53 protein-coding genes (2 of these 53 only partly in view) are annotated in these 56,250 nt (G+C 62.4%); 14 read left to right on the top strand and 39 right to left on the bottom strand.

Annotated features, from left to right (window positions below):
- From JN279_RS31970 to JN279_RS31930, 9 genes are all read right to left on the bottom strand, one after another.
- On the bottom strand, positions 1-1,906 hold the 5' portion of the coding sequence (locus tag JN279_RS31970) for a cation-translocating P-type ATPase (protein ID WP_202351173.1). 377 nt of this gene lie to the left of the window's left edge; only the first 1,906 of its 2,283 coding nucleotides appear in the window; its start codon is at positions 1,904-1,906; the stop codon falls past the left edge of the window.
- The gene (locus JN279_RS31965; RefSeq protein WP_202351172.1) at positions 1,903-2,400 is read right to left on the bottom strand and encodes a FixH family protein; all 498 of its coding nucleotides are present in this window, start codon (positions 2,398-2,400) and stop codon (positions 1,903-1,905) included. The genes JN279_RS31970 and JN279_RS31965 overlap by 4 nt, the downstream gene beginning before the upstream one ends.
- The gene (gene ccoG, locus JN279_RS31960; RefSeq protein WP_446720377.1) at positions 2,397-3,962 is read right to left on the bottom strand and encodes a cytochrome c oxidase accessory protein CcoG; all 1,566 of its coding nucleotides are present in this window, start codon (positions 3,960-3,962) and stop codon (positions 2,397-2,399) included. The genes JN279_RS31965 and ccoG overlap by 4 nt, the downstream gene beginning before the upstream one ends.
- A gap of 161 nt (positions 3,963-4,123) precedes the next feature.
- Entirely contained in the window at positions 4,124-4,987 is an 864-nt protein-coding gene (ccoP, locus tag JN279_RS31955; protein WP_202351170.1) for a cytochrome-c oxidase, cbb3-type subunit III, read from the bottom strand.
- Between the two features lie 2 nt (positions 4,988-4,989).
- Positions 4,990-5,139, bottom strand: coding sequence for a cbb3-type cytochrome c oxidase subunit 3 (locus JN279_RS31950; protein ID WP_202351169.1), 150 nt, complete (start codon positions 5,137-5,139; stop codon positions 4,990-4,992).
- A 10-nt stretch (positions 5,140-5,149) separates the two neighbouring features.
- Positions 5,150-5,881: a cytochrome-c oxidase, cbb3-type subunit II gene (ccoO, locus tag JN279_RS31945; protein WP_202351168.1), complete on the bottom strand. Its 732-nt coding sequence runs from the start codon at positions 5,879-5,881 to the stop codon at positions 5,150-5,152.
- A gap of 10 nt (positions 5,882-5,891) precedes the next feature.
- The gene (gene ccoN / locus JN279_RS31940) at positions 5,892-7,502 is read right to left on the bottom strand and encodes a cytochrome-c oxidase, cbb3-type subunit I (RefSeq protein ID WP_202351167.1); all 1,611 of its coding nucleotides are present in this window, start codon (positions 7,500-7,502) and stop codon (positions 5,892-5,894) included.
- Between the two features lie 240 nt (positions 7,503-7,742).
- Entirely contained in the window at positions 7,743-8,456 is a 714-nt protein-coding gene (locus JN279_RS31935; RefSeq protein ID WP_096458786.1) for a Crp/Fnr family transcriptional regulator, read from the bottom strand.
- Positions 8,457-8,599: 143 nt separating this feature from the next.
- Positions 8,600-9,322, bottom strand: a complete 723-nt coding sequence (locus tag JN279_RS31930; protein ID WP_202351166.1) for a Crp/Fnr family transcriptional regulator — start codon at positions 9,320-9,322, stop codon at positions 8,600-8,602.
- Positions 9,323-9,443: 121 nt separating this feature from the next.
- Here JN279_RS31930 and hemN point away from each other — a divergent pair, with 121 nt between their 5' ends.
- Positions 9,444-10,817 (top strand): oxygen-independent coproporphyrinogen III oxidase, encoded by a 1,374-nt coding sequence (gene hemN / locus JN279_RS31925; protein WP_202351165.1) that lies wholly within the window; start codon positions 9,444-9,446, stop codon positions 10,815-10,817.
- 21 nt (positions 10,818-10,838) lie between these two features.
- Here hemN and JN279_RS31920 read toward each other — a convergent pair whose 3' ends face one another.
- The 6 genes from JN279_RS31920 to JN279_RS31895 form a co-directional block, all read right to left on the bottom strand.
- Positions 10,839-11,270 carry a potassium channel family protein gene (locus tag JN279_RS31920; RefSeq protein WP_202351164.1) on the bottom strand — a complete coding sequence of 144 codons (432 nt, stop codon included), beginning with the start codon at positions 11,268-11,270 and terminating at the stop codon, positions 10,839-10,841.
- A gap of 75 nt (positions 11,271-11,345) precedes the next feature.
- Positions 11,346-11,795 carry a group III truncated hemoglobin gene (locus JN279_RS31915; protein ID WP_096454983.1) on the bottom strand — a complete coding sequence of 150 codons (450 nt, stop codon included), beginning with the start codon at positions 11,793-11,795 and terminating at the stop codon, positions 11,346-11,348.
- A gap of 41 nt (positions 11,796-11,836) precedes the next feature.
- Positions 11,837-12,652, bottom strand: coding sequence for an SUMF1/EgtB/PvdO family nonheme iron enzyme (locus JN279_RS31910; RefSeq protein WP_244734215.1), 816 nt, complete (start codon positions 12,650-12,652; stop codon positions 11,837-11,839).
- 112 nt (positions 12,653-12,764) lie between these two features.
- The gene (gene nirK / locus JN279_RS31905) at positions 12,765-13,871 is read right to left on the bottom strand and encodes a copper-containing nitrite reductase (protein ID WP_202351162.1); all 1,107 of its coding nucleotides are present in this window, start codon (positions 13,869-13,871) and stop codon (positions 12,765-12,767) included.
- A 265-nt stretch (positions 13,872-14,136) separates the two neighbouring features.
- Entirely contained in the window at positions 14,137-14,583 is a 447-nt protein-coding gene (locus JN279_RS31900) for a pseudoazurin (protein WP_096454989.1), read from the bottom strand.
- Between the two features lie 153 nt (positions 14,584-14,736).
- A complete protein-coding gene (locus JN279_RS31895) occupies positions 14,737-15,939 on the bottom strand; it encodes an NnrS family protein (RefSeq protein WP_202353839.1) in 1,203 nt (400 codons plus the stop codon).
- A 230-nt stretch (positions 15,940-16,169) separates the two neighbouring features.
- Between JN279_RS31895 and JN279_RS31890 the strand changes: the two genes are divergently transcribed.
- On the top strand, positions 16,170-16,874 hold the full coding sequence (locus JN279_RS31890) for a Crp/Fnr family transcriptional regulator (protein WP_202351161.1): 705 nt from the start codon (positions 16,170-16,172) through the stop codon (positions 16,872-16,874).
- On the opposite strand, the gene JN279_RS31885 is transcribed toward JN279_RS31890, so the two are convergent.
- From JN279_RS31885 to JN279_RS31875, 3 genes are all read right to left on the bottom strand, one after another.
- Positions 16,871-17,080 carry a DUF1858 domain-containing protein gene (locus tag JN279_RS31885; protein WP_202351160.1) on the bottom strand — a complete coding sequence of 70 codons (210 nt, stop codon included), beginning with the start codon at positions 17,078-17,080 and terminating at the stop codon, positions 16,871-16,873. The two genes, JN279_RS31890 and JN279_RS31885, sit on opposite strands and share 4 nt — an antisense overlap.
- A 134-nt stretch (positions 17,081-17,214) precedes the next feature.
- Positions 17,215-17,631, bottom strand: a complete 417-nt coding sequence (locus JN279_RS31880) for a hypothetical protein (protein ID WP_202351159.1) — start codon at positions 17,629-17,631, stop codon at positions 17,215-17,217.
- Positions 17,632-18,035: 404 nt separating this feature from the next.
- Complete coding sequence (locus tag JN279_RS31875) at positions 18,036-18,983, bottom strand: LysR substrate-binding domain-containing protein (protein ID WP_244734214.1); 948 nt, start codon at positions 18,981-18,983, stop codon at positions 18,036-18,038.
- Positions 18,984-19,104: 121 nt separating this feature from the next.
- On the opposite strand from JN279_RS31875, the gene JN279_RS31870 reads away from it, so the two are divergent.
- The 8 genes from JN279_RS31870 to JN279_RS31835 all read left to right on the top strand — a co-directional run bounded on the left by JN279_RS31870 (position 19,105) and on the right by JN279_RS31835 (position 28,376).
- Positions 19,105-20,145, top strand: coding sequence for an aromatic ring-hydroxylating dioxygenase subunit alpha (locus JN279_RS31870; protein ID WP_202351157.1), 1,041 nt, complete (start codon positions 19,105-19,107; stop codon positions 20,143-20,145).
- On the top strand, positions 20,142-21,263 hold the full coding sequence (locus tag JN279_RS31865) for a 2Fe-2S iron-sulfur cluster-binding protein (protein ID WP_202351156.1): 1,122 nt from the start codon (positions 20,142-20,144) through the stop codon (positions 21,261-21,263). Before JN279_RS31870 ends, JN279_RS31865 begins: the two co-directional genes overlap by 4 nt.
- Positions 21,264-21,266: 3 nt before the next feature.
- Entirely contained in the window at positions 21,267-22,430 is a 1,164-nt protein-coding gene (hisC, locus tag JN279_RS31860; RefSeq protein WP_202351155.1) for a histidinol-phosphate transaminase, read from the top strand.
- Entirely contained in the window at positions 22,427-23,923 is a 1,497-nt protein-coding gene (locus JN279_RS31855; protein WP_202351154.1) for an FAD-binding oxidoreductase, read from the top strand. The genes hisC and JN279_RS31855 overlap by 4 nt, the downstream gene beginning before the upstream one ends.
- Positions 23,924-24,038: 115 nt before the next feature.
- On the top strand, positions 24,039-25,961 hold the full coding sequence (locus tag JN279_RS38760; protein WP_446720432.1) for a DUF2817 domain-containing protein: 1,923 nt from the start codon (positions 24,039-24,041) through the stop codon (positions 25,959-25,961).
- Between the two features lie 80 nt (positions 25,962-26,041).
- Positions 26,042-26,839 carry a transporter substrate-binding domain-containing protein gene (locus tag JN279_RS31845; RefSeq protein WP_096455011.1) on the top strand — a complete coding sequence of 266 codons (798 nt, stop codon included), beginning with the start codon at positions 26,042-26,044 and terminating at the stop codon, positions 26,837-26,839.
- Between the two features lie 81 nt (positions 26,840-26,920).
- Positions 26,921-27,628: an ABC transporter permease gene (locus JN279_RS31840; RefSeq protein ID WP_202351152.1), complete on the top strand. Its 708-nt coding sequence runs from the start codon at positions 26,921-26,923 to the stop codon at positions 27,626-27,628.
- A 4-nt stretch (positions 27,629-27,632) separates the two neighbouring features.
- Positions 27,633-28,376: an ABC transporter permease gene (locus JN279_RS31835; protein WP_096455015.1), complete on the top strand. Its 744-nt coding sequence runs from the start codon at positions 27,633-27,635 to the stop codon at positions 28,374-28,376.
- A 172-nt stretch (positions 28,377-28,548) separates the two neighbouring features.
- On the opposite strand, the gene JN279_RS31830 is transcribed toward JN279_RS31835, so the two are convergent.
- Together JN279_RS31830 and oiaX are read right to left on the bottom strand one after the other, a co-directional pair.
- Positions 28,549-29,883, bottom strand: coding sequence for a four-carbon acid sugar kinase family protein (locus JN279_RS31830; protein ID WP_096455017.1), 1,335 nt, complete (start codon positions 29,881-29,883; stop codon positions 28,549-28,551).
- 3 nt (positions 29,884-29,886) lie between these two features.
- On the bottom strand, positions 29,887-31,137 hold the full coding sequence (gene oiaX, locus JN279_RS31825; protein ID WP_096458789.1) for a 3-oxo-isoapionate-4-phosphate decarboxylase OiaX: 1,251 nt from the start codon (positions 31,135-31,137) through the stop codon (positions 29,887-29,889).
- Positions 31,138-31,314: 177 nt separating this feature from the next.
- Between oiaX and JN279_RS31820 the strand changes: the two genes are divergently transcribed.
- A complete protein-coding gene (locus JN279_RS31820; RefSeq protein ID WP_096455019.1) occupies positions 31,315-32,028 on the top strand; it encodes a transcriptional regulator NanR in 714 nt (237 codons plus the stop codon).
- Positions 32,029-32,031: 3 nt separating this feature from the next.
- On the opposite strand, the gene apnL is transcribed toward JN279_RS31820, so the two are convergent.
- The 11 genes from apnL to JN279_RS38380 form a co-directional block, all read right to left on the bottom strand.
- Complete coding sequence (gene apnL, locus JN279_RS31815; RefSeq protein ID WP_202351151.1) at positions 32,032-33,870, bottom strand: D-apionate lactonase; 1,839 nt, start codon at positions 33,868-33,870, stop codon at positions 32,032-32,034.
- Complete coding sequence (locus JN279_RS31810) at positions 33,867-34,901, bottom strand: Gfo/Idh/MocA family protein (RefSeq protein WP_202351150.1); 1,035 nt, start codon at positions 34,899-34,901, stop codon at positions 33,867-33,869. Before JN279_RS31810 ends, apnL begins: the two co-directional genes overlap by 4 nt.
- A 2-nt stretch (positions 34,902-34,903) precedes the next feature.
- Entirely contained in the window at positions 34,904-35,968 is a 1,065-nt protein-coding gene (locus tag JN279_RS31805; RefSeq protein WP_096455025.1) for an ABC transporter permease, read from the bottom strand.
- Positions 35,961-37,532, bottom strand: a complete 1,572-nt coding sequence (locus JN279_RS31800; protein ID WP_096455027.1) for a sugar ABC transporter ATP-binding protein — start codon at positions 37,530-37,532, stop codon at positions 35,961-35,963. The genes JN279_RS31805 and JN279_RS31800 overlap by 8 nt, the downstream gene beginning before the upstream one ends.
- Positions 37,529-38,212 (bottom strand): DUF2291 family protein, encoded by a 684-nt coding sequence (locus JN279_RS31795; protein WP_096458792.1) that lies wholly within the window; start codon positions 38,210-38,212, stop codon positions 37,529-37,531. The genes JN279_RS31800 and JN279_RS31795 overlap by 4 nt, the downstream gene beginning before the upstream one ends.
- Before the next feature lie 79 nt (positions 38,213-38,291).
- Positions 38,292-39,233, bottom strand: coding sequence for a D-ribose ABC transporter substrate-binding protein (locus JN279_RS31790; protein WP_096455029.1), 942 nt, complete (start codon positions 39,231-39,233; stop codon positions 38,292-38,294).
- A 419-nt stretch (positions 39,234-39,652) separates the two neighbouring features.
- Complete coding sequence (locus JN279_RS31785) at positions 39,653-40,480, bottom strand: phosphogluconate dehydrogenase C-terminal domain-containing protein (protein ID WP_096455031.1); 828 nt, start codon at positions 40,478-40,480, stop codon at positions 39,653-39,655.
- 107 nt (positions 40,481-40,587) lie between these two features.
- Positions 40,588-41,619: an ABC transporter permease gene (locus JN279_RS31780; RefSeq protein WP_096455033.1), complete on the bottom strand. Its 1,032-nt coding sequence runs from the start codon at positions 41,617-41,619 to the stop codon at positions 40,588-40,590.
- Positions 41,616-44,099 carry an ATP-binding cassette domain-containing protein gene (locus JN279_RS31775; protein ID WP_096455035.1) on the bottom strand — a complete coding sequence of 828 codons (2,484 nt, stop codon included), beginning with the start codon at positions 44,097-44,099 and terminating at the stop codon, positions 41,616-41,618. Before JN279_RS31775 ends, JN279_RS31780 begins: the two co-directional genes overlap by 4 nt.
- Positions 44,100-44,167: 68 nt before the next feature.
- Positions 44,168-45,190 carry an ABC transporter substrate-binding protein gene (locus JN279_RS31770; RefSeq protein WP_096455037.1) on the bottom strand — a complete coding sequence of 341 codons (1,023 nt, stop codon included), beginning with the start codon at positions 45,188-45,190 and terminating at the stop codon, positions 44,168-44,170.
- 319 nt (positions 45,191-45,509) lie between these two features.
- Entirely contained in the window at positions 45,510-45,848 is a 339-nt protein-coding gene (locus JN279_RS38380) for a LodA/GoxA family CTQ-dependent oxidase (protein ID WP_244734212.1), read from the bottom strand.
- A 154-nt stretch (positions 45,849-46,002) separates the two neighbouring features.
- Between JN279_RS38380 and JN279_RS31760 the strand changes: the two genes are divergently transcribed.
- Positions 46,003-46,245 carry a hypothetical protein gene (locus tag JN279_RS31760; protein WP_202351149.1) on the top strand — a complete coding sequence of 81 codons (243 nt, stop codon included), beginning with the start codon at positions 46,003-46,005 and terminating at the stop codon, positions 46,243-46,245.
- 166 nt (positions 46,246-46,411) lie between these two features.
- On the opposite strand, the gene JN279_RS31755 is transcribed toward JN279_RS31760, so the two are convergent.
- The 3 genes from JN279_RS31755 to JN279_RS31745 are packed head-to-tail and all read right to left on the bottom strand — an operon-like array spanning position 46,412 to position 49,969.
- Positions 46,412-47,236: an alpha/beta hydrolase gene (locus tag JN279_RS31755; RefSeq protein ID WP_096455041.1), complete on the bottom strand. Its 825-nt coding sequence runs from the start codon at positions 47,234-47,236 to the stop codon at positions 46,412-46,414.
- Positions 47,237-47,246: 10 nt separating this feature from the next.
- On the bottom strand, positions 47,247-48,725 hold the full coding sequence (locus JN279_RS31750) for an NAD-dependent succinate-semialdehyde dehydrogenase (RefSeq protein WP_202351148.1): 1,479 nt from the start codon (positions 48,723-48,725) through the stop codon (positions 47,247-47,249).
- A 17-nt stretch (positions 48,726-48,742) separates the two neighbouring features.
- Positions 48,743-49,969 (bottom strand): iron-containing alcohol dehydrogenase, encoded by a 1,227-nt coding sequence (locus tag JN279_RS31745; RefSeq protein ID WP_096455043.1) that lies wholly within the window; start codon positions 49,967-49,969, stop codon positions 48,743-48,745.
- A 214-nt stretch (positions 49,970-50,183) separates the two neighbouring features.
- Between JN279_RS31745 and JN279_RS31740 the strand changes: the two genes are divergently transcribed.
- Together JN279_RS31740 and JN279_RS31735 are read left to right on the top strand one after the other, a co-directional pair.
- On the top strand, positions 50,184-50,885 hold the full coding sequence (locus JN279_RS31740) for a GntR family transcriptional regulator (RefSeq protein ID WP_096455045.1): 702 nt from the start codon (positions 50,184-50,186) through the stop codon (positions 50,883-50,885).
- 181 nt (positions 50,886-51,066) lie between these two features.
- Positions 51,067-51,660 carry a DJ-1/PfpI family protein gene (locus tag JN279_RS31735; RefSeq protein WP_096455047.1) on the top strand — a complete coding sequence of 198 codons (594 nt, stop codon included), beginning with the start codon at positions 51,067-51,069 and terminating at the stop codon, positions 51,658-51,660.
- A 115-nt stretch (positions 51,661-51,775) separates the two neighbouring features.
- Here the strand turns inward: JN279_RS31735 and JN279_RS31730 are convergent, their stop codons facing one another.
- The 5 genes in view from JN279_RS31730 to JN279_RS31710 are tightly spaced (at most 32 nt apart) and all read right to left on the bottom strand, a layout consistent with a single transcriptional unit that may run on beyond the window.
- On the bottom strand, positions 51,776-52,510 hold the full coding sequence (locus JN279_RS31730; protein WP_096455049.1) for a ribonuclease activity regulator RraA: 735 nt from the start codon (positions 52,508-52,510) through the stop codon (positions 51,776-51,778).
- 23 nt (positions 52,511-52,533) lie between these two features.
- Entirely contained in the window at positions 52,534-53,697 is a 1,164-nt protein-coding gene (locus tag JN279_RS31725) for a mandelate racemase/muconate lactonizing enzyme family protein (RefSeq protein WP_096455051.1), read from the bottom strand.
- A 32-nt stretch (positions 53,698-53,729) separates the two neighbouring features.
- A complete protein-coding gene (locus tag JN279_RS31720) occupies positions 53,730-54,827 on the bottom strand; it encodes an ABC transporter ATP-binding protein (protein WP_096455053.1) in 1,098 nt (365 codons plus the stop codon).
- A 10-nt stretch (positions 54,828-54,837) separates the two neighbouring features.
- Positions 54,838-55,728, bottom strand: coding sequence for a carbohydrate ABC transporter permease (locus JN279_RS31715; RefSeq protein ID WP_096455055.1), 891 nt, complete (start codon positions 55,726-55,728; stop codon positions 54,838-54,840).
- Positions 55,725-56,250: the 3' portion of a carbohydrate ABC transporter permease gene (locus tag JN279_RS31710; protein ID WP_096455057.1), read on the bottom strand. The gene runs 434 nt beyond the window's last position; the window shows 526 of its 960 coding nt (coding positions 435-960); its start codon lies beyond the right edge, outside the window; its stop codon occupies positions 55,725-55,727. The genes JN279_RS31715 and JN279_RS31710 overlap by 4 nt, the downstream gene beginning before the upstream one ends.

The following is a 56,250-nucleotide window of genomic DNA, read 5'->3' as shown; positions in this document are numbered from 1 at the left end:
GCCCGTCACCCACCATCAGCACCTTATGGCCCGCCCTCGTCAGTGCCTCGACGCATTCGACCTTGCCGGAGGGCAGGAGCGACGGGACGTAGTCCTCGATACCCAAAGTGCCGGCGACTTCGCCGCAGGCCTTGGCGGTATCGCCAGACAGCATCTGGATCGAAACGCCGCTGTCGTTCAGTTTCTCGAGCGCCAGCCTGGCATCGGCGCGCACGGCATCCTCGAATGCGAAAGTGGCGACGATCATCCCATTCTTGGTCAGCACTGTCCCACCATAGCCGCCAGCTTTGCCTTCGCCGCCGGTCCTTGCCTTCCAGCCTGCCCAACCGCGGCGGCCAAGCCTCCAGGTGTTGCCCTCGGTGACGGCCTCCATGCCGAAGCCCGGGTGCTCGCTGACCGCTTCGAGCTTGGGTTGTGCGGAGGAACTCGCAAAGCGGGCTATCGCTTTTGAAAAGGGATGGCGGGAATGCGTGGCCATGTCGGCCGCGATCGCCAGCATTGTCGGGTCGATGGACGAAGCGTTGATCAGCCTCGGTTGCCCCAGCGTCAGCGTTCCAGTCTTGTCGAACAGCGCGGTGTCGACCATGGCCAGACGCTCCATGGCCGAACCGTCCTTGACCATCACGCCGGCTTCGAACAGACGCCGCGCCGCGACAACCTGAACGATCGGCACGGCAAGACCCAGCGCGCATGGGCAGGTAATGATGAGAACCGCGATCGCGATCGTCATTGCCTGGTGCCAGTCGCCGGCTGCCGCCATCCAGCCGAGAAACGTCAGCAAGGCGGCAAGATGGACAACGGGCGCATAGAGGGCCGAGACCCGATCGGCAATCCTGCGGTATTTCGATCGACCGCCCTCGGCGGCTTCCATCAACCGGACCATTTCCGCCAGGAAGGAATCCTTCGCGGCGGCTGTCGCTTCCATCGTGAGGGGACCGGTGAGATTGAGCATGCCGGCCTGGATGTGCGCGCCAGTACCGACGGTCCTGGGCGTGCTCTCGCCTGAAACCAGCGAGCAGTCGAGATCCGAGGTGCCGCCGAGAATGGTGCCGTCAACCGGGATTCGCTCTCCGGCCGCGATCAACAGCTGCATATGCGGCAGGATCTCGCCGACCGGCAAATATTCGCGGACGCCTTCACCGCGCAAAATGACGGCGCCGCGCGGTGCCAGCCGCGACAGGCCGTTGACGGCCGTCCGCGCCCGCTCGCGCATGACGTGGTCGAGCGTGCGACCAATCAGCAAGAAGAACAGCAGCGATACGGAAGCATCAAAATAGGCGTGCTCACCGTGGTTGATCGTCTCGTAAAGGCTCATGGCGTAAGCCAGCGAAACGCCGACCGCGATCGGCACGTCCATGTTCATGCGGCCATGGCGGAGCGCGTTCGCCGCCGAACGGAAATAGATTCCACCGGCAAAGAACAGGGCCGGGACGGCGATCAGCGCCGAGACCCAGTGAAATAAGTCACGCGTCGCGCCCTGGGCGCCGGACCAGACCGAAACCGACAACAGCATGATGTTGCCAGCGGCAAAACCGGCGACCGCGACGGCGCGGATAAGTTCGGATAGCGCCTTGTCTTTCCCGACCACCTCGGGATCAAAGAGATGCGCTGGGTATCCCGAGCGGCCAAGGGTTGCGAACAAGGGCGGCACCTCGTCACCGTGCCAGCGCACCGATACGCGCTTCGTCGACAGGTTGACGCGAGCGCTTTCGACGTGCTCGAGCCTGGAGAGTGCCGTTTCGATCGTGTGGATGCAGGCAGCGCAATGAACGGATGGCACCGAAAGGTCGGTCTGGTGGAGGTCACCACCGAGCGCTCGGCTCGCCAGTTTGATCTCGGCGCTCGATGGCATGACGGCGATGGTATAGTCCAATGCCATTTCAGCGCCGGGTGCGCAGCAGCTCATGGCATCGTCCCCTTGGAAATCATGATCCTGCGTACATCGCGATAGGGCTCGGCCAGGCCGGCATCGGCATCGATCTCGACAATCCAGACACCGTCCTTCGGAGTATGCCGGGCACTGAATTCCTGAGCCGGGCCTGCCGCCAAAATGACAACCTTGTCCTCTGCCTCATAAGCAGGATGGCGAAACAGCACCTTTACCGCGCGCAAGGTGACCGGCTTGCCGGTCGCGTCGGTCAATGAATAGCCGACCTCCCCGGAAGCGATCGTCAATTTGGCCGTCCAGCCAAGGGCTGCCTGGGCGCGTCCCTCCCTGGCTTTCTGGTTGAATTGCTGGCTGGCGACATAGGTGTTCTCGACCACCAGCCCGGTCCAGCTTGTGCTTGCGAGGGTCGCCATGGTGACGTTGACGGCGATGACGACGGCAAAGAAACCGACGATCGTGAACAGCATGTGCTTGCCGGTGAATTCGCGGACTTTCTGTGGTTGGGCGCTCACTTGACGATCTCCGGTGCATTGAATGTGGCGATGTATTCGGCAGACTCGACGCCGCCCTGGTCCTTGATCCGGAATTTGAATGTCTGCGCGGCGCTTGCGACCTGCCCCGCCGGTTGGCGCACAAAGACCTTGAGCATCTTCAACCGGTCAGGGTCGGCCATTGTCGTGAACGACTGGGCCGCCGGGAGATCGATACCAACAGCATTCATTTCGGCGCCCGGCAGCCCCTGCAGGCTGACCTCGATCGTCCGCGGCTCTGGGATCATGTTCAACAGCTTGACGGTATAGCCGTTGCGTATCGAGCCATCCGACAAGGTGACGAATTGCGGATTACGGTCATGCAGGACATTGAGTTCGAGACGGTCGCGCGTCACCACCGAATAGACCAGCGCCAGTCCGATCGCCGACCATGTGCCGAGATAGATGTATGTGCGCAGGCGGAAGATGTTGCGCAGATGGAAGTGGGCCAGGCCGTCGGCGAACGTCCCCTTGGCCGTCCTGACGAGAGCCGGGTTCACCGGCGTGGTGCCGCCGGCGGTCGCAAGCGACATATTGGCATTGTAGTCCGAAAGCGTGGCATAGGCGATCAGGCCGCGTTCGCGGCCAAGCTTGTCCATGACGCCGTCGCAGGCGTCGATGCACAGCGCGCAGGTGATGCACTCCAACTGCTGGCCGTCGCGGATATCGATCCCCATCGGGCAGACCGCCACACAGGCATTGCAGTCCACGCAGTCGCCCACCGATTGTCCGGCGGCCAGGCTCTTCTTGGCATGCCGCGTCCTCGGCTCGCCGCGCCAGTCATTATAGGTGACGGTCAGCGAGTTTTCATCCAACATGGCGGCCTGGATGCGCGGCCATGGGCACATATAGGTGCAAACCTGCTCGCGCATGAGCCCGCCAAACGTGTAGGTGGTGGCGGTCAGTATGAGAATGGTCACATAGGCGACAGGGGCGGCGGTGCCCCTTGCCACGTCCATGGCAAGCGTTGGCGCGTCGGCGAAATAGAATATCCACGCGCCGCCGGTCGCGACGGCTATCACCAGCCAGATGGCGTGCTTGGATATGCGCAGCATGAGCTTTCGCGCGCTCCATGGCGCGGCGTCGAGCTTGATGCGGGCGTTGCGGTCACCTTCGATGGCGCGTTCGACAACCAGGAACAGGTCGACCCAGACCGTCTGTGGGCAGGCATAGCCGCACCAGGCGCGCCCGACCGTGGAGGTGACGAGGAAGAGGCCGACGCCTGCCATCATCAAGAGCCCGGCGACGTAGTAGAATTCTTGAGGCCAGATCTCGATGAAGAAGAAATAGAAGCGGCGGTTGGCCAGATCGAGCAGAACGGCCTGGTGGGGAGCAAAGGCGCCGCGATCCCAGCGCAACCAGGGGGTCAGGTAGTAGATGCCGAGCGTGATGGCCATTACCAGCCATTTGAACTGACGGAAACGCCCGGAGGCCCGCTTGGGGAATATCTTCTTGCGCGCGGCATAGAGGGGCTGTCGCGTCTTGGCCGAGTTGACCGCCTCGGCCTCGAGCCGTTCGACCTGCGTTTGATCCAACACGTGCATTCTCCAACGGGGCAACGACAATGCCTGGCGGATGTTCTAGCCGCCGGTCACGCCACACCGCGTTGATGCAGGTCAAAGCGCGGGTGGAAACAGATCGAGGCCCGGCGCTAGCCGGGCCTCGTCGCCTGTACGGTAAGGGCCAGAGAATAGCCCCCCGTTTTCTATTCTCCACCGCCAAGCGAATGCACATAGACCGCCAGCTCCTTGACCTTGGTATCGCCCAGGCGACCAAGCCAGGCCGGCATGACGCCGTGCTTGGGCGCACGCACTTGCGCCGCGATGGCCGTCTCACCCGATCCATAGAGCCAGATGGCGTCGGTCAGATCTGGTGCGCCGAACTCCCTCTTGCCCTTGGCGTTGTCGCCGTGACAGGCCACGCAATTGTCCGCGAAGACCTTGGCGCCGGGCGTGACCAGGCTCGCATCCCCGACCTTGCCCGAGAGGCTGGCGACATAGGCGCTGACCTGAGCGATCTGGTCAGGGGTAATGATGTCGGCGAAAGCAGGCATCTCCGATGCCCTGGTATCCGGGTCGGACGTGAAGCGGATACCATGCATGATCGTTTGCTGGATCTCGTCGGGCTTGCCGCCCCATAGCCAATCGTCGTCGTTGAGGTTCGGAAAGCCCTTCGATCCTTGCGCGCCCGAGCCATGGCACTGGACGCAATTGACCTTGAACGTGGCTGCGCCGGCCGCAACCGCGAATTCGCGCAACGCGTCGTCACTCAGGATCTCGGAAACTGATTTGTCCTGGATGGCGGCGACGAATTTGCCTTTGGCTGCTTCCGCAGCGGCGAGCTCATTCTTCATCTCGTTGCGCGAAGAATAGCCCAGCACGCCTCTTGTGGCGGAACTCAGCAGGGGCCAAGCCGGATAGGCGATCGTGTAGGCGGCGGCCCATGCGATCGTGATGTAGAAGGTTATCACCCACCACCGCGGCAAAGGGTTGTTGAGCTCCCTGATCCCGTCCCATTCGTGACCGGTCGTCGAAATGCCCGAGACTTCGTCGATATGCTCGTTGCTCATGGTCAGTCGTCCTTAAGCGGGATTTGGGCAGCGTGATCGGCCTGCGTCTTGCCGCCTGGACGGAGCGCGAAGGCGATACAGCCGACGAAGAACAGCGCCATGGCAAGCAGGCCCCAACTGTCAGCGAATTCCCGCATCAAATTGTAGTCCATTGTCTGTCCCTCAACGGTATCCAGCGGCTTCGTCGTAGTTCTTGAAATCGACGAGCGTGCCCAGCACCTGCAGGTAGGCGACGAGAGCATCCATCTCGGTAACCTGCTGCGGATTGCCGTCCAGATCCCCGACTTTTGCCTTCGGATATCGCGCCAGCAGCGCGGTCGCGTCGGCGTTGGGATCGGCTTGCGCCATAAGATCGGCGTTGGCGTGGGAGATCATGTCGTCGGAATAGGGCACGCCCACACGCCGATTGGCGACGAGGTGGGTGGAGAAATCCTTCACTTCGATCGGGTTATCCTTCAGAAACGCGTAGCTCGGCATGATTGACTCCGGCACCACCGAGCGAGGATCGGTCAGATGCTGGACGTGCCACGTGTTGGAGTAGCGGTCGCCTACACGTGCCAGATCAGGGCCGGTGCGCTTGGATCCCCACTGGAACGGATGGTCGTACATCGACTCCGCCGCCAGACTGTAGTGACCGTAGCGCTCGACCTCGTCGCGGAACGGCCGGATCATCTGACTGTGGCAGAGATAGCAGCCTTCGCGGACGTAGATGTTGCGTCCCGCGAGTTCGAGCGGCGTATAGGGTCGCATGCCATCGACCTTCTCGATAGTATTATCGAGGTAGAAGAGCGGCGCGATTTCGACGATGCCGCCGACAGTCACGACCAGCAGCGATCCGATCAGAAGAAGCGTGGCGTTCTTCTCGATGATCGCGTGTTTGTCCATCAAGCCCATGACTGGCTCCTTATTCGGCAGGCTGGAGAGCGGGTACGGAACCCGGCATAGGTTGTTCTTCGCGCTGGTGGCCGAGGATCGTCATGGTGACGTTCCAGGCCATGAGCAGCGTGCCCGAGAGATACATCGCGCCGCCGACGGCACGCATGATGTAGTAGGGGTGCATGGCTGCCACGGTTTCGGCGAAGGAATAGACAAGGAAGCCCTGCTCGTCGTACTCGCGCCACATCAGGCCCTGCATGATGCCGGAAACCCACATGACGGCGGCGTAGACGACGATCCCAAGTGTAGCCAGCCAGAAATGCCAGGTGACAAGCCGCAGGGAATAGAGCCGCTCACGGTTCCACAGCTTCGGCACCATGTAGTAGATCGCACCGAACGAGATCATGCCGACCCAGCCGAGGGCGCCTGAATGGACATGACCGATCGTCCAGTCCGTGTAGTGCGACAGCGAATTGACCGTCTTGACCGACATCATCGGGCCTTCGAAGGTCGACATGCCGTAGAAGGCGATGGCCGCGACCATCATGCGAATGATCGGGTCGGTTCGGATCTTGTCCCAGGCGCCCGAGAGCGTCATCAGGCCGTTGATCATGCCGCCCCATGAGGGCATCCAGAGCATGATGGAAAACACCATGCCCAATGTCTGGGCCCAGTCGGGCAGGGCAGTGTAGTGAAGATGATGAGGCCCGGCCCAGATGTAGAGGAAGATCAGTGCCCAGAAGTGGATGATCGACAGTCGGTACGAATAGACCGGCCGGTTCGCCTGCTTGGGCACAAAATAATACATCATGCCAAGGAATCCAGCGGTGAGGAAAAAGCCGACCGCGTTATGCCCATACCACCACTGGATCAGCGCATCCTGCACGCCGGAGAAGGCAGAATAACTCTTCGAACCGAGGAATGAGACCGGCATCGAGAGGTTGTTGACGACGTGCAGCATCGCCACGGTGATGATGAAGGACAGGTAGAACCAGTTGGCGACATAGATGTGCGGCTCCTTGCGTTTCAGGATCGTGCCAAGGAACAGGATGAGATAGGCGACCCAGACGATGGTGAGCCAGATGTCGACATACCATTCGGGTTCGGCGTATTCGCGGCTCTCGGTAATGCCGAGCAGATAGCCGGTCGCCGCCATGACGATGAAGAGCTGGTAACCCCAGAACACGAACCAGGCGAGATTGCCGCCGAACAGGCGCGTACGGCATGTGCGTTGCACGACATAGAGTGACGTGCAAAGCAGCGCGTTGCCGCCGAAGGCAAAGACCACGCCGGATGTGTGCAGCGGCCGCAAGCGGCCGAAGTTGAGCCATGGCTGGATGTTGAGGTCAGGGTAGGCAAGCTGCAGAGCAATGACCACGCCGACCAGCATGCCGACGACGCCCCAGAACACCGTTGCGATCGTGCCGTACCGGACCGGCCCATCCATATAAGCCGAAGGGTCGACTGGAACCTCTGGCTTGAAATCCGAATTGCGCAACAAGATGGCGGTGAAGCAGGCCAGCACGAGGAACAGCACCCACATATGCTGACGGAACGGCGCATCGACGCCGAAGCCCGCGGCGACAAATGCCCCGAACGCAAACAGGCTTAGAAGGAAAATCTCTCTGCCAAACTTCATCGCAAGTCCCCATCTCGAATGGCCGGCAGAATGACCGCCAACAACACCAATTCGGAATTCTGGTCCCCGCGGCCTTGATCCAGGTCAAACGCAGGCTGCTTTTTTGATTGAAGGTCACCGGAATCCGCCACCAAACCCGAAGCGTCGACCGCGAGGCGGCAACGCGCGACCGGCAGTGCCGAAGGCGCGCAATTCCGAGAAGCCGGGACAGGCTGCGGAAGAGAAGCCGTAGTGCGCCGTTCAATCTCCGCAGCGTTCATCAAGCTTAGCGAGGCTCTCCAGGCTGATGTGCCGCTTGTTTGCAATCCGGATCACGCCGTCGGTGCGCAGCCGTGTCAGTTCGCGGCTCACAGTCTCGATCGTCAATCCGAGGAAATCACCGATATCCGCCCGCGTGAGCGGCAGGTCGAAATTTGTCGAGCCTTTGGGATTGTTCGCGGCATCCATGTTTGTGGCGATCATCAGCAGGAAGCTTGCTACTTTTTCCGAGGCGGTCTTGCGCCCGAGCGCCGCCATCCAATTGCGTGCTTCGTCGAGTTTCCTGAGCGTATGCTCCAGCAGGACACGCCCAAGTGCCGGCGTGTCCTCCATCATTCGCTCGATGATCGCCTTTGGAAACGAGCAGAGCTCAACCGTCGTCAAGGTGCTGGTCTTGATTGGCCATCGTGCCGTGCACGGCCTGCCCAGAAAATCGCGGGCGAAATGGAACCCGACAATCTGCTGACGGCCATCCGAAAGGTTCCTGGTGAGCTTCACCACGCCGGACAAGACGATTGAGTAGGTTTCATCGTCGGACAGGTCTGATCCAGCCGAAACCTGATGCCTTGATGAGACTTGGGCCAATCGGGCGCGTTGGCTGGCCTTGAGCGCACCGCACAGTCCACCTTGCCCGGCTTGGCAGGATTTACAGGTCGCCGGAATGTCAGCGTGTTGAGTGTCCTGTCTGCCGGCCATCGTGTCGCCCATGATCAATAGGGGCAACTAGTTGCGCTGATTGTGGCCTGCACCGCCTTGATCGAGATCAAAGGCCGGGGATCAGCCGGCTGCCGGTGATCGGTCGAGGTGGTGTGCCTAGCGCAAGCGATTGTTGGCGCGCTTCAACCACCGCAGCGCTGCTCCAGCCGGCTCAAGCCGTCGACGATTATGTGCCGGTGGTTTTCGATGCGGATCACTCCCTCGGCTCGCAGCCTGGTCAACTGGCGGCTCACCGTCTCGATCGTCAGCCCGAGGAAGTCAGCGATATCGGCGCGTGTCAGCGGCAGATCGTAACTCGTCGGCCCGGCATCAGTGGCGGGATTGATGTTGCGGGCGATCATCAGAAGAAAACTGGCGACCTTTTCCGAGGCGGTCTTGCGTCCCAATGCCACCATCCAGCTGCGCGCCTCGTCAAGCTCGTTCAACGCCTGCTCGAGCAGACGGTGCTCCAGCTCCGGCGTGTCTTTCATCATCCGCTCGACGACGGTCTTTGGAAACGAGCACAGCGACACCTCCGTCGCGGCTTCGGCATTGATAGAACTTTCCGCCTTGAACGGGCGCCCCAGGAAATCCGGTGCGAACTGGAGCCCGACGATCTGCTGTCTTCCGTCCGGAAGGCCTTTCGTCAACTTGACCACTCCGGAAAGCACATTCGAATAGCATTCGACCGCTTCTGCATCGCCAACGAGCTCAATGCCGGGCTGAACGCCACGCCTCGACGAGGTCCTGGCCAACTCGACCAATTGCTCGGGCTCGAGGGCGCCGCAAACGCCGCGATGGCGTGCTTCGCAGGATTGGCAAAGCACGGGAACGCCGGCACCGTGGACATCCTGTCTGATCGTCATTGCATGGTCCGAGGCCAGAGAGAGGGATAGGACATCGCTGCAGTATCGCGATACTGCCCATGGGGCCAAACGCCTTGATTGAAATCAAAGCGCGGCATGCCCGCGCGCCTAGACTGGGCCGATGCAACCGAAAACAGCCAACGACGCGCCCGCCCTTGTGACTGCCAATCCGGCTGAAAACGTGCCCCGCTATACAAGTTACCCGACGGCGCCGCACTTTCATCCGGGCGTCGATGCGGTAGTGGTACGCGGATGGATGGATGCCCTCGAAGGCGATGACGAGATATCGCTCTATCTGCATATCCCGTATTGCGACCGGCTGTGCTGGTTCTGTGCCTGCCACACGAAGCATACCCGTCACTATGCCCCGGTTGCCACTTTCCTGGACTCCCTGCACAGGGAAATCGAAACTGTCGGCCAGCTTGTGCGCGACCGGGGAAAAGTCCGCGCGGTGCATTTCGGGGGCGGTTCGCCCACCACGCTTAGACCGCAAGATATCCTTGCGCTGGGAAAGGCTCTGCGGGACCGGTTCGACTTTCTCGCCGGCGCCAGTCTCAGCGTCGAGCTTGATCCAAACGATATGGACGAAGGGCGCCTCGATGCCTTCGCCGCGATCGGCATGACGCGAGCCAGTCTTGGCGTCCAGGACTTCGATCCCAAAGTGCAGAAGGCGATCAATCGCGAGCAGAGCTTTGCGCTGACCAAAAGCGTCGTCGATGCGGTGCGCGAGCGAGGTGTCGGCTCGGTCAATCTGGACTTGCTCTACGGGTTGCCGCATCAGACGTGCGAGAGTGTTGCGACCACTGTCGCCCAGGCTCTCACGCTCGCCCCCGACAGGATTGCGCTGTTTGGCTATGCGCATGTGCCATGGTTCAAGAAGCATCAGACGATGATCGACGAGGCTTGGTTGCCTGATCCCGCCGCGCGTCTGGCGCAGTCGCAGCTTGCCGCAAGATTGATCGTCGACGCAGGCTACGAGATGCTGGGCCTCGACCATTTCGCCAGGCCGGACGATGCGCTGGCCGTTGCTGCCCGCGCCGGAAGAATCCGCCGCAATTTCCAGGGCTATACCGAGGACCAGTGCGAAACCCTGATAGGTCTTGGCCCTTCGTCGATCAGTCGATTCCGCCAGGGCTACGCACAGAATATCGTCGCGACCGGCAAGTACGAAAAAGTAGTGAATTCAGGAGAGCTGGCGATAGCCCGCGGCATCGAGTTGAGCGTCGATGATCAGGCGCGGGCGTGGGCCATCGAGCGTCTAATGTGCCAGTTCACCTTCTCGGCGGTGGAGCTTGTCGAACGCTTTGGAGCGGCCGGTCAAACGCTTTTGTGTGAAGCCAGCCGGCTGGCCATCGGCAGTGCCGGCCACCTTCTTCGCCTCGATGGTGAGAGGTTCGTCGTACCGGAGGAAAGTCGCCCGCTCGTCAGGACAGTGGCCGCGAAATTCGACAAATATCTGCGAAATGGAATTGGCAGGCACTCGCTAGCGGTTTGAGCAACGGCCTGAAGCCACCGATCAAAAGTGCTCGCCGGCCCTGAAGGGCCCGACGCGAGTGCCGGCCGCGATCAGATAGGCGGTCGACCAACCGATCAGCAGAAACCCGTTGATGCCTTCCAGTGCCGCCAGGACGCGCCAGTCATGGGCAGGCACGACGTCTCCGTAGCCGACCGTGGAAAAGGTGATGGTCGAGAAATAGAGCGCGGTCTCAAAGTCACTCAGGATTCCAAGCAGCCGGTATATGCCGGCCCACAGCCAGACTTCGGCGGTCATGACGGCAAAAAGCCCCATCACGACGGTGATCATGGCTACGACCCGGCTGCGGCGGCCGTGCATGCGGAAGAGCGCCACAAGGCGTGCCATCGCATGTGTGATGGCGATAAGGCCGAAAGTATGGATCAGGACCGTCAGGCTTATGACGATCGTGCCGACGAAGAGATTGAGGATCATCCGGGGACATTACCGCACGAAGGACCGTAGTCCTTGCGCACGATCAAACGGCGATCCGACTGTCCTGGCGGTGCCTTATTGGCCACCTGCGGGGGCGGTATGACCAAGGCGAAAGAACATGGCGAGCTTCAGGCTCGTTGCTATCCGCTGTGCCCGCTCGACAAACACCACCGCGGTTTCGGGCGCAAACACCTCTGCCGCCGTCTCGCCGAAGAGGGCTAGCCAGATATCGAAATCGGCCTCGGTGACATCCTTTAGCTTCAGGTGAGCGGGCACCGGCCGCCCATGATAGTCGCCGCTCTTCAAGATGACGGAGCACCAGAAGTCCGCCATCTTTTCCAGATGAGGCTCCCAATCGCCCACAATCTCGCGAGCGAAGATAGGCCCGAGGCGCAGATCGGCTCTCACCTTGGAATAGAACTTGCGGACCAACGCTGCTATGGCCACCCGGTCGACGTCGGGCCGGAGAAGCGGCTGATCGGCGACGGGGCGAACCTTCTCAAGCAAGATCGACTTCGAGGTCATTCACGTTCCATGGTCTTTGAGAGGTCATTGGTCTTTGGCAGTCAGGTGAGTCCCAGGCGATGAACAGCGTCCTGAAGGAAGCCGCGACGGTCGTGGACGAGGCGAAAGCCGAGATTGTCGGGCGGGGTGCCGACCGCGCAGCCGCCGCTCTTGCCGTCCCGGATAAAGTTCGACATGTAGGTGCGATGGAAGCCCTCGACGGCATGAACGCCGCAATTGTCGATCGCGCTTGCCGTTTCCGCGTCATCACCGGCGATTGTCGTGTGAACGTAGCATGTCGAGGTCCATTCCCAGACATTGCCGGCAATGTCGGCCAGTCCCTTCGAGTTGATACCGAAAGCCCCTTGGGCTCTTGGCTCGGGGTCTGGTGCGCGCCCGAGCGACGATTCGGCGCGATACTGGCCGAGCCAGCGCTGCGCGGGGTTTTTGGGGTCGTTTTCATTTGCCTCTATGTCACCGCGAAAACGTTCGCCGGCGGCGTAGGCCCACTCGACATCGGTCGGCAGTCGCCACGTTTCCCCGGTGCGCTCTGAAAGCCAGCTTGCATATGCTTCGGCGTCGATGTGGCTCACGCCCGTGACCGGGACGTCGCCCACCTTGCGCAGATCCGCCGGTTTGCAGGCGCCGTCCGCGACACAGCGTGCATATTCCCAAACGCTCACCTGGTATTTCATGATCTCGAGCGGGGCGGCGATTGTTTCGCGCGCGACAGGCGCCTTGACCGGGTGATTGGCCTTGAGGAACTCACCTGGTTTGGCGTGATCGAATGTGCCGGGCGCAAGGATTGCCGTCACGGGTGACTGAAGTGTCAAATCGCGGCTGTCGTTGGCCTCATTGGCGATGCCCAGGCCGATCAACGCGGCAGCCGCAATGACGCCGAAAGTGAACACGGGATCGAAGGACATGGCACGGCACCCGATTTCCGGTGCAACCCCGCTGAGCTGCAGGGTTGCACAATCATCCGTTCGCTCAGGAGGCAATTGCCTTGGGCGCCTCGACCTGCATCATCAGGTCGTCGTTCCAGCTGCCGCCATCCACCGTGAAGTGTGCGGTGGCCCCCAGTTCGACCGCTTCGATCAGATTGTGGTTCACATAGGCGTAGACGCCCGGCTGCAGGAACGTATAGAGCGCCGCGCCCGCCGATCCGCCGCGAATGAACCAGGTTTCGAGATCCCTTGCCGGCGGATTGGCGAATTTTCCCTGTTCCCACACGAAGTCGCCATGGCCGCCGATGAGGTGAGGGCGGGTATCGCGATTGGCCTGGGAATGAATGATCAGGACCGTTTCACCGACCTTCGCCTTCATCGCATTTTCGCCCGTCAGCGATCCTGCCTTGCCGTTGAAGACGACATGGGTGGGAATCAAGCCGCGCATCACCTTGACCGTGTCGTCGTAATTGTCGCCGGCCGAGTCGTACTTCTTGAATTTTCCCTGGTCGTCGCGCGGGATGTAGAAGTCGTTTTCGCCGACATAGTAGATGCGGTCGTAGCGAATGGGTTTGCCCTTGTCGTCCTTCAGGCCATCGCGAGGCAGGACCATGACGGTGCCGCTCATGCCGGACACGACGTGCCATGGGATCATCGCGCCGCCGGGCGCGCAATGATAAACGAACGTGCCGGCCCGGGTGGCCTTGAACCGCAACGTTACCTGCTCGCCGGGATTGATCAGCGTCAGCGCGCCGCCGCCGAGCGCGCCGGTTGCGGCGTGGAAGTCGATGTTGTGCGCAAGCGTATTGGTATCGGGATTGATCAACGTCAGCTCGAGGTAGTCGCCTTCATGGACGACCATCAGCGGGCCCGGGATTGAGCCGTTGTAGGTCATGGCGTTGAGCTGCGTGCCGTCGGCGTCGATGACGACAGGCTTTTCCTCGATCTTCATCATGAATTCGACGACCTTCGGGCCGCCTTTGGCAACCTGGTCATGGGCATGCACGAAAGGCGGCGCCACCAAGGTGACCTTCTCGCGCGGAAGTCCGGCGACGTCCTTCGCGCTCGCCGCTGCCGGCATTGCGCTTATGGTGGCAACAGCTGCTGCCGTGAGAACAGATCCCAACAAAGCTTCACGTCTGGTAAGCATCGTCTTCTCCTTGGTTCCAAATCCGTTGATGCCTCCAGATTACTCTCAGCCACGCACATTTCTTTGCGCTAACGCAAATCAAACTCCATCGGCGGGTGTCTTTCGATTTTTCGAATACTTTATTTCGCGCCGTGGCGATGCATCCGGCCGCTTGTTCAAGTCCAAGACGAAACAGGCCGGACTGGACCTCTCCCCTGGTCCGCCCGGCCTTCCCCCCCTCCGGACTTCGCCAAGACGGAGGTGGTATCTATGAAACGGTCGTCGTCTAGTTGGCTGCGGCCTTGCTGGCCTCAGCGAACAGTTCGGCGAACACCGGCTTGGCCTTCCCGATCTGCTTGACGGCCTGTGCCGCGTCCAGGTTGACAGGCTTGCCGACCAGGATCAGGGCCACCATGCCCATGCCATAATGGGGCGCGCACTTGACGCCGTAGAAGCCCTCCTTGGTGAGGGTCACGGTAATTTCTTCGCTGGGCTTTCCCTTGAAAGGCTCGGCGCCGTCCGGGATCATGTCCTTGATAGTCTCGGCGTCGTGGGACTTGTCGGTCGGAACAAACTTGATCGTGTCTCCGGGCGCCGCACGGATGAAGGCGGGCTGGAAGACCATCGCACCCTTCTCTCCCTTGTTCAGCATCTGCACGACGTGTTCTTCGGCATTTGCCGCGCCGGCAAGGGAGAGCAGCGCGACAGCCGCGGCGATCAGGGGCAGTTTCATCGGGAAATCCTTTCTTGAGTAGTTCACGGCTTCAACCGTTGGATCCCTTTTAAGCCGCGCCTTGATCGCGCGACTTGCGCTGGCGCAAATTGATCAGGGAAATAATTCTTGCTGCCACATGGCATGTTGCAGGTCGCAGTGTTGGCGGCTTTCTCAGGCCGCGTTTGCAGGACGACGGGCTTGCAAACGCGGCATAACGAGCATTCGCCCGAACAGCACCGCATAGCCAATGAACGCGATTATCCAAAGCGCCGCCGCCATATGCAGAAGCGTCGCGACCGCTGGCGCGAAAGCCGCCAGTATCCGCAACATTGCCGCAAGCAGGATCGCGGCGAAGACCACGCAGGTGCCGATGGTCGCGCGCAACTCGCGGCCAGTGTGGCCGAGTGTTGCGCGCGACATGACCGCAAGCGTCATGGAGGCCAATGCTCCGACGCCGAACGCGTGAATGCCTGCTGCCGCAGGCACTTCCTCCGGAACGAAAGTGGCGAGGCCAGCCAGGAAGAGTCCGATCGGGACGAAGGCGAATGATGCATGAAGGATCAACACCAGAGGATCGCGCAGTGTGCGGTCTCCAGCCCAGCGGGCAAGCCGAATGGCATTGAGGATCGCCGCCGCGATCAGGATCGACCCGGTGACTGCATGGTCGTGATAGAACGTCCAGCCAAGCAGCCCGAAAGCCGAAAAGAGGATTGTCGCCGTATCGAATCTGCCGAATGGCACCGGCAAGCGCCCCGGCCGCTCACGCACCAGCCAATTGCGGGTGAAGGAGGGGATGATCCGGCCGCCTATGATCATGACCAGCACGATTGCAGCGCCAAGGCCGAGCCGGCGGCTGGTGTCCGTCACGCCTTGAGTGTGCGCCTCGGCATGAAACATCACATTTGCCGCCAGAAGCACGGTAACTGGGAGCAAGACCTTGAGGTTTCTCCAGTTCCTGCCCGCCACGATTTCCACCGCGGCGGCGATAACAACCGCAAGAAGGAAAGCGCAATCGACGACGGCGCCGAGCAACCAGCCCGTCTCAGCCGAAAAGAAGACGGCGAGCCGACCTGCGGACCAGAGCACCACCAGGGCCAGCAGCGGAAGACCCTGCAAAGGCAGCCTTCCTGTCCAGTTGGGTATCGCGGTCAGCAGGAAACCGGTCACGACCGCAGCCAGATAGCCGAACAGCAACTCATGCACATGCCAGTCCACTGCCGAGAAGGCGCTGAAGGTTTCGAGCTTGCCGTCGTACAATGGCAGCCAGAAGAGGATCGCGCCGCCGCCAAAGAGCGAGCCTAGCAAGAAGAACGGCCGGAAGCCGTTGGAGAGAATGGTCGGGTGGGCGCCCGGACGCGTGCGTGGAATTGCCATGAGATCCCCTAAGACAACAACGACCGGCAGATGAAATAGGATGGATCGGCGGCCGCCAATCCGGACGTTGTATCTTGAATGAGGCAAGCTCAATTTGCCGTTGCGCAAACAAGGGCGGGAATGTCCGGAAACGCGGATGCCGCTTGCTGCTCCTCGGCTGACCATGAGACAGTCAGTGATCAGCTAGCGATGGATTTGTTGAATGTCGTTTGATTTCAAAGGAGGCGCACGTGGGTAGCCTCGATCCGTCGCTCATTGCCGGGCTTCCCGTTTTTGACGGCCTGCGAGCCGCGGATCTCGACCGCATTGTCGGTCAAGCCAGGTCGCTCCGGATCGCCAAGGACCATCCTGTGTTTGAGCAGGAGCAGGAAGCGCATTCGTTTTTCCTGCTGCTCGACGGACATGTGCGCGTCGTCAAATCGACCCCGGATGGTCAGGAGGTGACGGTGCGCTACATCAGTCCGGGCGAGTTGATGGGGATCGCTCACGCATTGGGCCGTGCCACATATCCGGCAAATGCAGTTGCTGCCGTCGATTGCGTGGTTCTTGCCTGGCCAAGTCGCTTGTGGTCGACCTTCGCCGCTGATTACCCCAGTTTTGGCGCCAACACCTACAAGGCCGTCGGCGGCAGGCTTCAGGACGCACACACACGCGTCATCGAGATGGCCACGGAACAGGTGGAGCAGCGCGTGGCCCATGCCCTGCTCAAACTTGCCAAGCAAGCGGGCAAGAAGACAGAAGAAGGCATCCTGATCGACTTCCCGATTACGCGCCAGAACATAGCCGAGATGACAGGCACGACGCTGTTCACGGTGAGCCGATTGCTATCAGCATGGGAAGAACAGCAACTGGTCAAAGGCGGACGCCAGAAGGTGACGCTGGTCGCGCCGCACCAGCTCCTTCTGATTGCCGAAGGCAGGACGCAGAAAAGCTAGTCGGAATTGCCAATCGCAGTGCGCAAATCGCAACTCAGCTGTTCCTCATCGAGCTCATGCTCGCGCGCCGCATCCGAAATCGTGTGGAACGATGCAATCGGACAACCGACGCAAAGCATGCCGTTTTGAAGCACGATCCGGATGGCGGCCGGCGACATCCTCATGATCTCGTCCATGGTGGCATCGTCGCTGAAGTTGCGTTTCATAGCTGCTAATCCGCGCATTCGTCGCGGACATTCTGCATCAGTTTATGGAACGCTCGTTGCGATGGGACAAAGAGGAAGCAAGACTCGAAGTCGCTCCCTGGCTGAGATCAACCACCAAAAACCCTGCGCCTAGACTAGGTGCGTCCTTGTTCGAGAAGCTTCGCAAAACCTGGGCTATTGGGACAGAAATCCTGATAGTGGTTTTCGAAATCGAACGCGGCCAGGAGACCGCGGCACTGGCGACGATGCGGGCAGGTCATGCAGGTGCGCGACATGCCACCGCGCACGGCTTCCAACGTTTGAAAGCTGTCGGGATCAATGCCGACCGAACGCATTGCTGGAGTAAGCAGGTCTTCCGAGGCATAAGGGAGCCGCATGGCGTCGTCGAACTCGGTTCGCGTTAGACCCAGGTCGTTCAAAATTCCCGCGCATTTGTCCGAGCCCTGCGCCCAAAATTCTCTTCTAGCCGCGTTGCTCCGCTCTCGGTCTACAAGAAAGGAAATTGCGAACCGCCAAGCTTCGACAGTTTTACTCGTGAGATTGCGTGCCATTCGAGTTCCCATTTTCCTTGATCACCTGGAATCGACTTCGGCGCACATCATAACGCCGACGACCCGGCGCAACTTTGCGCTAGCGCAAGGGTGCTCTGGTGGCGCGTTTGTTAGACTCTGTCTGCCATGCAACAGCGCCGCGGCCGCTCGGTGGCTCGTCTATTGCGTAGTTGTAACGAAGCAGACAACCGCAGGGAATCGAGGTCCGCGTTTCGATGCGGCCCGAACTGGACGCACAGGCTCGCCTGATTGTCGCGAACGATTTGGCGGCCGAGTTTGATGGAGTTCTTTTTTGAACGTAGCCAGCCCGGGTAGGGCAACGCGCTTTGAACGAACGAGAGCAAACGACAGAAAACCCGTCCGGATGCTCGATCCATGCCGGTATTTTGACATGCCCAGGTCGCTCAAGTGCTTGCTTGAGAGCGTTGCGGAACCCAGCCAGCTGAAAAAGCATCCAGGCGTTTGCAAATCGAAACGATCCAGGCTCGCAGTTCCGGTCCGAAGGGCTTGTCCAGCGCTGCACGATCCCAGGCAAGGAAATAGGCAGCGGGTAGCTGCACCCGTTCGTTGAAGGGTACGATCAGCCGGCCGGATGCAATGTCCTCCGCAGCCATGGACAGCTGAGCAAGAACAAACCCCTTTCCATTGATTGCGGCGTCTATCGCGGCGCTTGACAGTGAAAAGGCCACTTCACCCGAAGTCCTTCGGCGCGAGGCACCAATCCTGTGCGCCCACTCCGCCCAGCTCGGCGGCGATTGATGGTCCCGTGCCCATTCTATGCCAAGCAGGGGAAAATCAAGAATATCCGAGGGCCTCTTCAAGGGGCGGTTGGCCAGCAATCCAGGCGCGCAGGCAGGGACCACCCAATCCGTGAACAGTTCAGCATAGTGATCGAACTCATGAACCTTCGTGCCGTACGAGATTCGAAAATCCACTTGATCGCTGCCAAAACGCGGCTCTTGCTCGGCGCCGAGCAGACGCACCGTCGCGCCGGCGTGAGCCGTCTGCCAGTCCAGAAGCTGAGGCGCCAGCCATTTGCTGGCAAGCGATGGAAGGCAAGAGATGGTCAGCGCGCTCTCCGCACGCGCTCGTTCGACAATATGCTGCGCTTCGCGAAGCTTTTCGAAGCCTGAGGAAACGGCCGCATGGTAGGTTCGTCCCCAGGACGTTAGGGCTACGCTTCTGCCGCGGCGTTCGAGCAAACTCAGTCCGAGCGCATCTTCCGCCTTGCGGATCTGCTGGCTCACCGCACCAACCGAAACACCAAGCTCTACGGCGGCTGCCGTAACGCTGCCACATCGGCCGAACGCCTCGAAGGCCTCGATCGCACGGAGGGGCAACGCGTTCTTCACCTGGGGACAATCCTGGGGTCCGTTTGGTTTAGCATTTCTAAAATAGAACGCAGATGCAAGCCCTTTGTCGTGCCCGGCCCGAGAGCTATCAGTCTGGTGGTAGCAAGCTCGGGAGGACGCCATGTTTCTTCGAAATTGTTGGTATGTCGCGGCATGGGACGCGGAGGTCGGCGACGGGCTCAAGCCTGTGCGCATCCTGGGCGAAGACATCGTCCTCTATCGCAAGACCGATGGCGTGGTGGCCGCGCTTGAAGATGCGTGCCCGCATCGCAAGCTGCCGCTGTCGATGGGCCGCATCAAAGGCGACACGGTGGAATGCGGTTATCACGGGCTGACGTTCGACAGTACGGGCACCTGCACCCGCGTGCCCGGGGCGGAAAAGATACCGCATGTGGCGTGCGTGCGTTCCTATCCTATTGCCGAGCGCTACGGCTTGCTGTGGGTCTGGATGGGTGAACAGCAGAAGGCCGATCCCGCCTTGATCTTCGAGGTCGACCACTGGGGCGATCCGGCATGGGGGGTCAATCGCGGCGAGTCCATGACGCTCGACTGCAACTATCTCTACATGACCGACAATCTGCTGGACCCGTCGCACGTCTCCTGGGTTCATCAGTCATCATTCGGCGGCGTTCAGGCGATGGAAGACGTGCCGCTAGAGACCACCGTGGGTTCGGACGGGGTGACTGTCTGGCGCTGGATGGTGGATGTTGAGCCGGCGCCGTTCTACGCGCCGTTCCTCAAATTCTCAGGCCATTGCGACCGCAAGCAGCACTACGAAGTGCGCTACCCCAGCAACGCCATCATCAAGGCCATCTTCGTGCCCGCCCGTACCGGCGGCGAAGGCAAGCCATACCATGAAGACGTATTCCTCATGGACAGCTACAACTTCATGACGCCCGTCGATGACAATCAGACGAAATACTACTGGTTCCAGATGCGCAACTTCGCGCCCGACGACCAGGAGGTCTCGCGCCGGTTCGCCACATCCGTGCGCGGGGCGTTCGACGAAGACCGCGCTGTCTTGAATGCCGTGCACAAAGGCATGGCCAACAAGCGGACACCCAATCTCGATCTTAAGATCGATGTCGGACCGATGCGCTTCCGCCGCAATCTTTCAAAACTCATTGCCGCCGAGAGCCAGCAATTGGCCGCGGCCGAATGAGCTCACTGTCCGCCCGCGCAAGTGCTGGACGAAGCGGGTTTCGCGACCTGAAGGTCGTCGCGAAGGTAAGGGAGAGCGCGATCATCACATCGTTCCTCCTCGAGCCTGTGCAGGCGCAGGGCTGGCGCGCCTACCAACCGGGCCAGTTCCTGGTGTTCCGCATTCCCGTTTCGAAGCAAGCGGCGGCCGCAAAGGACTATGTGCTGCGAAACTACAGCGTCTCCGGCCCGCCGAGCGTCGTCGGCACTTACCGGATCAGCGTCAAGCGAGAGGCGCCGCCCAGTCCGGGGCTTCCCGCCGGGGTGAGTTCCAGCTTCCTGCACGACCAGGTGGAGGTGGGTGACGTCCTGTCGGCCGAGGGGCCGCGTGGCGATTTCGTTCTCGACACCGGCAGCAGCCGGCCCGTTGTCCTGCTCAGCGGTGGCGTGGGCCTCACACCGATGGTGTCGATGCTGCACGCGCTTGCATCGGCACCCGATCGCCGCGTCGTGTTCATCCACGCCTGTGAGAACGGGGACGTTCATGCGTTGCGCGACGAGGTGTCGGCCTTGGCGGCCACACGGCCCGGCGTCACGGTTCACTTCTGCTATCGCTCGCCGACGGAGCGCGACAGATCGGACCGGAAATTCCACAGCGAAGGCCTGGTTTCGCGCGAAATGCTCCAGCGTCTTTTGCCGCTCGATGATTACGACTTCTACCTCTGCGGTCCGCCGCCCTTCATGCAGGCGGTCTATGCGACCGTGCGGGGGCTTGGCGTACCGAAGGCGCGTGTCGCCTACGAGTTTTTCGGACCGGCCACGGTGCTCGATGTCGCTCCGCCTGCCATCAACGTCCCGCCAAAGGTGGGGATCGAACCCGACGGCAAAGCCGTTGCGGTCGAGTTCCGCAAATCAGGAATCAAGGCGGCATGGGACGGTATCTCATCCCTGCTCGAATTCGCCGAGGAGCAAGGCCTGGAACCGGAATTCAGCTGCCGCGCCGGTGTCTGCGGCACGTGCAAGTCGCGACTGATCAGCGGTGAGGTCAGCTATTTCGAGGAACCGCTCGATGAGCTTGCGCCAGGCGAAGTGCTGCTGTGCTGCTCGAAGCCGCGCGGATCGGTCGTCCTGGATATCTGATGGATGGCATCCGCCAAAAGAGCGTGTCGGGAAGGGAAGTCTGGATTGGAAAATTCGACCACATCAAAATCAAAGCTTCTCTTCAATCCGTATATTGCCGCGTTGCCTCCCTACAATGCGGGCATGAACATTGCGATGGCGCGCGCGCTCAGCGGGCATCAGGATATCGCCCGGCTGGCCAGCAATGAGAACCCCGACGGCTGCTCTCCAAATGTCATGAAGGCGCTGGCATCGCCATCGTTCGAGCCATGGCGCTATGCCGATCCGGCCTGCACGGCGTTGCGTGCGGCACTTGGCGAGAAAGTGGCAATCGACCCGGGTTTGATCGTTGTCGGCAACGGGTCGGAGGAAATGATCGCGGCGATCTCCCGCGCCGTGCTCTCGCCCAGCGTCTCAGTTGTCACGACGGTGCCGAGCTTCGGTCTGCACGAAATCGAGCCCCTGGCGGTCGGCGCCAAGGTGGCCAAGATTCCCATGACCGCCGAAATGGGATTTGATCTTCCCGCACTCGAAACCGCGATTGCGGCGGAACCGAGGATCGTTTTCATCTCTTCGCCCTGGAATCCCGTGGGACCGGGGCTCGACCACGTCGCCTTGCGGCGCCTCATCGCTGCCGTTCGCCCGGGCACGCTTTTCGTCCTCGACGAGGCCTATTTCGAATTCTCCGATCCAGGCGCGCCCGACGGCATCGAAGTCCTGCGAGACAGCGGCATCGACTATGTCGTCCTGCGGACATTTTCGAAAGCCTATGGCCTGGCCGGGCTGCGCGTCGGCTATGCCTTGTGCTCCAGTGTTGAACTCGCGGCGGTGATTGCCGCCGCGAAAACGCCGTTCAACGTCAACGGCGCGGCACAGATCGCGGCCATCGCCGCACTGGCCGACGAGGGCTGGATGAAAGCGTCGGCCAGCCGCGTGAGAGCCGAGCGGGAGCGTGTCGCGGCGGCACTTGCCGGGCTTGGCTTCCGGGTTGCGCCGTCGCAGACCAATTTCCTTTTCTTCGATTGCAAAGGCGACAGCACACGCCTGGCCACTTCGCTGCTCGGGCAGGGGATCATCGTCAAGGCATGGCGCGAAAGCGGGTATGAACACTATCTGCGCGTCACGATCGGCTCACCCGCCGACAATGATCGTCTCATCACAGCGCTTCAGGGGCTCGCAGGCCAATGAATGCCGCCGCTGTCGCAAGTCAGAATGAACGCATCGGCAGCCCGGTGCCGATGCCGGTGACTGAAAGCCTTCGTGCCATCGTCGGCACTTCGAACGTGCGTATCGCCGATACTGCCGGGACGGTCGATCAGGACGCCGCCATCATTGTGTTGCCCGCCTCCACGGACGAGGTCGCGGCGGTCGTTCGTGTCTGCCGTCAGCACGAGATCCCGGTCGTGGCACTCGGTGGCGGGACGGGCCTTGTCGGGGGAAGCATTTCGCATATTGGCGAGATCGTCCTTTCGACGGCACGCATGAACCGGATCGAGCGGCTCGATCCGGTCGAGCGAACTGCAGTCGTCGATGCCGGAGTCACCCTGGAAGAATTGCAAACGGCGGCAAGAGCCCATGGCCTGGAACCGGGCATCGATCTGGCCGCGCGGGGCTCCGCGACGATCGGCGGCATGGTGTCCACCAACGCCGGTGGGATGATGGCGTTTCGCAACGGCGTCATGCGCCATCGGGTCCTTGGTCTCGAGGCGGTGATGGCGGATGGTTCTGTCTATTGCGACCTCACACGGGTGGTGAAGAATTCCGCTGGTTATGACCTCAAGCATCTTTTCATCGGCGCCGAAGGAACGCTAGGCATCGTCACGCGCGTCGTCGTCAAGCTCGACCCCTTGCCCAAGGCGACCGCCATCGCACTTTTCGGGCTGCCCTCTGTCGAGGCCGCTCTCGAAACCATCCGTATGGCGTTTCAATCCAGCGTCGGGCATTTGCGTGCTGCCGAGGCGATGTGGAATTCCTACTTCAGGCTGGCCGCCTCGGCGCATGGCTGGGCCGAACCGGGCGTTGCGCTCGACCAGCCAATATTCCTTCTGCTGTCGCTTGGTGGTGCCGGCCAAGATGCCCTTCATGAGGATTTCGAACGGCTCTTTTGCGAAACCATCGAGCGTTTTCCTGAGGCGACAGGTATCATCGCCAGCTCGCGACGGCAGGAAGACGATCTATGGCGGCTGCGTGAAGACAGCAGCGTCCTCTACCGCGCCCACCCGAACGCACCATCGTTCGACGTGTCCGTGCCCTTGTCGGAAATTCCAGCCTATCTCGATCGGGTCCTCACTGGCCTTGCCGCGATCGAACCCGATCTGGTCCCGTATGTTTTCGGGCATCTCGCCGATGGCAATTTGCACATCATCTTGAACCGTCGGGGACCGCTTCCCCAGCACATGGCAGAAGCGGTCGAGCGCGTTCTCTATGACGACCTGCGCGAGCTTGGCGGCTCCTTTTCCGCCGAGCATGGTGTCGGGTCCAAGCGCATCCATTCGCTCCTGGCAACGGCCGACCAGACCAAGCTCGCCACGATGGAACGGATCAAGAAGGCGCTGGACGATCAGTCACTGATGAACCCCGACAAGGTGCTGCCTGGTCGGGGCTGGTTCGTCCGTTCTCCCGGGCCGCCTGCATCCAATGAGCGCCGATCGCAACGTCAAGACGAGAACGCCAATGAATAGCCCCATCGCGCAATTGCATGGAACGGACAAATTGGCCGGCGCTGTTGACCGGCTGGAAGACACCACGGCGCGGCACGATCATTCGACGCAGCCATACGCCGCCAGCTTCTCGGTGATGCGCGAAAGATTCCGCAGGGCGGCGCAGCGCGCCGGCGCGGAATTGTCCGAATATCTGCATCCGCTGCATGGGCCGGATGGTGAGGTTCTTGCGACCGACGTCGCGCTGTTGGGGCGGCGCGACGCGCAAAAACTGATCGTGCTCATTTCCGGTACCCATGGCGTGGAGGGCGCGTTCGGCTCTGCCTGCCAGACGGCCTGGCTCAGCCAGAAAAGCCCATGGAAGCTGGACGCGGAAACGGCCGTCCTGGCAATCCACCTGATCAACCCCTGGGGAACGGCGTGGTCGCGACGCGTCAACGAGGACAATGTCGATCTCAACCGCAATTTCATCGACTGGTCCGCAGGCACACCAGAGAACAACGCCTATGCCGGACTCCATAGCATACTGACGTGCAGGGAATGGGAGGGACCGGACCGCGTCGCTGCCGACGAGAAGCTGCTCGCAACCAGAAAACGGCTCGGGCAGGCCGGGTTGGCGGCCATCGTCGAGGCCGGTCAGTATGAATTTCCGGACGGACTGTTTTACGGCGGCGCCGGCCCCGTCTGGTCGAACCGGACGCTGACCGACATCCTGTCGACTTTTGCCGCCGCCGCGCGCCATGCCATCGTCTTCGACCTACACACGGGTGCGGGACCCTACGCCTATCCGGCCTTGCTTTCGGTGGCCAGTTCCGAGCATCCCGGCATGGCCTGGGGCAAGTCCGTTTTCGGACCGGCGCTTGCCACGGTCATCACCGGCTCCAATGCGACGACCAGCACAGGCATCGCCGCGACCGCGACCGGCTATGTCTCCGAGGCCGTCGTGAGAGCCATGCCGGACGCACGGGTGCTGCCGCTCGTGGTGGAATGCGGCACGCTGGACGGAGCCACCGTCATGGATGCCGTCCAGGCCGACAACTGGCTGCATCTTTTCGGCAGGATCGATTCCGCCATCGGCAAACGGATCAAGGCGACGCTGCGCGGTGCTTTCATCCCCGACGATGCGGATTGGCAGCGAACCTGCTTGTCCGCCAGCCTGCGATACTTCGATCGCGCGCTCTCGGAATTGCGGACAGTCGAAGTCGTGACAAGCGAGCCTGACCTGAACGCACCGACAGTGCCGCCGGCCCGCATCGCCTCGGTGGATCACACTCCCGCGGCCACGGCGAGGGTCGCGACACCGGCCGTGCAGATCGAGGACCTGCACAAGAGCTTCGGCTCCCTTCTGGTGTTGAAAGGCGTCAACCTCACCGCCCATGCCGGCGAGGTGATTTCGATGATCGGCTCGTCCGGATCGGGCAAGAGCACCTTCCTGCGCTGTATCAACCTGCTGGAACAGCCGGACGGCGGCAAGGTCGCCATCGACGGCGAACTCATCAAGATGAAGCAGACGTCAAACGGCCGTGCCGGGCCTGCCGACATGGCCCAAGTCGAGCGCATTCGCGCCCGCGTCGGCATGGTGTTTCAAAGCTTCAATCTGTGGCCGCACATGACGGTGCTGGAAAACATCATCGAGGCCCCCCGGCATGTCTTGAAGGAGCCGCGCGAGAAGGCTGTCGACCACGCTCACGCCCTGCTGAAAAAGGTCGGGCTTTCCGACAAGCACGCGCATTATCCCGGCCAGTTGTCGGGAGGTCAGCAGCAGCGTGCCGCGATCGCCCGCACACTGGCGATGCGCCCAAAAGTCATCCTCTTCGACGAACCGACATCGGCGCTCGATCCCGAACTGGTCGGCGAGGTGCTGCGGGTGATCCGGCAGTTGGCCGAGGAAGGAAACACGATGATCCTCGTGACGCACGAGATGCAGTTCGCGCGCGAGGTCTCCCACAAGATTCTATTTCTCCACCAGGGAAAGGTGGAGGAGGAGGGGGCGCCGGCGGAGCTGTTCGGCAGCCCGCGTTCGGAGCGTCTGCGCCAGTTTCTGGCCCGGACGTTGTGAGCGAAAGGCGCACCCTCGAAGGCTCCGGTCCGTGCCGGGGCAAATCTGCCAAAAATGAACATCAACAAGGGGAACTGACCATGAAATTGAAAGTCTTGTCATTGCTCGCATGTCTTGCGGCAAGCACAGGAAGCGCGTTTGCCGCGGAAGGTGAACTGTCCATCGGCACGGAGGGCGCTTATCCTCCGTGGAGCATGTCCGACGCCAATGGCAACGTCACCGGTTTTGACGCGGATGTCGGTGCGTTGCTCTGCACCAAGCTCGAACTGAAGTGCCATTTCGTCGTGCAGGCTTTCGACGGCCTCATCCCGGCGCTGAAAGCCAAGCGCTTCGATGTCATCATCTCGGGCATGTCGATCACCGCTGACCGCAAGAAAGAAATCAATTTCAGCGTCGGCTACGCCGAACTCGCCAACATGTTCGTCGCCCCGAAGGGCTCGGATCTTGCCGGCGTTACCGACGTCGACACTTTGCTGAAATCCCTCGCCGGCAAGAAGGTCGGTGTGCAGGCCGGCACGACCCATGCGCATTTCCTCGAGAAGCGTGCGCCCGACGCCGATCTGAAGACCTACGACACACTTGACCAGATGCAGATCGACCTTGCGAGCGGCCGGATCGACGCGGCCTTTGCCGATCAATCCGCCCTGCAGGACTTCCTGGACAAGCCCGACGGCAAGAACTTCCAGCTGGTCGGCGTGCAGATCAAGAGCACCTTCGACCCGACGCTTGGCGAAGGCATCGGCGTCGGCATCGCGCAGGAAAACACCGAACTCAAGGCCAAGATCGACAAGGCACTTTGCGCACTGACCGCCGATGGATCGGTCGGCAAGGCCAGCCAGAAATGGTTCAAGACGGACATTTCCAGACCTTGCAACTGACGCGCTTCAACGCGCGGCGTCGCATGCGCCGGACCGGCGCATGCGACTGCCTCGTTCACACTTGGGAATAGAGCAACACAGATGGAATTCGGTCTCTGGCAGGTTTGGGAAGCGGGTTGGGTGACCGCCATTCTGCGCGGCGCTGCCGTGACGATCGCGGTCGGCTTGTCCAGCATGGTCGCCGGGCTGCTGATCGGCGTTGTCTGCGGTCTGATCAAATGGGCCAGGATATATCCGCTCTCACTCCTGGTGGACGGATATACGTCCGTGGTGCGCGGCGTTCCCGAACTGCTCGTTATCTACCTTCTGTTTTTCAGTTCGGTTCAATTTGTCACGAAGGTCATCACTGCTTTCGGCTACGCCGGGCTGGCGGAGAGCGGTTATGCGTTCGTCATCGCAGTGATCGCCATTGGTGCGATCTCGGGCGCCTACTCGACCGAGGTGATCCGGGGTGCACTGGCATCCATCCCTAGCGGACACATCGAGGCCGCGCGCGCCCTTGGCCTGCCCGGAGGCCGTATCTTCCGCCGCATCATAGCCCCGCAGATGCTACGCATTGCTGTTCCAGGCATAAACAATGTCTGGCAGACCACGATCAAGGACACGGCCCTGGTTTCCGTGGTTGGGCTTCAGGAACTGATGCGCATTTCCTACATCGGCGCGAACTCCACCCGCCATCCGTTTATCTTTTATCTGATCGCGGCCGTCGTCTATCTGGTCATCACGCTTGTCAGCCAGGCCGGCTTCGATGGGATCGAGCGCCTGCTTCGGCTGCGGGCGAGGAGGTAGGACCATGGAACTCATCCAGCTTGCGGTTCCGGTTCTCCTCAAGGGGCTATGGGTGACAGCCGCGCTGACGCTGGTCTCGGTGCTCATTGGCTTCAATCTCGGCCTGGGACTGGCACTGATGCGGCTGTCGTCGAATGCCTTCTCGGCCGGCTTTGCCAAATATTACAGCAATGTCTTTCGCGGCACGCCGCTGCTGGTCCAGATATTCATTTTCTACTATGGGCTCGGCGAGGTCAGCCTGGTCAGGAACAACCCCGTTCTGTGGTGGGTGATCAGCGACGGCTCGCGATGCGCCGTGCTGGCATTGGCGCTCAACACCGCGGCCTATACGTCCGAGATCCTGCGCGGGGGGCTGATGTCGGTGCCAGCCGGCTTGGTCGAAGCAGCTCAGGCTTGCGGCATGTCGCGGGTTCTGCGCTTTCGCCGCATCGAGTTCCCGCTCGCGATACGCCAGGCCCTGCCGGCCTATGGCAATGAGCTCATTCTTGTGGTCAAGGGGACAAGCTTGGCCTCTACGATCACCGTGCTGGAAATCACCGGCTACGCCAAGCGGCTCATGAGCCAGACCTTCGCGATCTTCGAAATTTTCGCAATTGCCGGCATATTATACCTGGTCATCAATCTGCTGTTGATCACGATCACCCGCTCCATCGAGCGTTGGCTTATGCGGCATGAGTCGCAATCGCGCCATGAATTGAACGCGCCGCGATCAGAGGAAGCCGCAGCGGTTTCGCGAGGACCCTCCTGAAATTTGGCGAGCATGGCGGACCGCGCGTCATCTTCTAGGTTTTGCCGAGGACAGGCTTTGTGTTAGCGGTTTTCGCAATCGCTCGTCCCGCTTCTCGCATCTGAGGCATCTGTGTCATTGATCAGTTCCCTGGCGATGGCGAGTAAATGCGGGTGAGTGCGCCATGATGCTGTCAACCGCCCACGCCATCACGGATCGCTGAGAAGTAGCGGTCGGTGCCGACCTGCCCGCCCTTCAACGCCACCTCTAGCCCCTCGATCACCTTGATGCGCGAATGGGCAACGCAGAGCGGCGAGCCGGGTGACGCCGGCAACGGCATCCTGACCGTCAGCGCGTCGACGCCCATCTGTCCCAGCGCGTGGCTGGATGTGTCGCCGCCGGCGATGATGACGCGCTTCAGGTCCTGCTCTTCGGTCAGTTGCCGCAGCAGCGTGCCGAGGCCGCGGCCGAGCTTGTGGCGGGCGCCTTGCTCACGGTCGATCTCGGCGCCGCGATCAGCGGCAGGTCCGAGTGCCGTGTAGAGGATGACGCTGCGCCCGGCTTCCAGGCTGGAGCGGCCGCGCGCGGCCGCGCGCGCGATCGCCAGTTCGGAAACCTCCGAGACCAGTTCGATCGGATCAACTTCGATCCCATCGAATCCGTCGGTCAGCGCATGGCGGATCTGCCGTTCCGTGGTCGGCGAGCAGCTGCCCGAAACCACCGCGACGCGGCCGGCAGAGCCCGGTGGCGAAAAGCGGGACTCGGCGCGAACGGCGGCAGTCTCCGCCCATTCGGCGAGTAGCGCGTACTCGACGCCGGACGAGCCGACGACGAAGGAGCCGCCGGGCTTGCGGCTGCGCCATATCTCCTTGCCGGCAAGCCCCTGGCTTTCCGGACTGTCGACATCGATGAGGACGATCGCGGCGCCATCCTCAGCGAGGCGATCAAAGGCGGCCGACCGGTTGGCCGAACGCAGCGTCGCCAGGTCGAGCAATCCCGAGGGCAGAGCGGTCTGCCGCGACAGATGGATCAGAAGGTCAGCCTCGTCCATTGGCGTCGCCGGATGGCGGCTCATCACCGGATGGCGGTCGATGCGGTAATATCGATCGCGATAGGCCGCGAACAGGTGGCCGAAGGCGGTGTAGCGCTTGAGCTGCGGTGCGCCGACCAGCAGCGGCACGCTGCCCTGTGCGAACACCGCGCGGCCGATCTCGATCGCCCGGCCGATGTTGCCGATCGTCGGGCTGGAATCGAAGGTCGAGCAGACCTTGTAGTGGCAGATGGCGGCGTTCAGCGTATTCAGCCATGCGAAGGCCTCCTTGAGATGCGTGTCCATCCACAGCGGCGTCTCGCTGCGGCTGGTGCCGGCCAGGCCGACTGCACGGCAATGCGAGAACTGCGCCAGCTGCGCTTCGTCCGGCTGGCGCATGAACAGCACCGTCGGAACGCCACCGAGCTCCAGCGCCTCCATCACATCGGTCGATCCGGTGAGGTCGTCGCCATAATAGCTGAGCAGAAGGTCCTGCATGGCTCAGGCCGCCTTGCCGTCGCCGAACTTTTCGATCGAGCGGGCCAGTTCCGCATGGCTCCTGGCGAAGTCCGCCAGCGGAATGCCATCGACCGCCGCTTGCCAGGCCTGCTGCACGGCACGCACGCCGGCGCCCGGCCCGTCCGGATGGCTGACGATGCCGCCGCCGCACAGATAGAGCAGGTCGACCGTGCGGCCGGTGCGCTCATAGGTCTCCGGCGCCTGGCCGCCCCATTGGCCCGACCCCGCCACCGGCAGGGCGCAATCGTCGGGCGAAAACAGCGGCGTCGTCACCGCCTCGAAGGAACGGACGAAGGAGTCATCCGGCTCCCAGTACTTTGATGCAATGCCGTTGATCTGGAACTGGTCGACACCGAGCAATCGCCAGAACTGCTGCCAGACCTTGAAATCCATGCCGAGGCCGGGATGGCGGGTGAGGATGTCCCAGCCATTGCGGTGGGCGTGCAGGACAAGGCTGGAGCGCTTTCTCAAGTAAGCCATGCCGCCGAAGCCGATGGAGTTGATGTTGACCACGGCGCAATTGCCGCCGGCCGCAAGCACCAGATCGTGGTTACGCATCATCTCGTCGGGATCGGCATGCGAGATGCCGAAGGCATACATCACCTTCTTGCCGGTCTTCTGCTCGTGGTCGAGGATCAGCGGCATGATCGCCTTCACCCGCTCCGAGAGCGGCGAGTAGGCCGGGCTCATCAGCTTCTCATCGTCCTTGATGAAATCGACGCCGGCCTCGATCAGCTCGCCCACCATCGCCGCCGTCTCGGGCGGCCGCAAGCCCAGCGCCGGCTTGACGATGGTGCCGATGATGGGTCGGCCCTCGACGCCGGTCAGCCGGCGGCTGCCTGCGACGCCGAACTGCGGGCCTGGATGGGCGCCCTTGAATTCTTGCGGCAGCTTCATGTCGACGACGCGGATGCCGGACAGGCCCTTGATCGAGTAGGTGCCGCCGATGGCGATGGTCATCAGCGCCGAAAGGTCGGTGCCGATCGCATCGAACGGGAATGCGATGTCGACATCGGCGCGCTTGAAAGGGCCGCTGCCGGCCTCGGGAATGGACGGCAGCTGCGCATCGGGCAGATGCCGGATCGCCAGCACCCGCGCCGCGACGCGGGCCTTCAGCTCCTCGGTCTCGCCGGGCAGGGCGACAAAGGTACCGGTCGACTGGTCGCTGGCGATCTTGGCCGCCAGCGCTTCGATGCTGTCAGGCGTTTCGATGCGATAGGTGAGGATGATCATGGCCGGTCGAAAGCGTCCGAAAAAAGTTTTGTTGCGCTCCAAATCTGGTATAATGAGTACATAAGTATTGCAAGCAAATATCCCGATTTCGCGTTACGCGGCGGGCAAGGCGCAGGCATTCCGGGAATCGCGCCAGGGATGCTAAACAGGAACCGGGCCAGGGAGTGATTCGTCACGATGAACCGTTCGGAGCCGATCGTCCGGCGCAAGCTTTCCGATGAAGTCTTTGCAAGGCTGAAGCGGCTGATCACCAGCGGCGAGCTGCAGCCGGGCGACGACATGCCGTCGGAACGCGAATTGATGGAGCGCTTCGAGGTTGGCCGGCCGGCCATCCGCGAGGCGATGCAGGCGCTGAGCAATATGGGCCTTGTCGCCATCTCGCATGGCGAGCGGGCCAAGGTGCTGCAACTCACCGCCAAGTCGATCATCAAGCAGGTCGATGGCGCGGCCAAGATCATCCTGTCATCGTCGAAGGACACGCTCGAGCACCTCAAGACCGCGCGTATCTTCTTCGAACGCGGCATGGTCAGGGAAGCCGCCGAGAAGGCCACCGTCGAGGATGTGCAGCGGCTCAAGGCAACCGTCGCCGAGCAGCGCGCCGCGCGCGGCGATTCCGAAGCCTTCATTTCCGCCGACATGAAATTCCACACCCAGATCGCGATGATATCGGGCAACCCGATCTATGTCGCCGTCAGCGAGGCGATGCTCGGCTGGCTGAAGGAATATCACACCGAGATGCTGATCTGGACCGGTAAGGAAAAGTACACGCTGACCGAGCACGAAGAGATCGTCGACCGCATCGAGCAGCGGGACGCCGAAGGCGCCGAAAAGGCGATGATCAAGCATCTCGAACGCTCGCGAGCGCTCTACGTGATGAATTCCGAGAAGTAAGGCTTAACCGATCCTGATAGTGGCGTAGGGCGACATGACGAGATGGCCGTGGCCAAGCGCGGAAGCGTCGACCGGGACATCGTCCGCCGTCAGGTTCGCCAGCCACACGATGGTCTCGCCGGAGGCGGAGCGGCCGGCCAGTGCCGCAATCCGCGTCTCGTCGCTTGTCTTGGCGGACACATGGGCGAGGCCAGCCAGTTCACAAAGCCCCTTGATGGACTCGAAGATCGGCCGCGGTGACCCCTCAGTGGCGGGTTCACCGGATGCCGCCAGCACGCCGAACGGCCCGGTGAAGCCGGACAGCGTCAGCATCTCCAGCCCGGCCGGCGCGACGCGCGCGGCATAGCCGATGGTCCAGGCGGCGGCGAACAGGCCGTTGTGGCGCGGATCGCGATCCGCCATGGCGATGCGCTGTCCCCGCGGATTGTCCTTGGTGGCGCCGCCATAGGGGTTCTGCCGCATGGCAATGGTCGAAGGCCCGATCCGGTAAGGCTTGTCGCCGAAGATCGCCTGCGCCGAACGGGTGATGAACGGCAACGCCTCCAGCGACTGCATGACGCTGAGATCGTCGGCGGCATGCACGATCGGGCAGGTGCAATGAGTGACGAAATCGAGCAGCCCGGCCGGGACGCGCTTGCGGTTGAGCTCGGTGAAATAGCTGAACATGCCGCCGCCGAGACGGATGTCGGGAAAGGCGCGGCGCGCCGCGGCATAGACATCCTCCAGCGGCGGGCAGGGCGGCCAGGCGCTGCCCGGCGGCGTCGACTGGCGGTCGACCGAAGGCGACACCGCAATGGCATCGAGCCGCAGACCTGCCCGGCGCACGAGACCTGCGACGTCGGAGAGTTCGGCGTCGAGATCACCGCTGCAGGCGACCACACATTCGAGCGTTGTCCGGGCAGGATAGGCACCGGCGAGCCGGGCGAAAGCGCGCAAAGCGTCGAGCCCGTGACCGCGCGTCGGATCGTAGTGAAACAATAGCTGTTGTGGACCGAGCGCCGACAAGGTGGCGAGGTTCGCCAGCGCTGTCTCGACATCGCCGGGATAGATGATCACGCCGACATCCGGCAGCGACGGACCGGGCTCGCCAAGCGTCACACGGGCCGCACCGAACGCCTCGGCTGCAGCCGGTGTCTTGCCGTTGCCGGCAATGCGCAGGCTGATCGTCTGGCGGTTGGTTTCGCCGGCCGGCAACACATACGGCCAAGGCAGCGCCAGCGGCCGCACATAGGTCTTGTAGGAGGCATCGGACCAGTTGCGCTGGTCCTCCATTTCGAAAATATCGCCTTCCATGCGGCATTCGGCGGTGACGCCGGGCCGCATCGCATGCGTGATGGCGCGCAAATCCTTGAACGGCTGCCAGGGGTCGATCAGGTCTGGCAGTTTCGTCGCCACCACGCTGCCGTCGGTGTGCTCGACCGTCACCGGGCTGCCGGCGAGGCCGGCGATCGGATGCAGGATGCAGAAGCCGCAGCGGTTGGTCTCGAAATCACTTTCGGGCAGCGCACTGACGTCGAACACCAGCCTGCCGTCCGCCGACCCCTTGATGGTGGCGTGGAAGGCGAGCCGGCTTCCGTTCGGCCCGGCGCAGCTTGCCGTGTAGCTGACGGAGAAAGCATCGGCGTCCTGGTCGATGGTCAGGTCCGTCAACGCGGGTTCGTAGGTGCCCCAGTCGCGGTCGCGCACGATATAGGCGATGGCGCGCAGCACCTCCGTGCCGCCATGGCGGATGGTGCGCAGATTGCCGTTGACGAAATCGGCGCTGAGCGCACCGGCGGTCAGCCGGATCGGTTCGGGCTCCGCCGCGCTTGTGCCGTAGAGGAGGAAGCGATCCCAGGTCATTTCAGCAGGTCGTCGATCCGCACCGGTTGCCGGCTTGCGGCGCCGGCATAGGCCGCCTCGACCAGTGCGAATGTCTTGAGGTTGTCGGCGCCCGAGGTTGCCGGCTCCTTGCCGGCTGCAAGGCTCTCGACCCAGTGCCGCTGAATCGCCAGTACGCTCTCCTGGATGTTGTGCCATGGCCGCGAGGCCCAGGGCAGCAGCGGCGGCGAGATATCGCTGACCGTCGTGCCGCTCTCGCCGGTGAGGGTGAGCTGGTAGCCCTGCGCCAGGCGCAGCGTGCCGTCGCTGCCGTCGATCTCGATCAGCGTCTCGGGAAACGGTTCCACCGCAAGCCTGGTCGCATAGCTGCAGTCGACCACCGAAGTGGCGCCGCTCTTGTGATCTATCAGCATGGTGGCGACATCCTCGCCGGCGATGGCGGGATTGACGCGCGCGGTGCGGGCGGTGAGGCTCGACACGTCGCCGAGCAGGAAACGCGCAATGTCGAGGATATGGATGCCGAGATCCTCGATGATGAAACGCTTGCCCGTTGCCAGATAGGGCTGGCCGGAAAACACGTCATAGGCGGAGCGGAAGGAGATCCGCCCGAAGAAGGGCGTGCCGATCTCGCCGCTGTCGAGCACGGCGCGCACCGCCTGGATCGGCGACTGCCAGCGGAAATTCTCATGCACCATCAGCGGCACGCCGGCCTTGGCGCAGGCCGCGACCATCGCCTTGGCGTCGGCGAGCGTCGGCGCGAAGGGTTTCTGGCAGATCACCGGGACGCGGTGGGCGGCGGCCATCTCGACCAGCGGCCGATGGCTGGCCACGGTGGTGGCGATGTCCACGAAGTCGAGCGTCTCGGCGGCGAACAGCGCCGCTGCGTCGGTGTAGCGCCGCGCCACGCCGAACTGGTCGCCGACGATCCTGAGCCGTTCTGGGTCGCGGTCGCAGATGGCGACGATGGAGGCGCCGTCGATGTCGCGCCAGGCATGCATCTGGTTGACGGCGAAGAAGCCGCAGCCGATCAGCGCTCCACTCAAGCTCGTCATGATCAACCCGCCTTTGCCATCTGCATAAGGGTAACACGCTGCTGAAGCCGGCGCTGCGCCTGGTCGACGACGACGGCGACGATGATGACGAGGCCCTTGATCACCATTTGCCAGAAGGAACTCACGCCCATCATCACCAGCCCGTCCGACAGGATGCCGATGACGAAGGCGCCGACAATGGTGCCGCCGATCGTGCCGCGGCCGCCCGACATCGAGGTGCCGCCAAGCACCGCCGCGGCGATGGCGTTCAGTTCGAAGCTTTCGCCTGTCGCCGGATGCGAGGCCATCAGCTCGGACGAGATGATGAGGCCGACGATCGCCGCGCAGAAGCCGGAGAACATGTAGACGAACATCTTGACCATGTTGACGCGCACGCCGGAAATGCGTGCCGCGCGCTCATTGCCGCCGACGGCGAAGATGTGGCGGCCAAGCGGCGTGTACCGGGCGAGATAGGCAGCCCCCAGCGCCACCACGATCAGGATCCAGATCGACACCGGCAGGCCGACAAGCCTGCCGGCGCCAAGGAAGCCGAAACCGGTGGTGCCGAGTTCCGGCTTGCCGACGAGGTTGGGGAAGGTGCGGCCGTCGGACGACAGCAGCGCCAGGCCGCGCGCCACATAGAGCACGCCGAGCGTGGCGATGAAGGGCGCCACGTTGAGCCTGGTGATCAGCAATCCGTTGACGGCGCCGATCGCGATGCCGACCGCCAGCGTGATCAATGCGATTTCGACCACGTTGAAATAGATGGTGTAGCCGAATTGCAGGTCGATGCCGTTGAGCACGAGATAGCCGGCCACCATGCCGCAAAGGCCGACGATCGAGCCGACCGAAAGGTCGATGCCGCCGGTGATAATGACGAAGGTCATGCCCATGGCGAGGAAGGCGTTGAGCGCCACATGCTTGGCCATCAGGATGAGGTTGGCGGCCGACAGGAAGTTCGGCGCGGCGATGGAAAAGAACACCAGCACGGCAATCAGCGCGATGAAGGTCCTGAGCTTCATCAGCGTCAGCAGCGCCGAGCCGCTGGAGGCCGATGCGGGAGCCGCCCTGGCGGGAATATCAGTCATCAGCGTTGCTCTCCAAATTCTGGGGCAAGATGTGCGGGGCGGGTCCATGGCCGAGCGCAGATGCGGCGACGATCGCGGCCTCGCTCGCCGCGGCGCGGTCGAACATGCCGGTCAGCCTGCCATTGCTCATCACCGCGATGCGGTCGGACAGCGCCATCACCTCGTCGAGGTCGGAGGTTGCGAAGAGGATGCCCAGCCCATCGCGCGACAGCTTGCGCATGGTGCGGAAGACATCGGCCTTGGCGCCGACATCGATGCCGCGGCTCGGCTCGTCCATCAGAAGCACTTTTGGTCCGGTGAGCAGCGCCTTGCCGATCACCACCTTCTGCTGGTTGCCGCCGGACAGCGACGAGACTTCCTGCGCCGGATCGGCGACCTTGATCGCCAGCTCCCGCACCATCTGCGCGACAGCCTGCCGCTCGGCACCGCCACGGATATGGAACAGGCTGACGAAACGCGACAGGCTGGCCAGCGTCAGATTGCTGGCGACCGAGAGGATCGACACCAGGCCCTCGCGTTGGCGGTCTTCCGGGATCAGCGCCAGGCCACGCCGGATGCGTCGCGTCGTGTCGCGTTCCCTGACCTGTTTTCCGTCGATGAAGATCTTGCCGCTGGCATGGCTGTGGCGGCCCATGATGCAGTCGAACAGTTCGCTGCGCCCGGCACCCATCAGGCCGTAGATGCCCAAAATCTCGCCGGCGCGCAGCGACAGCGAGACGTGGTCGACCGCCAGTCCGCCGGTGACGCGCGGCAGGCAGATGTCTTCGGCGCGGAAGATCTCTTCGCCCGGCACATGGCCGTCGGCCTTGGCGAAATCCTTGGCGTCCGAGCCGATCATCTGCCGCACGATCCACTGCGTGTCGACTTGTCTCACTTCCTCTTGGCCGGTGATGCGGCCGTCGCGCAGCACGGTGATGTAGTCGCCGATGCGGATCAGCTCCTCAAGCCGGTGCGAGATGTAGACGATCGCCACGCCGCGCGCCTTGAGGTCGGCGATCACCTTGAACAGGATCTCGACTTCCGCCGCACTCAGCGCCGAGGTCGGCTCGTCCATGATGAGGATGCGCGCGTCGAGCGAGACGGCCTTGGCGATCTCGACCAGCTGCTGCTGGCCGATGCGCAGATCCTCGACCAGCATGTCCGGCCGGATGCCGGCTTCGAGCCGATCGAGGAATTCGCCGGCCCGCCGTTCCTGCGCCTTACGGTCGATCTTGCGAAACCGGTTGGTGATCTCGCGCGTGGCAAAAATGTTCTCGGCGACTGTCATGTTGCCGAACAGGTTCAGTTCCTGGAACACCATGCCGATGCCGCGGTTCACCGCGTCACCGGAGGAGGAGAAGGAGACCTCGTTGCCGTCGAGCAGGATGCGCCCGGCCGTCGGCTGCTCGACGCCGGCGATGATCTTCATCAGCGTCGATTTGCCGGCGCCGTTCTCGCCGACGAGCACATTGACCGCGCCCTTGCGCACCGCGAAATTGGCCTGCTTGACCGCGACGGTGCCGGCATAGACTTTCGAGACGTCTTCCAGCTTCAGGATGATTTCGTGACTGGGCGCCGTGGTCATGGCTTCGGCCCGATCTCGGCCTCCGCCGGGGTCACCAATGGCAGGTCCTGGCCGCCTTCGATCGTGTAGGCGCCGAGCACCTTGGCTGTGCGGCCCTCCAGCGCTTCGCGCGGCAGCTTGGACAGCACGGTCTTGTCGGCATAGGCATTGAAGGCTTTGCCGAACTGGGCGAAGTCGATCTGGTTGGTAAAGTCGTTGAACTGGACGAAGTCGAGGCTGTCTCGAAGTGCGGTTCCGCGCACCGCCGGCCCGATCTGGACGCGCGCATCCGCCTTGCCGTCGCCGTCGACGTCGATATCGATGGTGCCCGCGCGCGACTGTGTGTTGGCGGCGACGATCTTGCCCTCGACGCGGACCGCGAAAGTCCACGGCGAATTCGCCTGCTTCTTGGGGTTGCCGTATTTGGCGCCGGCCGCTGCCTGGTCGGTCTTCGCCAGCGCATGGACCTCGGCAAACGGCCCGGCCTTCTGCTGCAGATAGGGGATGACTTTCGAGGCCCAGATATCCTCGACCATCTTGTCCGGGTTGAAGCCGGACGCGTTGCCTGCGCCATCTTGGGCCGATGGCGTCGGCAGGATCTTGCAGGCGCCGAGGCCGAGGCCGGCGGCCAGCGCAAGGATCGGCCCAATCGCTTTGATCGGCCAAGTCGCCCTAATCCGCCAGGTCGGGTTGTTCAGCATGAAGGTCAAAGCATCCCGGTGAAAAAGGAGGCGAGGGACGAACCCTGGGTTCGTCCCTCGCTGTTTGCGTCGCGCCGGTTCAGTTCTTCAGCGCGAAGGTTTCCAGCTTGGCTGCATTGTCGCCATTGACGAGCACGCAATCCATCAGCTGCTTTTCCTTCTCGGGCGACTTCTTGTTCTTGATGAAGTCGTTGGCCTGCTCGACTGCCATCTGTGCCTGGGCGTAGGCCGGCTGCAGCACCGTCGCCTTGATGCCGCCTGATGTGATGGAGTCGCGCACATCGTTGGAGCCGTCGAAGCCGACGACGATGACATCCTTGCGATTCGCCGCGGCGAGCGCCGCATAGGCACCCATCGCCATCGTGTCGTTGCCGGAGATCACGCCCTTGATGTCGGGATTGGCCTGCAGGATCGATTCCATCTTGGAGTAAGCCTCGGTCTGGCTCCAGTTGGCCGATTGCTGCGCCACCATCTTCAGGTCCGGATAGTCATTGATGACGTCGTGATAGCCCTTGGAGCGGATACCGGCATTGGTGTCGGATTCCTTGCCGACCAGTTCGACGAAGTTACCCTTCTCGCCCATCAGCTTGACGAACTCCTGCGCGCCGAGCTGGGCGCCCTGATAGTTGTTGGAGACGATCTGCGCCACGGCGACGCCGGTGGCGTTGATCTCGCGGTCGATCAGGAAGGAAGGGATACCGGCATCCTTGGCCTTCTGCACCGCCGCGACAGTGGCGTCGGCGCCGGCATTGTCGAGGATGATTGCCTTGGCGCCACGGCCGATCGCGGTGTCGATTAGTTCGGACTGCTTGTTGGCGTCGTCGTCATGCACCAGCACCAGCGCCTCATAGCCGAGTTCCTTGGCCTTTGCCTCGGCGCCGACAGCCTCCGCCTTGAAGAACGGATTGTCGTGCGAGGGGGTGATGATGGCGATCAGGTCGGCCGCGAAGGCCGGCGCCGCCGTGCCGAGTGCCAGTACGCTGGCGAAGGCCGCAAGCGTCATTCTGCGAGTGAGTTTCATGAAGTCCTCCCGTTAAAAAGCTCGTGCCTTGATCGCGCAAGGCTGATGCATTGAATTGGTCAGGCTGCGGATCGCGCCGGATTCAAAAGCCGCGTGCCGGCTTATCCTGAACGGATCGTCGCTCCCCAGCCGTCCTCCACTCGTCCAGGTTTCCCAGCAGACCTGATGGATCCGAGTTCCCGAACAGCTTAGCCAACTGGTATAATGAGTCAACCACTATTTCAGATGATCTGTATGTGAGTGGTTGATGCTTTTCCCTTCTCCCCTTGTGGGAGAAGGTGGCCGAGCGAAGCTCGGTCGGATGAGGGGTGCTCCAGGGAACACCAACGTCTCACTCCGCTGGAACACCCCTCAACCGTCTCGGCGCTGCGCGCCGATCCACCTTCTCCCAGGGGGAAGGGAGAACCGAGCCCGCCCTCTCATGTAATCCGCTGAATGCTGGCGGCGATTTCTTCTGGTTCGAAGACACGCTTCCAGTCGTCGCGCATCAGCACCGGTTTGCCGAATTCGATGGCCTTGTTGCAGGCATCGGAGAACACGCCCTTGGTCTCGCCGAAGATGACGGCGCCGAGCACATTCATGTGGCCGAGCAGGAAATCGAGCGCGGCCTGCCGGTCGACGCCGCGCGCCACGACCTCGTCGAGGGCTTCCTTCATGACGACGAGCAGCGAGGCGCACACCGTCTCCGAAAGGCCGGGCTCCAGCAGCGCCATATGTTCGACCGTGACACGGTGCGAGCGCATCACCGGCGCCCAGATGATCTGGGCGATCTTCTCGCCCTTGGCGTAGTCTTCCTCCGGCCCTTGCATCAGGGCGCTGACGAAATGCTGCCTGGCCTTCACGCCGCCAAAAAAATCCTTCTTGGCGGCCATGTCGGTCTCGTCGTTGAAGATCGGCGGATGGCAGGGATGGGTCACGAAATAGGTGAGGTCGGGACGATCGGGCAGGTGTCCGGCAAAGGGGGCCGCCGCGTCGAGCACGATCACCATCGTGCCTGAGGCAAGCTTGCTTTCGATGCTTGCGGCGACCTTGCCGATATGCGTGTCCGGCACTGCCAGGATCACGACCTCGGCACCTTCGAGGGCCTCGTCGACGCCGACCGCATCGAAGCCCAGACCGGTTTTCAGCCGCTCCTTGCCCGCCTCGCTGATCTCGACGTGGCGGATCGTGTAGTCCGATCCGCGAAAATTGGTCGACAGGCGGTAGCCCATTTTCCCGCCCGCACCGAACAGCGCAATCGTTGTCATCTGGCTTTGCTCCTTGAACCCTGGGCGATCGTCGCGCGATCGTCAACTTATATACTGGTATGATCACTCTACCATAATTTGGCAAGTGGAATTGTCGACCTGGCCCGTCACTCCGGCACAGACGCGGCCGCATCTGCCGGCGGCCTCGGCGTCGCGCCGTCGGCAGGTTCGGTCGTCGCGCGCCGCGCCAAGGCCTGTCGGCCGGCCAGCGCCAGGACGAAGATGACGACAATGCCCTGGACGATGTCCTGGGCGCCGGGCGGCAGCCCGATAATCTGCATGGTCGTCACGATCAGGATGAGCAGGATGCTGGCGAACAGCGTGCCGAGCGCCGTCGCCGAGCCGCCGAAGATCAGCGTGCCGCCGAGCACCACGGCGGCGATCGACTGCAAGAGGTAGGGTTGGCCCATTTCGAGGAAGGCGCCGCCAATATAGGCGCCGAGCAACAGACCGTCGAGCGAGGCCAGCACCGACGAGATGATGAAGGCTGCCGCGATCACCCGGCCGTTGTTGATGGCGGCGAGGCGGGCGGCCGTGCGGTTCTGGCCGACCGCCGACAGCAGCTGGCCGAACACGGTGTAGCGAAGAACGAAGGAAGCCGCCGCCACGCCGAGGATGGCGATGATGGCCATGATCGGAACACCGGAGATGCGGCCCGTCGCCAGATCCTTGAGCGCCGGGCTGACGGCAAAGCCGGGGATCGCCTTGTTCGACAGCAGCGTCGCGGTCGCCAGCACATAGCCGGTGGCAAGGGTCGCGATGATCGCCGGAATGCCGAGGCCGACGACGAGCAGCGAATTGAGCAGCCCGACCGCGAGGCCGAGCAGGACGGTAGCGGCGACGCCAATGGCGAGGTTGGCATCCTGGCCTTTGATGGTGAGCAGCGCGACGAAGGCGCTGAGCGTGATCACCGAGGCGACGGAAAGGTCGATATTGCCGCGCCCGGTGGTGACGACGAACATCTGGCCGATGCCGACGACGGTCAGGAACGAAGCCGACAGCACGATGCCCGACAGGCTGGACAGGCTGAACCGGTTGGTGACGACGGAGAGCACCAGCCAGAGCAGGAGTACGCCGATCGCCGCCCAGATCCAGCGGTTTTTCTGGGCCCAAAGGGTGAAGGTGGATAGCGCGTTCATTGTTCGCTCCGGCGGTCCGCGGTCAGGCCGCGCAACGTCAAGAGCGCGATCAGGATCAGCCCTTGCGTCGCGGCGTTGAAGTCGCTGCTGACATTGAGCGTGCCGAGCAGCGCGCCGATCAGCGACAGCGTCACCGCGCCGGCGATGGCGCCGACCGGCGAGACGATGCCGCCGAGCAGTGAACAGCCGCCCATCACCACGGCGGCGACGCTGAGCAGCGTGAACGAATTGCCGGAGTTGATGTCGCTTGCCGTGTTGATTGCCGTCAGCGACAGGCCGGCGGCCGCCGCGAACAGCCCGGCGATGAGATAGCGCACCAGCGCGTAGCGTGTCGGCGACCAGCCCGAGCGGATCATCGCGGTGGGATTGTTGCCGAAGCCGCGCAGCACCACGCCGAGCGGCAGCCGGTCGATCGCCAAGACCACCAGGGCGACCGCGGCGATGAGGATGATGGATGTCGGCAGGAAGTCGAATGACCAGCCGAACAGCGCCGTCAGCCAGTCGGGGCTGGCGCCGCCCGGCGTCGGCTGCAGCGCATAACCCAGCCCCACCCAGATGAACGAAGCGCCGAGCGTGACGACGATGGCCGGGATCTTGCGCGCCTGGATCAGCCCGCCGAGACCGGCGTAGGCGGCGACCGCCGCCAGAAGCGCCAGCGCACCGAGCCATGGCTGATCGTAGAGCAGCGTAGCGCTGAGCACGCTGACCAAGCCGGCGAAGGCGCCGACGCCGAGATCGATTTCGCTGCCGCCGACGATGAACATCTGCGCCGCCGTCACCAGCACCAGCGATAGTGCCGGCATCAAGAGCAGGTCGAGGCCGAAGATCGAGGCGACCGCCGGATTGGCCGAGATCATCACCGCCAGAACGGCGGCGAGGCCGATGAAGGGGGCTGCGTTCACCAGCCTGCGGACCAGCCCGGCCGCGCCGGCCTTACCTTGCGCGGCATCGGCGCGCTTGTCCGCCTGCTGGACGAAAGATGCCCCGACGATCGCCGCTTCGGTGATCGCCTCGCCGGTCAACTCCTTGACGATCCGCCCGCCCGCAAAGACCAGCACGCGGTCGCAGGCCAGCAATTCTGCATCCTCGGTGGTGTGCCAGACAAGTGTCCGTCCGCTGCGTGCGATGTCGTTGCACAGCCGGTAGAAATCCTGCTTGGTGGCGATGTCGACGCCGCGCGTCGGATCGTCGAGCAGGATGATCGGCGTATCGGCGACAAGCGCGCGGGCAACCAGCGCCTTTTGCTGGTTGCCGCCGCTCAGCTCCAGAATGTTGGAGCCGAAGCGGTTTTCGTCGAGCCGCAGCCGGGCGGCGGCGTCGGCCGCGGCCTCACGGTTGACCCGGTCCGAGACCAGGCCCAGCGACGGGCGGCGCGCGAGGCTGCCGATGGAGATGTTGCCGAGCACGCTCCACAGCGGGAACACGCCTTCCTTCTGGCGGTCGCCGGCGATGAAGCCGGCTTCGGCGGTGCGGGTGACGGCGGCATCCTTTGCCGGATTGGGCTTGAAGATGGCATGCAGCAAATCCTTTTGGCCGCTGCCCTCGAGCCCCGCCAGCCCGACGATCTCGCCGCGCGCGATCTCGATGTCGCGGCCGAGTCCGGATGTCAGCGCACCGGACAGCCGCACCAATGCACCCCCGGCGCTGGCGGCGGTGGCGCCATGCTGGTGGACCGAATTGGCGTCGCCGCCCATGAGCTGCACCAGTCTGCTGATCGACGTATCGGCCACGTCGCCGCGCCAGGCGGTGCGTCCGTTGCGCAGCACGACAATTTGCGCGGCGATGTCGATGATTTCCTGCAGCTTGTGGCTGATGAAGATGAAGGCAAGGCCAGCCTTGGCCCGCTCGCGGATGAAGGCCCGCAACTGCTTGGAGCGATCGAGATCGAGCGAGGAGGTCGGCTCATCGAGAACGATGAGCCTGACGCCGGGCGTCGCGGCGGCGCGTGCGATCTCGACCATCTGCCGTTCGGCGATGGAGAGCTGACCGACGTCCGCGTTCACATCGATTGTGTTGCCGGGGAAGACGGCATCGAGCGCCGAGCGCGCGCGGCCTCTGTAAAGCCTCCGCCAGCCCGGGCGGCTTGCCGCGTCCTGCGGCGTCTCCAGAAAGAAGTTCTCGGCCACGGACAGGTTGGCGCACAGCGACAGTTCCTGATGCACCATGCGGATGCCGCGCCGTTGCGCTTCCGCCGTGTTGTAGTCGGTGAAGTCAAGCGCCTGGCCGGCGAAAGCGATCGAGCCCAGGGTCGGCCACATCGTGCCGCAGAGAATGCGCATCAGCGTCGACTTGCCGGCGCCGTTGCCGCCGACGAGGCCGATGATCTCGCCGGCCGAAACGGCAAGATCGATCTCGGCATTCGCCAGCGTCGGCCCGAAACTCTTGGTGATCTGTGAAAGCGAGACGATTTCCTGCCGGATCGAAGCGGCGGGCGCCATGGCGGCTGCACGCCTTTGATCGGCAACGGCGAGATGGGACATTCGTCCTCCGTTTCTTCACGGCCAAGGATCGGGCGCCATCCGGCGTCCGATCCATTGTGCTGGACGCGTTACTTGCTCAGCAGGTTCTGCTTGACCCAGTCGAGCGAATAGCTGGGGCTGATGATCTGGCCGCCCGGCAGCTTGGCATAGTCCTTGAGGTTGCTGGCATCGACGGTTGCGACAGGCATGATCATCATCTTGGGCGCCTTGGCGCCTTTGAGCAGGGACAGGCCGAGCCAGAAGGCAGCGCCGCCAATGCCTGGCGTCGTGTTCATCGAGACCGTCTGGTAACCGTTCTTGGCGTTCTCGTCGGCCCACCATTTGACGAAGTCGGTGCCGCCGCCACCTTCGATGATTGGCATCTTGCCGGCATAGTCGCCGCCATACTGGACGAAGGCCTGTGCGATGCCGACGTCGTCGCTGCCGCCCTGGCCGAGCACGGCGTCGACATGCGGCAACGAGGGCAGCACATTGGCGATCGCGGCCTGCGCCACCGAAGCGGTCGCCTGGCCATAGACGGTGGCCACCACCTTGATGTCGGGATATTTCGCCAGCACCGACTGCTGCGCATTGAACATGTCGTTGTCGGGCGCCGAGCCCTTGACGCCGCGCACCTGGATGACGTTGCCCTTGCCGTCGAGCATCTTGAATACGGCCTCTGCCTGGGTCGCCTTGTAGCCCTTGAAGTCGAAATTGAGCTGGTAGTTGCAAGGCGCCGACGCGACCGAATCGAAAGAGACGACGATGATGCCGGCCTTGCATGCTTTTTCGATGATGCCGTTGACCGCGGTTTCCGAGGCGGCGTCGACCGCCAGCACGTCGACCTTCTTCAGGATCAGTTCGGCGATCTGGCTGTTCTGCTGCGCCACCGAGCCGTCGCCGTTCATGATGATGTAGTCGGCGATCTGGCCGGCGGCCTTGGCTTCCTTGGCCGAAGCCTCGAACGCTTCCACCATCTGGTGGCGCCAGGTATTGCCGTAATAGGCATTGGTCAGCGCGATGACCGGTTTGTCCGACGACGCCATTGCTGGCAGCGTCACAACACTGATCAGCGCGGCGCTGGCCAGCGCCGCCACGATTGAACGTTTCATTGTATCTCCTCCCAGAAAAACCATAGGACGCAGCGCATCTGCTGAGGATCACGCTATGTCAGGTACATATTATACCAGCATACCAAATAGGCAAGGGCGTTTGCTTTCCCCCGCGAGGCGTAAGCCTGTCCCAGGCGTCGAGTGATGGTTTCGGCGGTACGCTCGGCCATGCTTTTGGGGGCGGCATCAAGCCGAACCAGATCAAGCAAATGCGATTCCAGGATGGTCTTCAGCCTGCCATCGTCCGAATGAAATCGCGGAAGTGGCCTGTCGAGGAAGGCCCCAGGCGACCACAGCGGTTCGCCAAGGGCCTATGGGTTCAAGCGAGGTTTTCTCCCATGCGGGTGAAGCGGGCCGGGTCGGCCTTCTCCATCCGCAACGCCAGGAGGTATCCCACCACGGCGGCAGCCGGGATCAGTGCCGGCAAAATGATCCCGAGCGCAACGCCGGTGGTACCGGTAAGATCGCCGAAATGCACGAAGATGTAGACGAATTCCTCGTAAGTGACGTCGATCGTCTGGGTGGAACATTCGTTAAAGTCGGCCTGCCAAGGCAGGCCGCTGAGCTTGGTCAGGTCGCCCGGCTGCAGACCTGTATCGAAATCGCCGCCTTGCGACAGCGAGTCCGAGGCATAGGCGATATAGCCTTCCTCGCTCACGCCGGCGCGAAGTACAACGATAAGACGAAGAAATATGTTTGTAAAAGACTATATTTGGGAGGGTTTCAAAGTGACATAAATTTTATATATTTGTTGCTCCGGCTAACCTATTTTTCTGTACATTAGCTCTATCGCAAGAAGGATAAAAACACAAATGCTTAGGAAGAAAAATCAATGGCTTGGTATGGTCGGGCTGGATGATCTACATCTGACCGCAGCCTTGCAATATTCCCTGAGCGCGACCGACCAGCCGTTTTTCGTGCATCTAGAGGCCGATCGTTTCGCTGGGCTTTGCCGTCAGGATCGGTTCTCCTCCATTGTCATGGCCTCACATTCGCGAGCGCCGGCCGCGCGTACCTCATCGGCAATGTCGGCGCCCGCGCGTCACAACCACTGATGCAGGGCAAAGGTGGACAAGCGACCTTCCAGGTGCGCTGTATCTCTCTCGGGATTGGCACTGCCCTCGCGGGCGTTGATGAAGGTACTTTTGAAACGGCTTCTCTGCCACGTCGGTGCGACTCTGAAGACTGAGGCCGACGCGGTTACTGAGAACCTACTCTTTCTCAGTGGCGGTTTCTTTCGATCATCGCTATCAGGCAATCGGCAGCTTGCGTGCCGCTGAGGCCCAGATCCCGTACGCTGTTCATGTGATTGCGCCCATCCAGGCAGAGGTTGCGGACACCGTGCCCCTGCGCGCGCAAGAGTGTTGCGAAGTCGGCCGCCTGCTGGTGAAAAGGTGGCGTTTCCTGATCTCCGACGAGAATGGTCGCTGCCGTGTTCGGGTCATGCCACCGCGTCATTGGCGTGAAGGCAACTGCCTCTTCGTCGGTGATGCCGATCAACGGCTCGAGGAAGGACGTCTGCAGCGGCTTCAGGTCGTAGAGGCCGCCCAGCAGCAGCGCTGCATGGATGCGCGATGGCATGGGCGTCTTTTCGAACAGGAAGGTGGCAAGGTGCGCGCCCGCAGAATGGCCACTGACGCTCAGCCGACTGGGATCGCCGCCGTGGCCGGCGATGTTGTCCAGCACCCATTGTTTGGCGCGTCGGACCTGCTCGACAATCTCTGCCATCCGGACCTCGGGCATCAGCGCATAGTCGACAATGACCGCAATCGCGCCGGCTTTGGTGACTGTCTCCGCGACATAAGAATAGTCGCTCCTGGAAAACATGCGCCAGTAGCCACCATGGATGAAGATGTGCACTGGAAGGTCGCTGCGCCTTCCCAGGGGAAAGAACAGGTCGAGCCTCTCGGCTTTGCCTTCACCGTAGGGGACATCGGCGACCATGGGCAGCGTCGCCCGGGTTGCAGCGCTGCGCGCCACGATATCGGCGACGATATCGTCAAAGTCGGCAACGTGATCGCGTGTGCGGAAGGGGTCTCTCGGCATGGGTGCCCGATCAGAAGGTGACGGCGATGTATTTCGCCTCCATGAATTCAGCGATGCCGTGGTGCTGGCCGCCTTCGCGGCCAAGGCCGCTTTGCTTGACGCCGCCGAAGGGCGCCGCCGGATCTGACATCAGCCCCCGGTTGAGGCCTATCATACCGGCCTCGATACCCGACGCCACACGCATGCCGCGCCCCACATCGCGCGTATAGATATAGGCTGCAAGGCCATATTCCGTGTCATTGGCGTATGCGATGGCCTGGTCCTCGGCTTCGAACATGGTGATGGGCGCCACCGGCCCGAAAATCTCCTCATGCGCCATGTCGGCTTCGGGCGAAACCGCAGACAGCACCGTCGGCGGGTAGAAAAAGCCTTCGCGGTCCAAAATCGAGCCGCCGCAAAGCACCTTGGCTCCCCGCTCAATCGCGTCTTTGACGAGACGGTCGATCTTGTCCACGGCCTTTCTTGTGATCATCGGACCGCACTCCGTATCGGCATTGGTGCCCGCTCCCACTTTGAGCGCCGCCATGCGCTTGGAAAGGCCGTCGGCGAACGCGTCATGAATGCCCGACTGCACATAGATGCGGTTGGCGGCGGTGCATGCCTCGCCGGCATTGCGCATCTTGGCGATCATGGCGCCGTCGAGCGCCGCATCAAGATCGGCATCGTCGAACACGACAAAGGGCGCATTGCCGCCGAGCTCCATCGAACAGGAGATGACATGCTTGGCAGCCTCGGCAAGCAAGGTTCGGCCGACACCAGTCGATCCGGTGAAGGAGAGCTTCCTGACGCGCGGATCGGCCAGCATGGCGAAGGTCAGCGGGCCGGGACTGGTCGTGGTGATGACGTTGACGACGCCGGCCGGCACCCCGGCCTCGCTGTAGAGCGCGGCCAAGGCGTAGGCCGTCAGTGGCGTTTCGCTGGCAGGTTTCAGGATCACTGTGCAACCGGCCGCCAATGCCGGCGCAATCTTCCGGGTCGCCATCGCGGCCGGAAAGTTCCAGGGCGTGATCAGCACGCAGATCCCAATCGGCTCATAGTCGACCACGATCCGGTTGGTGCCGGACGGCGCGGTGCCGAACTCCCCGGTGATGCGGACGGCCTCTTCGGCGTTCCAGCGGAAGAATTCGGCCGCATACGCGACCTCGCCGCGCGCGTCGCGCAACGCTTTGCCGTTCTCCAGCGCGATCAGCATGGCGAGCGTTTCAGACCGTTCGACCATGAGTTCGAAACAGCGTCGAAGGATTTCCGAGCGCTTGCGCGGCGCCGTCTCCCGCCATCCTTTGGCGGCCCTGGCCGCAGCCTTGACCGCGGCTGCGGCATCCTCGAGCGTTGCATCGGGAACCGCCGCGATCACGGCCCCGGAGGACGGATCGACGACATCGATGAGCCGGCCGTCGGAAGAGGGGCGCCACATGCCGCCGATGTAAAGCCCGTGCGAAAACCGGCGCACGTCATAGCCATCCTGGTCGATCTGCTGGGCAAGGTTCATCATCTTGTTCCGTTCGCTCAATGGGCGCAGGCCGCGAGATCGCCGTCATGGGCCGCCTGAACTAGGCGTCGCATGGTGGCGAGATCGAAGGGGCGCGGATTGTTCTTGATGAGTCGGTCGATGCCGAGCGCCTGCTCGGCGGTCCAGTCGAGCTTATCGGCGGGCAGGCCGAGATCCGCCAACGTCGAGGTGATGCCGATCGCGGCGAACAGCCGCCTGATCTCTTCGATGGCAGCGCCGGCCTGTTCGTCGTCACTGCGCCCATCCGCGGAGAGCCCGAGCGCGCGGCCGATCTCGGCCATTTCAGCAGCAGCCACACGCCTGTTGTAGGTCATGACGTAGGGCATCATGGTTGCTACCCCCAAGCCGTGCGCGGTGTGCGTAAGCGCCCCGGCGGGATACTGTACGGCATGCGCCGCCGCCGTACCGGCGGTGCCGAACGCACACCCTGCCGCCAGTGCGCCCATCATCACATCGGCACGCGCATCGGCGTCAGTGCCGTCCGTGCAGGCTTTCTGCAGACTGCGCCCCAGCAGCTTTATGGCCAGCAGCGCGAAATGATCCGTCAGCGCGGTCTTGCCTATGAACACGTGCTTTTGCGGCAGGTCCGGGTCCTCGCCGCGCCGCATGGCGGTGAAAGCCTCGATCGCATGGGTCAAGGCATCGGCGCCGGCGATCGCGGTGAGGGCAGGGGGGCAGGTCATCGTCAGTTCGGGGTCGCACAGAGCGACGGCCGCGATCAGATAAGGGCTGGATATGCCGACCTTGAGCGTCCGGTCGGGATCGGAAATCACGGCGACCGGTGTCACCTCGGAGCCAGTGCCTGCCGTGGTGGGCACCGCGATCAGCGGCAGCGTCGGGCCGGGAACCTTGAACTCCCCATAGTAGTCCTGGAGTTTGCCGCCATGGCTGAGCAGCAAGGCGGCGCATTTGGCGAAATCGAGACAACTGCCGCCGCCGATGCCGATCACCATTTCGGGCCGGAACCCCTTCGCCTCGTCGACGCAGATGCTGACTGTGTCACGCGGCACGTCGGGGAGGACGCGGTCGTGTGCCAGCACCTCCATCGAGGCCGCCTGGAGCGATTTGACGATCTCCGCGAACACCGCGGTGCCGGCGAAGCGCTCGTCGGTACAGACCAGCGCGCGCCGTCCGAATCTGCTGGCGACTGTCGGCAGCGCATGACGCTGGCTCTTCCCGAACAGGATTTCACGCGGAAGCCGGAGGGCGGCGAAGAGGCTCATGATGATCTTTTGTCCTTTGACGGCGGCGGCTCAACTGGGAATTGGGAAAGGCTATCGCGACGGACCTGCCATCTGTCCGCAACGCCGCTTGAACGCACTGCGGCGACGCCCATGTGACGGCTCAAAGAGGTATCTGCTTTTAAATCGTATAGGATATAGGATTGCATCTGCTGGAGCATCGTGTTAGCAGTCCTCACTGTCAAGGGGCAAAAAAATGCAGACCGTGAGCTTAACCGACACGACTGAAACGACCGCCGGCGGCGGTCGCATCCAGCGCTCCAACAGCCTGGTCGAGGATGTTTACGAAGCGATCTTCGCGCAGCTTATGGCGCTGAAGATCGCGCCGGGCTCACGCATCACCGTTGATAGCCTGGTCAAGGAATTCAACGTCTCGCACACACCTATCCGCGAGGCGCTCGGCCGCCTCGAAGGCGAAGGCCTGGTGCTCAAGACGCATCTCATTGGTTATCGCGCAGCACCCCAGATTACCCGGCGCCGTTTCGACGAATTGTACGAGATGCGCCTTCTGCTCGAGCCGCATGCTGCGGCCAAAGCCGCCGCTGCCATGGACGAAGCAAAGCTCAACACTTTGCTGGAAGCGGCCGGCGTGATGTCACGGCGCGAGGGCAAGGACGATCGCCTGCGCTATTCGAATTTCGCCCGGCAGGACGCGATCTTCCACGACAAGATCATGGAGTTTTCAGAAAACGAACTCATTCGGGAGACGTTGAGCCACCAGCACACCCACTTCCACATCTTCCGCTTGATGTACCATTCCCGGGTGACCGAGGAAGCGCTCGACGAACACGAGGCGATTCTCGCCGCATTCGGTAGGGCCGACGCGGACGCCGCCCAAGAGGCGATGCGCGTCCATATCGAGCATTCCCGCGATCGCTTGCTTCCGGCATTTGATTGAGGCCGGAATCGATGTCCTTTGCCGGTGTGCGGCGCCGTCAAGCTCGATGCGCCGCTGATCAACCAGGCCAACGCCAAGGAATACTATTTCCCGGACTCGCCATTCTGACCCGATCCGATTTCACCGAAAGGCAGGCCGCGATCTGCGCCTTGCCCAGCCCAAAACATTGAGAGGAAGAGCCATGCCAGGTAAAAAAATACTGATGCTGACCGGTGAGTTCACCGAGGAATACGAAATCTTCGTCTATCAGCAGGCGATGGAAGCCGTCGGTCACACCATCCACGTGGTTTGCCCGGATAAGAACGCCGGAGACCTGATCAAGACCTCGCTGCACGATTTCGAGGGCGACCAGACCTACACCGAAAAACTGGGCCACTATGCGCTGATCAACAAGACGTTCTCGGAAGCCGAGAGACAGCTCGATCAGTATCATGCCGTCTATTGTGCTGGCGGTCGTGGCCCTGAATATATCCGCACCGACAAGCGCGTTCAGGCGATCGTTCGTCATTTTCACGAAGCTCAGAAGCCGATCTTCACGATCTGCCATGGCGTTCAGGTTCTCATTGCCGTCGATGGCGTCGTGCGCGGCAAGAAGGTTGGTGCATTAGGGGCATGCGAGCCGGAGGTGACACTCGCCGGCGGCACCTACATCGATCTGTCTCCGACAGAGGCCTATGTCGACGGCACAATGGTTTCGGCCAAAGGCTGGACAGCCCTCGCAGCCTTCATCCGCGAATGCCTGAAGGTGCTGGGAACGGAAATCCGGCATAACTAAGGATCGTCCAAGCAGACTTGGAGCGGTTCACCCATCCTGGTTTGAAGTTGCACCGCTCCAAGTGCACAAAGTTTTGGTCGAGACGCGCTGGTGATCCATACGCTAGATGGTTCTGCTAGCGCCTTGCGCTGCGCCACGCCTCGTATTCTGCGCGGGCGTCGTCATGCAGTGGATAATAGCGTTGCAACGGGGCGCCCTGGAGGAGCTTCTCGCGCGAGAACTCTTCCCAATCGTGATGCTTCTTCGCTTCGTCGATGACCTTTGCTGCCATTGCCACGGGAACCACCACCACGCCGTCATCATCGGCGACGATGATGTCGCCGGGGATCACCGTGACACCGCCGCAAGCGATCGGAACGTTGACGGCATTGGGATAGATGCTGGTCTGTACATGATAGTTGGGCGTCCAGCCGCGCAGCCAAAGCGGCAGGTCGAGCTTCTCGACATTGGGCCGGTCGCGCATACACCCGTCGATCACGATGCCCGCGCCGCCTCTGCCCTTGAAATAGGTCGACATCATATCGCCGAAGACGCCCGAGCTCATGTCGCCGCGCGCGTCGACCACGACCACATCGCCCTCCTGGGCGTGATAGAGCACGTGCCGGTGCAGTTGCGTCTCCGGGTCGGCGTATTCTCCTTCGTTGAAGAGGTCCGGCCGCTGCGGCAGGAACTGCAGCGTCAGCGCCGGCCCAACGATCGACTTGCCGTGGTTCTGCGCCACCGGTCCGACCATATGCGGATTGCGGAAGCCCATATGGCCGAGCGTGCCGGCAACCGTCGCGGCGCCGATCTCCCTCAATCCCTCGATCAGATCCTTGGACGGCCGGATGATGTCGGAGGTATGCGTCATGGTGAACTCCGGTTGAAATTGAACTACCAGTTGGTGACAGAACCGTCGCGGCGCTTGAGGTGGGGCGCTTCCCAGAAACGGAAACTCTGCGCCTGGATCGCCGCCTCGTTGACCTCGACGCCGAGCCCCGGCAGATCGCCGACCGGATAGGCGGGGCCGTCGAGTTGTGGTTGCACCGGGAAGAACTCGGAGCTGTCGAAGCCCAGCTTCCTTTCCGGCACTCTGGTCTCGAGCCAGGCGAAATTGGCGACTGCGGCGGCCAGATGCACGGTCGCGGCCGTGCACACCGGGCCGAGCGGATTGTGCGGCATCAGATCGACATAGTGCGCTTCGCTCCAGCCCGCGACCTTCATCGCTTCGGTGAGCCCGCCGACATTGCAGATGTCGAGCCGGTTGAACTGATGGATGCCGCGTTCGATGTAGGGCAGGAACTGCCACTTGCTGGCAAATTCCTCGCCGATGGCGAACGGAATGTCCGTCATCGTGCGCAGCGATTCGTAGGCCTCCGGTGTCTCGTCGCGTATCGGCTCCTCGAGGAAATCAAGCACGCCGCGACCTAGCTTGTTGCAGAAGCTGGCCGTCTCGGCCACCGACAGCCGATGATGATAGTCGATGCCGAGCACGACCCCGTCGCCCAGCGCCTCGCGGGCCTTGTTCAGCATCCGCGCGGTCACGCCGATCGACTCGCGCGGCTCGAAAATGTCCTTGCTGCTTTGCCCGGCGGGGAAGAAGCGGATCGCCTGCCAGCCCTGCGCGCGCAACTCCCGGGCTCGTTCGATGGCAACATCGCCCTCGGCCTCGTCTCCGGTTGAGGCAAAGGTGGGGATACGGTCGCGCTGCTTGCCGCCGAGCAACTCGTAGACCGGCACCCCCAGCGCCTTGCCCTTGATGTCGTGAAGGGCGATGTCGATGGCGGAAATCGCTGCCTGTAGAACGCGCCCGCCTTCGAAGTACTGGCTGCGATAGGCCTCCTGCCATATCCGCCCGATCTGCATGGGGTCGCGGCCGATCAGGAACTCGCGATAGTGCTCGACGGCGCCGGTCACCGCCCTCTCGCGGCCGCTCAAGCCGCTCTCGCCCCAGCCGAAGATACCTTGGTCGGTCTCGATCTTGACGAGCATTTGGTTGCGCGTTCCTACCCACACTGGGTAGGGCTTGATCGCGGTAATCTTAAGCTTCCCGGTCATCCGGCCCCCATTCCATACGCCCCCGCCTTGTCTCAGTCAGCCTCGAGAGCCATTTCAGTTTCGCCGTCGAACAGGTGCATCCGCTCTTGGTCGAACTCGAGCCAGATCTGCTCGTCTGGCGCGACGGCGATGGTCGGCGGTACGCTGACGTTGACGATGGCGCCGGACAGGAACGCCTGCACGAAGGTGATGTCTCCGGTAGGCTCCACCGTGTAGGCCTTGGCAGGGACGCTGCCTGGCACCGCGCTCTTGTGCAGCTTGATCGTCGAATGACGTGCGCCGAGCACGACTTTCTTGGTTGTTGCCCGCGCGACCTTCTGGGCATTGCGCGGCGAGAGCTCGAGGCTCCAGCGCTCCGCGCCCGTCAGCACGGTGTTGCCGTTTGTCGTCGATGCTTCCAGCGGAACAAGGCTCATCGCCGGGCTGCCGATGAAGCTGGCGACGAACATGTTCACCGGATGGGCAAAGACCTGCGCCGGTGAATCGTATTGTTGCAGGTAGCCGCCGTTCATCACCGCCATCCTGTCTGCCATGGTCACGGCTTCGAGTTGGTCGTGCGTCACGTAGATGATCGTGGCCTTGAGGTCCTGGTGGAAGCGCTTTATCTCCGACCGCATTTGCACGCGCAGTTTTGCATCGAGATTGGAAAGCGGCTCGTCCATCAGGAACACAGCGGGATCGCGGACGAGGGCGCGGCCCAGGGCCACACGCTGCTGCTGCCCGCCCGAAAGTTCGCGCGGCTTGCGCTCGAGCAACTGTGTCATGTCGAGTACGCGCGCCGCTTCCTTGACCTTCCTGTCGATCTCGTCCTTGGGCAGTTTGCGCATCTGCAGCGGGAACGCGAGGTTCTTATAAACCGACTTTTGTGGGTAGAGCGCGTAGTTCTGGAACACCATTGCGATGTCCCGGTCCTTCGGGTCGAGGTCATTGACCACCCGGTCTCCGATGACGATATCGCCCGACGTGATCGGAATCAGACCCGCGACGAGATTGAGGGTCGTTGTCTTGCCGCAGCCTGACGGACCGACGAGCGCAACGAACTCGCCGTCATTGACGGTCAGCGAAACCTCGTTGACGGCTTTGAAGCTGCCATAGGTCTTGACGAGATCTTTGAGGACCACATGGGCCATCGGCAACTCCCTAGTGCTTGACCGCGCCTTCTGTGAGGGCGCGTACGAAGTATCGTTGCAGGACGAGGAACAGCACCACGACGGGCACGCTCATGATAAAGCTGGCTGCCATCAGGCCTGGAAAGTCCGTCGTGTTTTCCGAGAAAAAGCGCTGGATGCCGACCGGCAACGTCAGTTGCTCGTTCTTGGAGAGGAAGGTGTAGGCGTAGATGTACTCGTTCCACGCGCCGATGAAGGAATAGATCGCCGTAGCGATGATTCCTGGCGCCGAGAGCGGCATCACGATCAGGATAAAGGCCTGGAACCGCGTCGCCCCGTCGATGCGCGCCGCCTGCTCGAGTTGCACCGGGATGTTGTCGTAGAAGCCCTTCAGCAGCCAGATCGCCAGCGGCAGGCCGAAGGTGAGGTAGGTCAGGATCAGCGATCCGTGTGTGTTCACCAGCCCGATCGCGCGCATCAGGATGAAGAGCGGCACGAGAAAGATAACCGCCGGGAACATGTTGCGAAGCAGCACGGCGAAGAACAGGAAATTCCGGCCCGGGAAGGTGAAGCGCGAAAACGCATAGGCCGCTGGAACCGCCACGATCACCGAAAGGATGGTCGTGGCAGTGGAAACGTAGAGGCTGTTCCAGAAGAAGCGGAGGAAGTCCTGGCCGACGCTGTTCTGCGGATCGAGCAGCTTCTGGTAACTGGCAAGTGTCGGTTCGTCAGGCCACCATTGCGGCGGGAATTGCATCGCCGCGAAGCCGGACTTGATCGAGGTGAGCAGCATCCAGATCATCGGCAACGCCGTGTAAAGGAGCATGAAGACGAGGAAGATGCGCCCGCTCCACCGCCATCCGTCGACACGCATGCGGCGGCGGGCTTGGCCTCGAGCGGCGGTCTCGGCGAGTGTGCTCATACGCTGCCATCCTTCCGCTCGTTGCCGCTCAGCGCACGGACGTAGAAGTAACCGAACATCATCAGGATGAGGAACAACAGCACCGAATAGGCCGATGCCACTCCCCAGCGCTGGCGGCCGAAGGCGAGCTCATAGATGTGGGTGATCCAGATATGCGAAGCGTTCGACGGCCCGCCGCCGGTCATGATCCAGGGGATGATGAAGGAATTGAAGTTGGCCACCGCCAGCAGCAGGATCGTCACCGTCGAGACGTTTCTCAAATGCGGGAAGGTGACATGCCAGAAGCGCTGCCATGCATTGGCTCCATCGACCTTTGCGGCGCGCAGCAACTGTTCGGGAACGGTCTGCAGGCCGGCCATCATCATGATCATGGCGAACGGGAACTCGCGCCAGATATTGACGACGATCAGCGAGGGCAGCACCGTTGAGACGCTGTCGATGAAATTCGGCGGCCGGTCGGCCCATCCAAGCCCGACCAGCACCGCGCCGATGATGCCAAAGTCCGAATGGTAGATCCACTTC

The sequence above is a fragment of the Mesorhizobium sp. 113-1-2 genome (assembly GCF_016756475.1).
GTDB classification, from domain to species: Bacteria; Pseudomonadota; Alphaproteobacteria; order Rhizobiales; family Rhizobiaceae; genus Mesorhizobium; species Mesorhizobium loti_C.
The sequence above is the reverse complement of the archived record's forward strand: the minus strand, read 5'-3'. Positions and strand labels throughout refer to the sequence as shown.

Excerpts from the sequence above, each read along its gene's own strand:
- ccoG (WP_446720377.1), bottom strand. The coding sequence starts at position 3,962 with ATGCACGTGTTGGATCAAACGCAGGTCGAACGGCTCGAGGCCGAGGCG.
- ccoP (WP_202351170.1), bottom strand. The coding sequence starts at position 4,987 with ATGAGCAACGAGCATATCGACGAAGTCTCGGGCATTTCGACGACCGGT.
- JN279_RS31950 (WP_202351169.1), bottom strand. The coding sequence starts at position 5,139 with ATGGACTACAATTTGATGCGGGAATTCGCTGACAGTTGGGGCCTGCTT.
- ccoO (WP_202351168.1), bottom strand. The coding sequence starts at position 5,881 with ATGGGCTTGATGGACAAACACGCGATCATCGAGAAGAACGCCACGCTT.
- ccoN (WP_202351167.1), bottom strand. The coding sequence starts at position 7,502 with ATGAAGTTTGGCAGAGAGATTTTCCTTCTAAGCCTGTTTGCGTTCGGG.
- JN279_RS31935 (WP_096458786.1), bottom strand. The coding sequence starts at position 8,456 with ATGGCCGGCAGACAGGACACTCAACACGCTGACATTCCGGCGACCTGT.
- JN279_RS31930 (WP_202351166.1), bottom strand. The coding sequence starts at position 9,322 with ATGACGATCAGACAGGATGTCCACGGTGCCGGCGTTCCCGTGCTTTGC.
- hemN (WP_202351165.1), top strand. The coding sequence starts at position 9,444 with ATGCAACCGAAAACAGCCAACGACGCGCCCGCCCTTGTGACTGCCAAT.
- JN279_RS31920 (WP_202351164.1), bottom strand. The coding sequence starts at position 11,270 with ATGATCCTCAATCTCTTCGTCGGCACGATCGTCATAAGCCTGACGGTC.
- JN279_RS31915 (WP_096454983.1), bottom strand. The coding sequence starts at position 11,795 with ATGACCTCGAAGTCGATCTTGCTTGAGAAGGTTCGCCCCGTCGCCGAT.
- nirK (WP_202351162.1), bottom strand. The coding sequence starts at position 13,871 with ATGCTTACCAGACGTGAAGCTTTGTTGGGATCTGTTCTCACGGCAGCA.
- JN279_RS31900 (WP_096454989.1), bottom strand. The coding sequence starts at position 14,583 with ATGAAACTGCCCCTGATCGCCGCGGCTGTCGCGCTGCTCTCCCTTGCC.
- JN279_RS31895 (WP_202353839.1), bottom strand. The coding sequence starts at position 15,939 with ATGGCAATTCCACGCACGCGTCCGGGCGCCCACCCGACCATTCTCTCC.
- JN279_RS31885 (WP_202351160.1), bottom strand. The coding sequence starts at position 17,080 with ATGAAACGCAACTTCAGCGACGATGCCACCATGGACGAGATCATGAGG.
- JN279_RS31880 (WP_202351159.1), bottom strand. The coding sequence starts at position 17,631 with ATGGCACGCAATCTCACGAGTAAAACTGTCGAAGCTTGGCGGTTCGCA.
- JN279_RS31870 (WP_202351157.1), top strand. The coding sequence starts at position 19,105 with ATGTTTCTTCGAAATTGTTGGTATGTCGCGGCATGGGACGCGGAGGTC.
- JN279_RS31865 (WP_202351156.1), top strand. The coding sequence starts at position 20,142 with ATGAGCTCACTGTCCGCCCGCGCAAGTGCTGGACGAAGCGGGTTTCGC.
- hisC (WP_202351155.1), top strand. The coding sequence starts at position 21,267 with ATGGCATCCGCCAAAAGAGCGTGTCGGGAAGGGAAGTCTGGATTGGAA.
- JN279_RS31855 (WP_202351154.1), top strand. The coding sequence starts at position 22,427 with ATGAATGCCGCCGCTGTCGCAAGTCAGAATGAACGCATCGGCAGCCCG.
- JN279_RS38760 (WP_446720432.1), top strand. The coding sequence starts at position 24,039 with ATGCGCGAAAGATTCCGCAGGGCGGCGCAGCGCGCCGGCGCGGAATTG.
- JN279_RS31845 (WP_096455011.1), top strand. The coding sequence starts at position 26,042 with ATGAAATTGAAAGTCTTGTCATTGCTCGCATGTCTTGCGGCAAGCACA.
- JN279_RS31840 (WP_202351152.1), top strand. The coding sequence starts at position 26,921 with ATGGAATTCGGTCTCTGGCAGGTTTGGGAAGCGGGTTGGGTGACCGCC.
- JN279_RS31835 (WP_096455015.1), top strand. The coding sequence starts at position 27,633 with ATGGAACTCATCCAGCTTGCGGTTCCGGTTCTCCTCAAGGGGCTATGG.
- JN279_RS31830 (WP_096455017.1), bottom strand. The coding sequence starts at position 29,883 with ATGCAGGACCTTCTGCTCAGCTATTATGGCGACGACCTCACCGGATCG.
- oiaX (WP_096458789.1), bottom strand. The coding sequence starts at position 31,137 with ATGATCATCCTCACCTATCGCATCGAAACGCCTGACAGCATCGAAGCG.
- JN279_RS31820 (WP_096455019.1), top strand. The coding sequence starts at position 31,315 with ATGAACCGTTCGGAGCCGATCGTCCGGCGCAAGCTTTCCGATGAAGTC.
- apnL (WP_202351151.1), bottom strand. The coding sequence starts at position 33,870 with ATGACCTGGGATCGCTTCCTCCTCTACGGCACAAGCGCGGCGGAGCCC.
- JN279_RS31810 (WP_202351150.1), bottom strand. The coding sequence starts at position 34,901 with ATGACGAGCTTGAGTGGAGCGCTGATCGGCTGCGGCTTCTTCGCCGTC.
- JN279_RS31805 (WP_096455025.1), bottom strand. The coding sequence starts at position 35,968 with ATGACTGATATTCCCGCCAGGGCGGCTCCCGCATCGGCCTCCAGCGGC.
- JN279_RS31800 (WP_096455027.1), bottom strand. The coding sequence starts at position 37,532 with ATGACCACGGCGCCCAGTCACGAAATCATCCTGAAGCTGGAAGACGTC.
- JN279_RS31795 (WP_096458792.1), bottom strand. The coding sequence starts at position 38,212 with ATGCTGAACAACCCGACCTGGCGGATTAGGGCGACTTGGCCGATCAAA.
- JN279_RS31790 (WP_096455029.1), bottom strand. The coding sequence starts at position 39,233 with ATGAAACTCACTCGCAGAATGACGCTTGCGGCCTTCGCCAGCGTACTG.
- JN279_RS31785 (WP_096455031.1), bottom strand. The coding sequence starts at position 40,480 with ATGACAACGATTGCGCTGTTCGGTGCGGGCGGGAAAATGGGCTACCGC.
- JN279_RS31780 (WP_096455033.1), bottom strand. The coding sequence starts at position 41,619 with ATGAACGCGCTATCCACCTTCACCCTTTGGGCCCAGAAAAACCGCTGG.
- JN279_RS31775 (WP_096455035.1), bottom strand. The coding sequence starts at position 44,099 with ATGTCCCATCTCGCCGTTGCCGATCAAAGGCGTGCAGCCGCCATGGCG.
- JN279_RS31770 (WP_096455037.1), bottom strand. The coding sequence starts at position 45,190 with ATGAAACGTTCAATCGTGGCGGCGCTGGCCAGCGCCGCGCTGATCAGT.
- JN279_RS31760 (WP_202351149.1), top strand. The coding sequence starts at position 46,003 with ATGCTTAGGAAGAAAAATCAATGGCTTGGTATGGTCGGGCTGGATGAT.
- JN279_RS31755 (WP_096455041.1), bottom strand. The coding sequence starts at position 47,236 with ATGCCGAGAGACCCCTTCCGCACACGCGATCACGTTGCCGACTTTGAC.
- JN279_RS31750 (WP_202351148.1), bottom strand. The coding sequence starts at position 48,725 with ATGAACCTTGCCCAGCAGATCGACCAGGATGGCTATGACGTGCGCCGG.
- JN279_RS31745 (WP_096455043.1), bottom strand. The coding sequence starts at position 49,969 with ATGAGCCTCTTCGCCGCCCTCCGGCTTCCGCGTGAAATCCTGTTCGGG.
- JN279_RS31740 (WP_096455045.1), top strand. The coding sequence starts at position 50,184 with ATGCAGACCGTGAGCTTAACCGACACGACTGAAACGACCGCCGGCGGC.
- JN279_RS31735 (WP_096455047.1), top strand. The coding sequence starts at position 51,067 with ATGCCAGGTAAAAAAATACTGATGCTGACCGGTGAGTTCACCGAGGAA.
- JN279_RS31730 (WP_096455049.1), bottom strand. The coding sequence starts at position 52,510 with ATGACGCATACCTCCGACATCATCCGGCCGTCCAAGGATCTGATCGAG.
- JN279_RS31725 (WP_096455051.1), bottom strand. The coding sequence starts at position 53,697 with ATGACCGGGAAGCTTAAGATTACCGCGATCAAGCCCTACCCAGTGTGG.
- JN279_RS31720 (WP_096455053.1), bottom strand. The coding sequence starts at position 54,827 with ATGGCCCATGTGGTCCTCAAAGATCTCGTCAAGACCTATGGCAGCTTC.
- JN279_RS31715 (WP_096455055.1), bottom strand. The coding sequence starts at position 55,728 with ATGAGCACACTCGCCGAGACCGCCGCTCGAGGCCAAGCCCGCCGCCGC.